This is a genomic window from Stappia albiluteola (genome assembly GCF_014050225.1).
GTDB classification, from domain to species: Bacteria; Pseudomonadota; Alphaproteobacteria; order Rhizobiales; family Stappiaceae; genus Hongsoonwoonella; species Hongsoonwoonella albiluteola.
The window spans coordinates 121465-179135 of record NZ_JACFXV010000048.1 but is presented as its reverse complement, the minus strand read 5'-3'; the positions used below and the strand labels follow the sequence as shown (position 1 = coordinate 179135).

Below are 57671 nucleotides of genomic sequence, written 5' to 3'. Positions count from 1 at the left end.
AGCCCTCCAAGGCCCAGCCGACGCCCGCCCCGACGCCGCCGGCCCAGAAGACGCCGGAGCCGCCCGCACCCAAGGAGGTCGCCGAGCCTCAGCCGGCACCCCAGCCCGCGCCCGCGCCGGTCGCTGAAAAGGCTCCGACGCCGGAGCCGCAGAAGGTGGAGGAAGCACCTAAGGTGGCCGAGGCAACGCCGGTCAAGGTGACACCGCGTTCCAAGCCGACGCCGCCCAAGCGCACCCAGACCGCGCGCACGGAAGAAAAGAAGAAGGACTTCGACACGACCGACATCGCCGCGCTGCTCAACAAGGTCGACCCTTCGGGCGGCGGCACGCAGGCCTCCTCCACGCCGGCTTCGCTCGGCAGCGACAAGGGCCAGTCCAACGTGCAGATGACCCAGTCGGAACTCGACGCGCTGCGCGGTCAAATCGCCCGATGCTGGAACCCGCCGGTGGGCGCGGCCGGCGCCGACGACCTGAACGTCCGGCTGAAGGTCTCCTTCACCCAGGGTGGCGATGTGGACCAGTTGCCGCAGGTGATGAATTCCAGCGGCAACCCGTCCTTCGGCATCGCCGCCGAAAGCGCCAAGCGCGCTGTGCTGCGCTGCGCCCCGTATTCCCTGCCGGTCGCCAAATACGACGCCTGGCGGGAAGTCATCATCAATTTCGATCCGCGCGAACTGTTGGGCGGTTAGCCCGCGCGGAGGGGCGGCTCCCAACCGCCCGCATCCAGACCGAACAAGGGAGTTCCGTTTCATGTTGCTTCCGGTGAAGGCTCGCATATCGGCGGTCGCCGGCCATGTCAGGGCCGCGGCCGCGGCCTTCCTGCTGGCCGCTGCCTGCCTGGGCGCCACCCCGGCGGCCGCGCTCGTCGAGATCGACATCACGCAGGGCACCGTCGAACCGTTGCCCATCGCCCTGCCGGCCTTCGGCGGCGGCGGGGCCTCCGACAAGCTGGCGCGCGACATCAGCGACGTGATCACCTCCGATCTGCAGCGCTCGGGGCTGTTTCGTCCGCTCGATCCGGCCAGCTTCATCGAGCAGGGCCTCTCCGTCAGCGCGGTACCGAATTTCGGTTCTTGGCGGCCGATCGGCGCGCAGGCGCTGGTGGTCGGCGGCGTGACCCAGCAGCCGGACGGCCGCCTTCGCGCCGACTTCCGCCTCTGGGACGTGTTCGCCGGCGAGCAAATGCTCGGCCAGCAGTTCTACACGACGCCGGACCAGTGGCGCCGGCTTGCCCATATCATCGCCGATGCGATCTACGAGCGGCTGACGGGCGAGAAGGGCTATTTCGACACCCGCGTCGTCTTCGTCGCCGAGGGCGGGCCGAAGGACAAGCGCGTCAAGCGGCTGGCGATCATGGACCAGGACGGCGCCAACCTGCGCTACCTGACCAACGGCGAAACGCTGGTGCTGACCCCGCGCTTCTCGCCGACCCGGCAGGAAGTCACCTACATGTCCTATGAGGGCGTCGATCCGGCGGTCTACCTGCTCAATATCGAGACGGGCCAGCGTGAGGTGGTTGGCAACTTTCCCGGCATGACCTTCGCGCCGCGCTTCTCGCCCGACGGGCAGAAGGTGGTGATGAGCCTGCAGCAGGGCGGCAATGCCAACATCTACGAGATGGACCTGCGCTCGCGCCGCACTACGCGGCTTTCCAACACGCCCGCCATCGACACCAGCCCGTCCTTTTCTCCGGACGGCTCGCAGATCGTGTTCGAGTCCGACCGCGGCGGCACCCAGCAGCTCTACACGATGAACGCGGACGGCTCGAACCCGCAGCGCATCAGCTTCGGGCCCGGCCGCTATTCGACGCCGGTATGGTCGCCGCGCGGCGACCTGATCGCCTTCACCAAGCAGAACCAGGGTCGCTTCATGATTGGTGTGATGAAACCGGACGGTTCGGGCGAACGCATCCTGACGGAGGGCTATCACAACGAAGGCCCGGCCTGGGCGCCGAACGGCCGCGTGCTGGTGTTCTTCCGCGACACGCCGGGCAACAACGGCGGACCGCAGCTGTGGACGGTGGACCTGACGGGCTACAACGAGCAGCGCATCGACACGCCCGCCTTCGCGTCCGATCCGGCATGGTCGCCCTTGCTGGATTGACGAAGAGGAACTAAACGGCGGCTGCGGAATTTTCGCGCGATCCTCCCCGCTCCGCGACAATTTACCAGCCGTTTACCAAGTTTGAGAACGCCGATTTAACCAGTTTTGGCTATCAACGGTTTACCCTGTCGGGGGACGCAGGGGAGCAGGAGTAGAGATTTGATGATGAACATGGGTACGGTCGCCCGCAGCTTTCGTTTTGCTGCCGTTCTGGCGACGGGATTGACGCTGGCAGCCTGCGCGCAAAACAAGCAGGACGGCCTTACCAACAACGCAGTGCCGGGCTCCGGGCAGGACTTCGTCGTCAATGTCGGCGACAGGGTTTATTTCTCCGAGGACCAGTCCACGCTCTCCGCGCAGGCCAGGGGCACTCTGGACAAGCAGGCCCAGTGGCTGAACCGCTACGGCAAGTACACGGTTACGATCGAAGGCCATGCCGACGAGCGCGGCACGCGCCAGTACAACATCGCCCTTGGCGCCCGCCGCGCCAACGCGGTGCGCGACTATCTCGTTTCGCGCGGTGTTTCGGGCGAGCGCCTGCGGACGATCTCCTATGGCAAGGAACGTCCGGTCGCCGTTTGCAACGACGAGTCCTGCTGGACGCAGAACCGCCGCGCCGTCACCGTGCTGAACAACGCCAGCAGCTGACGTTTCGCAGCTCGAAAACGCTAGAAAGCCGGCGGCGGAGACGCTGCCGGCTTTTTGCCGTCCGGAGCGCGGGGCGCAAGGCTTCGTCGCCGCGCGTCCGTCGAAGGGGGCGATGCGGAACGCCAAATTTTGGCCGAACTCTCGGCGCCCTGTGCTAATAGACCGTTCGGGAGCCCGGACGGTCTGCGGACTATCGATCCGCGAGCTTTGAAACACGGGCAAACCCTTGACGCCGCAGGCTCGATAAAGCGACGGCAAATACCAATCCGGTCCGGGGCAATCGGAGGAGGTCCATGATTTCTGGAAGAATTTTCGCGGCTGCCATGGTGATCGCGGCCGGCCTTGCGGCGTTTTCCGCGCCAGCCGCCGCGCAGCTTTTCGGCGGCGGCAAGTCGGACGCCGAGACCAATGTCCGCCTGAACGACGTGGAAGACAACATGCGCCGGCTGACCGGCCAGGTCGAGGAACTGAGCAATCAGATCCGCGTGCTGCAGGATCAGATCCGCCGCATGCAGGAAGACAACGAATATCGCCTGCAGCAGCTTGAGGCAGGCGGCGGCGGAACCGGCAAGCGTTCGGACGCGGCTCCGGCGACGACCGGTTCGGCGCCGCAGGCGCAGGGAGGCAGCGCGCAGCTCGGCGCGCCGCCCTCCACCCTCGGCACGCTGGACGGCAGCTACGGCGCCGCCGGCGCGCCGGAAGGCTCGGGCGACGCGGAATTCGGACAGGCGGGCGGCTATGAGAATGGCAGCGGCCCGCTCGATCTTTCCGCCCTTGCGCGCGGCGGCGAGGCGACCCGGGGGACCGATGGCGGCGAAGGCGCCGCCCCTCCCGGCGTCCGGGGCGCGGAGAATGCAGGAAGCGACCCGATCGGCAACCAGGTTGCCGCTGCCGATCCGCTCGGCGATCCGCGCGTGGCCTATGACGATGCCTATCGCCTCATGCTGTCTGGCGACTATCCGGCCGCACAGGCGGGCTTCGGCCTTTTCCTGACCGATTTTCCCGATCACGAGCTGGCCGGCAACGCCCAGTTCTGGCTTGGCGAGACCTATTACGCGCAGCGCCGCTACCGCGACGCGGCGGACGCTTTCCTGAAGAGCTATACCGACTATCCCGGCAGTTCCAAGGTGACCGACAGCCTGCTCAAGCTCGGCCTGTCGCTGAAGGGGATCGGCGAGCGCGACGCAGCCTGCGCCACCTTCTCCGAACTGCTGTCGAAATATCCGAGCGCTCCGGCCGCCGTGCGCTCCGAGGCGCAGGCCGAACAGCAGCGTGCCGGCTGCTCCTGATACCGTTGCGCCGCTCGGCGACAGGGAGGCGGATGCGCTGTTTGCGCCGCTTTCAGGCTATTCCCGCCTGGCGATCGGTGTTTCCGGCGGCGCGGATTCGACCGCCCTGCTATATCTTCTCCACCGCTGGGGGCAGAGGCGGCAGGACTCTCCCGCGTTGACGGCACTGACCGTTGATCACGGCCTTCGCCCCGAAGCCGAACGCGAGGCGCAGGCGGTGGCTGCCTATTGTGCCGGGCTTGGCATTCCCCACATGACGCTGCGCTGGGGCGGCGACAAGCCGCAATCCGGCATCCAGGCCAAGGCGCGGGCCGCCCGGCGCTGGCTGATGAGCGACGCTGCGCGCGACGTGGGCGCGCAGGCCCTGGTGCTGGCCCATCACCTCGACGACCAGGCGGAAACCTTCCTCATTCGCCTCACGCATGGCAGCCAGATCTTCGGTCTTGCCGGCATGCGTGCGCACTCTTCCTGGTACGGGTTGCCGGTGCTGCGGCCCTTTCTCGGCATTCCGAAGGCGCGGCTCGTGGCGATGTTGCGGGACGCCGGCATCGCCTGGTGCGAGGATCCGTCCAACGAGGACCCGGGCTATGAGCGCGTCCGTTTCCGCAAGCTGATGCCGGCTCTTGCCCGCGAGGGACTGACGGCCGATCGCCTGGCGCGGGCCGCGCATCTCTTCGGGCGGATGGCGGATGCCGTCGATGCCCGCGTGACAAGGGTGCTGGAACGCGCCGAGTTCCACGCGGCGGGTCCGGTGCGGCTGAAGGTTACGGATGTCTCCGCGCTTCCGGAGGATCTGCGCTACCGCCTGCTTGCCCGCCTGATCCGTGCGGCATCGGGCAGCGACTACATGCCCGCGCATGAAAAGCTCGTGCGGGCGGCGGCCGGCCTCCTGGCCTTGCCCGGAGCCAAACGCACGCTCGGCGGCGCGGTGATCGCGCGAAAGGGCGATTTCCTCTTTGTCTGGCGGGAAGCGGGGCGCGAGGGGATCGAACCCGTCGAAATCGGCGAAGAGGCGAAAGCGGCACGCGCCGTTTTCGATGACCGCTATCTGGTCGAGGCGGGAAAGAGTTGCCGGCTGCGGGTGGCGCCGCTCGGCAAGGGCGGCCTGAAGCGGCTGGACCTGAAGCCGCCCGCTGGCTGGCCGGCGGCGGCCTTCGAGGCCGCGCCATTGATCCTTTTCGGGGACGGCGACGTCCGCGTACCGGGCTTTTGCGGATGCGGCCTGCCGGAGGGTTGTTCTATTCTGTCCCTGCAATCGCCCCTGCAACCCTGAAGCGGCAAAAAAGCCTTTCTGCGTGCACAGATACGCGCAAGCGTTTAACAAAATGGAGAGGGCGGTGTGACAACTTGGCCTCAGGCCTTGGCAGCGTGCGGCCGGAAACCTATGTTGCAGGCTATGCCCGCTCTCCGCATTTGACCGTCGCAGCGAGCGGCGAAGGGAACCAGATGAACGCAAACTTCCGCAATTTCGCGCTTTGGGTGATCATCGGCCTGCTGCTGATCGCCCTGTTCCAGCTTTTCCAGGGGCCTGGACAAAGAAGCGCCAGCAACGAGATCCCGTTTTCCCAGTTCCTGAACCAGGCGGAGCAGGGCGATGTGCGGGAGGTTACCATCCAGGGCCAGCAGGTAACGGGCCGCACCAGCAATGGCGGCACGTTCCAGACTTATGCGCCTGAAAATGCCGGCGAATACGTGGAGCTGCTGCGCACGAAAGGCGTGCTGATCACCGCGCGGCCCCCGACGGAGAATTTCTCGCTCCTCGGCGCGCTGGTATCGTGGTTCCCGATGCTCATCATTCTCGGCATCTGGATCTTCGTGATGCGCCAGATGCAGGGCTCCGGCGGCAAGGCGATGGGCTTCGGCAAGTCCAAGGCCAAGCTGCTGACGGAGGCCCATGGCCGCGTCACCTTCGACGACGTGGCCGGCATCGACGAGGCCAAGGAAGATTTGCAGGAGATCGTGGAATTCCTGCGCGACCCTCAGAAGTTCCAGCGGCTCGGCGGGCGCATCCCGCGCGGCGTGCTGCTGGTCGGCCCTCCGGGCACCGGCAAGACGCTGACGGCGCGTGCGGTCGCGGGTGAGGCGAACGTACCCTTCTTCACCATTTCCGGCTCGGATTTCGTGGAAATGTTCGTGGGCGTCGGCGCCAGCCGCGTGCGCGACATGTTCGAGCAGGCCAAGAAGAACGCCCCCTGCATCATCTTCATCGACGAGATCGATGCCGTCGGCCGCCATCGTGGCGCGGGCCTCGGCGGCGGCAACGACGAGCGCGAGCAGACGCTCAACCAGCTCCTCGTCGAGATGGACGGCTTCGAGCCGAACGAGGGCATCATCATCATCGCGGCGACCAACCGTCCGGACGTGCTCGATCCGGCGCTGCTTCGCCCGGGTCGCTTCGACCGGCAGATCGTGGTGCCGAACCCGGACGTCGTCGGCCGCGAGAAGATCCTCAAGGTCCACATGCGCAAGGTGCCGCTGGCGCCGGACGTCAATGTGCGCACGTTGGCGCGCGGCACGCCCGGTTTCTCGGGCGCCGACCTCATGAACCTCGTCAACGAGGCGGCCCTGCTGGCGGCCCGGCGCGGCAAGCGTCTGGTGACCATGCAGGAATTCGAGGACGCCAAGGACAAGGTGATGATGGGCGCGGAGCGCCGTACGCTCGTCATGACGGAAGAGGAAAAGCGGCTGACCGCCTATCACGAGGCCGGCCACGCGCTGGTGGCGCTGCATATGCCGGCGTCCGACCCAATCCACAAGGCGACGATCATCCCGCGCGGCCGTGCGCTCGGTATGGTCATGCGTCTGCCGGAAAAGGACCAGGTCTCGCTCACGCGCGGCAAGTGCAAGGCCGATCTGGCGGTGGCCATGGGCGGCCGCGTCGCCGAGGAGATGATCTTCGGTTACGAGAAGGTCACCTCGGGCGCGTCCGGCGACATCCAGATGGCGACCAAGCTGGCGCGCGCCATGGCAACGCAGTTCGGCATGTCCGACAAGCTGGGACCGCTGCTTTACGGCGAGAACCAGGAAGAGGTGTTCCTCGGCCATTCCGTCGCCAAGCATCAGACCGTCTCCGACGAGACGCAGAAGATCGTCGACGCGGAGATCAAGGCCTTCGTCAATCAGGGCTACGAGACGGCCAAGCGCGTGCTGACCGAGCATGAGGACCAGCTCCACACCATCGCCAACGGCCTGCTCGAATACGAGACGCTGTCGGGCGAGGAGATCAAGGACCTGCTCAACGGCAAGCCGCCGGTGCGCGAATCCGACGACGACCAGCCGACGGCCCGCGCTTCCGCCGTGCCGAAGACCGGCGTCAAGCGCGGCGGCGAGGGCGACGCGCCGTCCGGCGGCATGGAGCCCCAGCCGCAGTCCTGATATCGAAATCCAGATATCGTCAGGCATCGCAAAATTGCAGACACCCGGCCTTGGAAAAGGCCGGGTGTTTTCGTAACAACCGCACACAATTATTGAACAATTCGCAACGCTATCGGGTGTAAAACACGACAGTGAGGGCGAATGACGATTCCCGGCGCGCAGCGACAGGCCGCGCAGCCCGGTGAGGCTCGGATTACGAATACAAGACTGATTACGGATAGAAGATGGTACGCAAGCTTTTTGGAACCGACGGTATTCGCGGTGAGGCCAATCGCTGGCCGATGACGCCCGATATCGCCCTCAAGGTGGGCATGGCGGCGGGTCTCGCCTTCCGCAACGGTGGCCATCGTCACCGGGTGGTGATCGGCAAGGACACGCGCCTTTCCGGCTACATGATCGAAAATGCGCTGGTGGCCGGCTTCACCGCCGTCGGCATGGACGTGTTCCTGCTGGGACCGATGCCCACGCCAGCCGTCGCGATGCTGACCCGCTCGCTGAGGTGCGACCTTGGCGTCATGATCTCGGCCTCGCACAACCCCTTTGCCGACAACGGCATCAAGTTCTTCGGCCCCGACGGCTTCAAGCTGTCCGACGAGGTTGAAGCCCGGATCGAGGCGCTGATGGAAAGCGACCTTGCCTCCCGCCTGTCGCGGGCCGACAAGCTCGGCCGCGCCAAGCGCGTCGACGGCGAGCAGGCGCGCTACGTCGAATTCGCCAAGCGCACCCTGCCGCGCGACATGAGCCTGGAAGGCCTTCGCATTGCCATCGATTGCGCCAATGGCGCGGCCTACAAGGTCGCCCCGCAGGCGCTGTGGGAGCTGGGCGCGGAAGTCTGCTCGCTCGGCGTGTCGCCGGACGGCCTCAACATCAACAAGGATTGCGGCTCGACTTCGGTCGACGCCCTGTGCCGCAAGGTGCATGAAGTGCGCGCCGATATCGGCATCGCGCTCGACGGCGACGCCGACCGGGTGATCATCGTCGACGAAAAGGGGCAGACGGTCGATGGCGACCAGTTGATGGCCGTCGTCGCCCAGTCCTGGCAGGAGGATGGCCGGCTCGCCGCCTCTGGCATCGTCGCCACGGTGATGTCCAATCTGGGGCTGGAGCGCTATCTCGGCGGTCTCGGGTTGCAGCTTGCCCGCACCAAGGTCGGCGACCGCTATGTGGTGGAACACATGCGCGAACACGGCTTCAATGTCGGCGGCGAACAGTCCGGCCATATCGTGCTGGCCGATTTCGCGACCACCGGCGACGGGCTCGTCGCCGCCCTTCAGGTGCTCGCCTGTGTCAAGCGGCTCGATCGGCCGGTCTCGGAGGTCTGCCGCCGCTTCGATCCGGTGCCGCAGATCCTGAAGAACGTGCGTTATCGCTCTGGCAAGCCGCTCGAGGACGCACAGGTCCAGGCGGCGATCGAGGAAGGGCGCAGGAAGCTCGGCGATACGGGCCGCCTCGTCATCCGAGCCTCCGGCACCGAGCCGCTGATCCGAGTGATGGGCGAGGCGGATAACGAGGATCTGCTGGCCGGCGTCGTGGACGATATCGTCGCCGCCGTCAGCAAGGTCGCGGCCTGACGCGGCTGCCCTCCCGGTTTACGTCGTCAACCCGGACCGCGTGCGCGGCAGCGCATCGCGTGATCCGGGTCCAGATATCAGTCGCTCTACGCGCGTCTCTGACGAGAAGAAGGTGCGGGTTTCGCCCGCGCTGATTTCTCGGTACTGGCGCTTTTGCGGCCGCAGGCCAGCATGGCCGCCAGGTGCGGGAGTCGCTCCTTTCCCTGCGGGAGTCGGAAGCAGGATGCACAGTATTATGATTTCATTAACCACGTTATTGAGATTTAAACTTTTCGTTAAGGTAAAAAATCACGGTTAAAGAATACGGTTAAGTCTAACTTAAAACTTTTCGCCAATTCTGTCCTCGTGTTTTGAGTGGCGTATCCGTCAAATCTATTGCGCGGGCGCCGAGTATGAGGAACGGGGACATGGGCAGCATTTTCAGAAAACTGTCTCTGGCCGGCGTCGCGACGGTTTTCTCGACCGCCGCCCTTGCGGCAGACCTGCCGGCACCGGTCATCGAACATATTCCGCAAGTGCCGGTGGTCACCGGCGGCTGGTACCTGCGCGGCGACATCGGCTACAAGATCTACCAGGATCCCGATGTGTCCTACAGCAGCATCGAGTTTCAGAACGAGAGCCTGGACGATACTGCTGTGATCGGCATCGGCGTCGGTTATCGCTTCAACGAATACTTCCGGTCCGACGTGACGCTCGACTACGAATTCCAGTCGAATTTTGAAGGCAACGCTCCTTGCGCCACCTGCGGCGTCGGCGGAACAGCCTCCTCTTCCACCGAAACGGCGGATATCGATGTCTGGACCGTCCTGTGGAATGCCTATTTCGATCTCGGCACCTGGAACAATTTCACGCCCTATGTCGGCGGCGGCATCGGTGCGTCCTACGTGAATGTCGACGGTATTCGCTTCTCCAATCCGGACGGCAGCTCCGGCGCTTATCCCGGCGACGGCCACTGGAGCTTCTCGTGGGCTCTGATGGCGGGCGCATCCTACGCCTTCAATCCGAACCTGTCGCTCGACGCCGGCTATCGCTACCTGAACATCGGTGACGGCTATTCGGAAACCTTCAGCACCGCCGGTGCAACGGCCAAGATCAAATACGAAGACCTGCAGGCGCACGAGATCCGCGTCGGGCTTCGATATACGTTTGACAGCGCGCCGGCCTATCTGCCGGTTGAGCCGATCGTCACCAAGTACTGAGCACCGGAGCGATCCGGGAGCGAAGGGCCGGCGCCATCCGCCGGCCCTTTTTGTTTGCCTTGCGTTCGGCCGGCGTGCGGATACTCCGAATCCGCTTGACGCTTCCGGGGCGATGCCGTAGCCCGGTCAGTGGGACACCCCTCCCCAACGAGGGGCTTCTATCTGGAAGGGTAGGCATATGACGACGCCAAACGAGCCGGCCGTGAAGCCGGCGAATCCCCATTTTTCATCCGGCCCCTGCGCCAAGCGTCCCGGCTGGACGCTGGAAGCGCTGAGCGATGCCTCGCTCGGCCGGTCTCATCGTGCCAAGCAGGGCAAGGCCAAGCTCGCCGAAGCGATCGAGCTGACGCGCGAGGTGCTGCAGGTGCCCGCCGACTACCGGATCGGCATCGTGCCGGCCTCCGACACCGGCGCCGTCGAAATGGCGCTGTGGTCGCTGCTCGGCGCGCGGCCTGTCGACATGCTGGCCTGGGAGAGCTTCGGTTCGGGCTGGGTGACCGACGTGGTCAAGCAGCTGAAGCTCGACAATGTTCGCCGGCTGGAAGCGCCTTATGGCGCGCTCCCGGATCTCTCGGCGGTCGACTTCTCCCACGACGTCGTCTTCACCTGGAACGGCACGACTTCAGGCGTGCGGGTGCCGAATGGCGACTGGATCCCGGCCGATCGCCAAGGCCTGACCATCTGCGACGCCACCTCGGCGGCCTTCGCGCAGGCGCTCGATTTCTCGAAGCTCGACGTCGTCACCTTCTCCTGGCAGAAGGTGCTGGGCGGCGAGGCAGCGCACGGCATGCTGATCCTGTCGCCGCGCGCGGTGGAGCGGCTCGAGAGCTACCAGCCGGCCTGGCCGCTGCCGAAGATCTTCCGCCTGACCAAGGGCGGCAAGCTGATCGAGGGCATCTTCAAGGGCGAGACCATCAACACGCCCTCCATGCTGTGCGTGGAAGACTATCTCGACGCCCTGAAATGGGCGAAGTCGATCGGCGGACTTTCCGCCCTGATCGGCAGGGCCGACGCCAATGCCGGGACGATCGCCGACTGGGTGGCGCGGGCCGACTGGGTCGATTTCCTGGCCACGGATCCCGCGACCCGCTCCAACACCTCCGTCTGCCTGAAGATCGTCGACGGCGAGGTGACCGCACTCGACGAAGCTGCGCAGGCCGCCTTCGCCAAGGCGATCGCAAGCCGGCTCGAGGCGGCGGGTGTTGCCTATGACATCGGCGCCTATCGCGATGCCCCGTCGGGCTTCCGCATCTGGTGCGGGGCGACGGTGGAGACCTCGGACATCGCCGCGCTTACGGCATGGTTCGACTGGGCCTTCGCCGCGGAAAAGGCGAAGCTGAAGGCTGCCGCCTGACACTTCCCGCAAGATTTCGAGGCTGAGCTGCGGCAGGACGCGTTCCTGCCGGGCGTGGCCGATACCGAACAGATTTTCCGGAGGCCCACATGGCTCCCAAGGTTCTGATTTCCGACAAGCTTTCGCCCGAAGCCGTGCAGATCTTCAAGGATCGCGGCATCGACGTGGACTTCATGCCCGATCTCGGCAAGGACAAGGAAAAGCTTGCTGCCGTCATCGGCAATTACGACGGCCTCGCCATCCGCTCCGCGACCAAGGTGACGGAAAAGATCATCGCCGGTGCCGAAAGGCTGAAGGTGATCGGCCGCGCCGGCATCGGCGTCGACAATGTCGACGTGGCGGCGGCAACCGCCAGGGGCATCATCGTGATGAACACGCCCTTCGGCAACGCCATCACCACAGCCGAGCATGCGATCGCGATGATGTTCGCCGCCGCCCGCCAGATCCCGGAGGCCAACGCCTCCACCCAGGCCGGCAAGTGGGAGAAGTCGCGCTTCATCGGCACCGAGATCACGTCAAAGACGCTCGGCCTGATCGGTTGCGGCAATATCGGTTCCATCGTTGCTGACCGGGCGCTCGGCCTGAAAATGAAGGTCGTCGCCTACGACCCGTTCCTGTCGGTGGAGCGGGCGCAGGATATCGGCGTGGAGAAGGTGGAGCTCGACGAACTGTTCCGCCGTGCCGACTTCGTCACGCTGCACGTGCCGATGACCGACAAGACGCGCAACATCATCAATGCCGATGCGATCGCGAAGATGAAGGAGGGCGTCTACATCATCAATTGCGCGCGCGGCGGGCTGGTCGACGAGGTAGCTCTGAGGGCGGCGCTGGACAGCGGCAAGGTGAAGGGGGCGGCCTTCGACGTCTTCTCCGTGGAGCCGGCAACCGAGAACGTGCTGTTCGGCGCGCCGAACCTGGTGTGCACGCCGCATCTGGGCGCATCGACCATGGAAGCGCAGGAAAACGTCGCGCTGCAGGTCGCCGAGCAGATGTCCGACTATCTTCTGCATGGCGCGGTCACCAACGCCATCAACATGCCGTCGATCTCGGCGGAGGAAGCGCCGAAACTGACGCCCTTCGTGAAGCTTGCCGAGCAGCTCGGCTCCTTCGCCGGGCAGCTGACGGAGACCGGCGTCAACACCATCCGCCTGGAATATGAGGGCGAGGTGGCGGAAATGAACGTCAAGGCGCTGACGGCGGCGGCGCTCACCGGATTCCTGCGGCCGCTGTTGCAGACGGTCAACATGGTGTCGGCTCCGTCGCTGGCGCGCGAGCGCGGCATCCACGTGGAGGATGTGCGCCGCGAGCAGCAGGGCGCCTACGAGAACTACATCCGCCTGACGGTGATCACCGACCGGCAGGAGCGTTCGGTCGCCGGCACCGTGTTCGCCGACGGCAAGCCGCGCATCATCCAGGTGAAGGGCATCAACATGGAAGCTGAACTCGGCGCCCACATGCTCTACGTCACCAACGAAGACAAGCCGGGCTTCATCGGCCATCTGGGCATGGTGCTGGGCGAGGCGGGGGTCAATATCGCCACCTTCAACCTGGGCCGCCTGGCGCCGGGCCAGGATGCGATCTGCCTTGTCGAAGTCGACGGCGAGGTGCCGCAGCCGGTCATCGACCGCGTGCTGGCGCACCCGCATGTCAAGCAGGTGAAGCCGTTGAGCTTCTGACGAAACATCGAAAGCCCCGGTCCCTCGGCCGGGGCTTTTCGTTTCAGCGGGCAGTGGAACGCCTTGGCAGGAACCGCAGGACGCGCCCGTCGAGGATCAGAAGACCGAAGAGCAGCACCGCGAGACCCGCGGCTTCGTGCGGGCCGAGCGTCTCGCCAAGGACGACCGCGCCCATCAAGGTGGCGCTGAGCGGAATGAGCAGGGTGACCAGCGAGGCGTTGGTGGCACCGGCTTCCGTCAGCAGGCGGAAATAGAGCAGGTACGCGATGCCGGTCGACAGCACGCCAAGTGCTGCGACATTGGCAAGCGCGACGGAACTGGTGGCGGCCAGCGAAAAGTCTCCCGCCTGCCACAGTGCCAACGGCAGCATCAGCACGCTGGAGCCGGTGAGCTGGCCGGCTGCGGCCACCATGGTCGGCACGCCACGGAAGCGGCGGGCGAAAGCGGCGGCAAAGGCGTAGGAGAGGGCGGCGCCCAGGCAGGCAAGCTCGGCCCAGACGGGATCGCCGCCCAATCCGGCAAGCCCCGGCGACAGCATCACCACCACGCCGCCGAAGCCGATGGCGATGCCGGCGATGCGCCGGACGCTCAGCGCTTCCTGGCGGAACAGGGCGGCGGCCACAATCACTGTGAAGATCGGCGTCGTGGCGTTGAGGATCGAGGCGAGGCTTGCCGAGAGCACGGTCTGGCCCCAAAAGATCAGCGAGAAGGGGACGGCGTTGTTGAGCAGGCCCATGACGAGGAAGCTCAAGATCAGCGACGGCTTCAGCGGAAAGCGGTGACCGGCAAGGCGGAGCGCCACATGCAACGTGGCCGCGCCGATGACAACGCGCAGGAATACCAGCATCAGGGGCGGGATTTCCGCCACCGCCACCTTGGCGAAGAGGAAGGTGCCGCCCCAGATGAAGGACAGCACGGTCAGCATGAGCCAGTGAAGGGCGGACATGGGATTTCCTGCGCAGGCGTGATCGATATTGCCGCCGAACCTAGCTGCGGGAGGTGCCAGGCGACACCCGTTTTGCGATGAGGCGGAAATGCGCGAAAATGAGCCGCGCGACGGCGCTGAAAAAGCCTGTCGAAGGGGTCGAAATCGCGGAGACTTGTCGCTATAGTCCGCCGCGTTTGCCCTGGCCGCCGGTCGGGGCTTTGCGTGTCGGCAAGCCCGCCGGCGCCACGCATCCGGATAATGCTGCAAGCAGGGTGAAGCTTCATGGCCAATGTCGTCGTCGTCGGTTCGCAATGGGGTGACGAGGGGAAGGGCAAGATCGTCGACTGGCTCTCCGAGCAGGCCGACGTCGTTGTCCGTTTCCAGGGCGGCCATAACGCGGGCCATACGTTGGTCATCGACGGTGTCAGCTACAAGCTGTCGCTGCTTCCCTCCGGCGTGGTGCGCGGCAAGCTCTCCGTCATCGGCAACGGCGTCGTCATAGACCCGCATGCGCTGGTTGCCGAAATGGGCCGGCTGGCCGAGCAGGGCGTTAGCGTTTCGCCGCAGACGCTGAAGATCGCCGACAACGCCACGCTGATTCTGTCGCTGCACCGGGAACTCGATGCGTTGCGCGAATCCGCCGCCGCCGGCACCAAGATCGGCACCACCAAGCGCGGCATCGGACCGGCCTATGAGGACAAGGTCGGCCGGCGCGCGATCCGGGTGATGGATCTCGCCAACCTGCAGACGCTGCCGGCCAAGATCGACCGCATGCTTGCGCACCACAACGCGTTGCGCCGTGGCCTGGGCGAACCGGAAATCGAAGCTTCCGCCATCTACGACGAACTGGCGAGCGTTGCCGACAAGGTGCTGCCTTTCATGGATACGGTCTGGTCGCTGCTCGACCAGCGCCGCCGCGCGGGCGACCGCATCCTGTTCGAGGGAGCGCAGGGCGCGCTGCTCGACATCGACCACGGAACCTATCCCTTCGTTACCTCGTCCAACACGGTCGCGGGGCAGGCGGCGACCGGTTCGGGCCTCGGGCCGGGCGCGGTGAGCTATGTGCTGGGCATCACCAAGGCCTATACGACGCGGGTCGGTGAAGGGCCTTTCCCGAGCGAGCAGGACAATGAGGTCGGCGATTTCCTGGGCACGCGCGGCCACGAATTTGGCACCGTGACGGGCCGCAAGCGCCGCTGCGGCTGGTTTGATTCCGTGCTTGTGCGCCAGACCGTCTCGACGAGCGGCATCAACGGCATTGCCTTGACCAAACTCGACGTGCTGGACGGGCTGGACGAGATCAGGATCTGCGTTGCCTACGAACTCGACGGCAAGCGGATCGAGCATTTGCCCGCCTCGCAGGGCGAACAGGCGCGGGTGAAGCCGATTTACGAGACGCTGCCCGGCTGGAAGGAATCGACCAAGGGCGCCCGCAGCTGGGCCGAATTGCCGGCGCAGGCGGTGAAATATGTCCGTTATGTCGAAGAACTGATCGGCGCGCCGGTCACAATGCTGTCCACGAGCCCGGAACGCGACGACACGATCCTTGTCCAGAATCCGTTTCAGGATTAAGGCTTAAGGCTCGCGTTCAGGCGAAAGAAACGGTTCGGCGGGCGTGAAACCGTCTGCCGTGCCATCCGAAGCTGGAGCGGATTGTTCGGTCCGGCATGGCCGAATTGGAAGATTTCAGACGGTTTCTACCTGCGATTAGTTCCGTTCGGTTGGGCGCGGCATCTGGAACGGCATAACTGCGCTTGGGCGATTCCGCTTGGGCGCGGGTTGATCTATAAGCATAATCTTGCCGGCCCAGCGTTGAATTTCGATTCGCTTCCAGTTCTGATGTAAAGGGAAGCGGAAGCGGTATTTGTACCACCGGCCCCGAATTTCGGCGGATACGAGCGAGCAGATGGCGGATTACTATTCGGTTTTGAAGAAAACCGTGGCGGCGCTTCCGGAAAATACGGGTGCCGCAAGGCGTGCGATCTATCAGCGCGCGCGAACGGCGATCGTCAATCAGCTCAAGGCTTACGATCCGCCGCTTGCTCCTTCGGAAATCACCAACGAACAGTTGCGGCTGGAAGAGGCGATCCGCAAGGTCGAGGCGGAAGCCGCCCGTGAAACGTTGGGTCTGAACCGGCCGCCGGCACCGCCTCCCGCGCCCGCGCCTGTCCCGCCGGTTCCTGAGCCGGCGTCGCCAGCCGCTCAGGCGGAGGAACCGTCGCCGGAACCGGAACCCGAGGAGGCTCCCCCCGCGACGGTCCAGGCCTCCGCTCCCCAGCCTCCCGCTGAGGCAAAGCGCCCTGTCACCCGCCCGGAGACGATGGAGGAGCCTTCCCTACCCGAGGCGCGTGAGCCGCATCCGGAAAATTCCATTCGTCGCGAGCCGGCGATGGACGCTCCCGGATTCGCAGGCAATGGAATGCATGGCGACGCCGCGCGCGGCAGCGCGCGGCAGGCGAAGGTCGCCCCGGTTTCTTCCGGCAGGACGACGGACGCCCAGCAGTTCGAGCGCGTTGCCGCGGAACATCATCAGGGTCTCAAGCCTTCGCGGCTGCCGATGGTGATCGGCATGGCCGTTATTCTCATGGTGCTGGTGGGCATCGGCGCGGTCGTCTATTCCCAGCGCGACGCCATCCTGGCGCTCATCCAGGGCGGCGGCGAGGAAACGCCGGTTGCGGTAGAGGAGTCCTCGACGACGCCCGAAGCCGATACGCCGTCCGCCGCTTCCAACAAGAATGCCGACCGGCTGCTGACCGATGACGGCTCGCCGGCAGCACCTGACGCGCGCACGGTGACCACGACGCGTATTTCACCGCCGTCGCCGCAGGGCGGGGAAACGCCCGCGCCGCAGGACACCGTGCGGTCGGTGACGCCGGAAGAGCCTCAGGCCGCCAACGAAGAGCCTGCCGGAACGGATTTGGGCGAGGAGGAGGGCGCCGATCCCGCGCTCGAGGAGCCGTCCTCGCCGCCAGAGCAGGCCTCGTCTCAGGAGCAGGCCGCCCTCGAAACGCCGTCGGTGGCGAGCGAGCCGGCCGAAAGCCCGGCTGCCACACCGAGCGTGCCGCAGGGAGCGACGACGGTGGCGCAGCGCTCGATCCTCTACGAGGAGGGCGAGGAGAGCAACGGGTCCGGTACCGCGTCGCCCGGACAAGCAGTCTGGTCGGTCGACAAGATCGATGAGGGCGGCAAGGAAGTCACGGTGCTGAAGATCGAGGCAGACATTACCGACCGCAACGTCGGGGCCGAGGTTTCCATCAAGCCGAACAGCGACAGCTCCCTGCCGGCAAGCCATCTGGTCGAAGTGAAGTTCGACCTGCCGCCGAACTTCCCGAACAAGGGCGTTGCCGACGTTCCGGGCCTCGTCATGAAAATGACGGAAGAGGCGCGCGGCGATGCGCTCGTCGGCGCGTCGGTGAAGGTGGCGGACGGCTATTTCTGGGTTGCGCTGTCCAATGTGCCGAGCGAGCGCGAGCGTAACCTTGCGCTGCTGAAGGAGCGCGGCTGGATCGACATCCCGATCCTCTACGAGGACGGCAAGCGGGCGATCCTGACGCTTGAGAAGGGCACGCCGGGCACGCGCGCCGTCGATCAGGCCCTGGCCGCCTGGCAATAAGCAGGGGCGATCGACCGGCCGCCGCAATCTGCTGCGGTCGGGCCTCTTGCAATCTGCCGCTTTTACGATCATTCTCCGGCTCAATTCCGAGGGGTGTTCCTTTCGGACCGTGTTTTCGCGCTAGGGCAACTGCCTGGCGCGGCACGTTCCGGAGGAGCTGAGATGGCCTATGCCGGACCCTTAGAACCTGATCCGGGTCATGCCGGCGAAGGGACAGGAACCCGAGCCTTCTTTCCCGGATCTCCACGATCGCATTCGACCATGCGAATGAGGGAGATCCTTTGGTGCGTTTCAAAACGACAGTCCGTTCCCTGCGCGGGAAATCGCGGCGATGACCGGCGCTCTTCCCCTGAAGGCGCTGCGGATCGCCGTGACGACTGCGCTGCTCATCGCGCTCTGGGCAGGTCTCGTTCGCGCGCTGGAAATTCCGGCCTTCCTGCTGCCGGGACCGGGCCGCGTGGCGGCGGCCTTTGCCGGGCAGTGGGAATTCCTGCTCCATCATGCCGGCATCACGGCCTATGAGACGCTGCTCGGCTTCCTGTGCGGGGTCGCGGGCGGCGTGCTGCTTGCCCTCGTCATGGCCCTGTCGCCCGGGATGCGCCGGCTGCTGCTGCCCTCGATCCTTGTCACCCAGGCGTTGCCGGTCTTCGCGATCGCGCCGATCCTGGTGCTGTGGCTCGGCTTCGGCATCGCCTCGAAGATCGTCATGGCGATGCTGGTGATCTTCTTCTCGGTCACCTCCACCTTTTACGACGGGCTCCGGCGAACCGATCCGGGCCTGCTCGATCTCGCCGGCCTCTATCGCGCCACGCGTTTCCAGGAACTGCTGCATTTCCGTATTCCAGCCGCACTGCCCGCCCTGACCTCGGGCATTCGCATCGCCGCCGTCTTCGCGCCGATCGGCGCGATCATCGGCGAATGGGTCGGCGCCAAGGGCGGGCTCGCCTTCATCATGCTGCAGAGCAACGCCCGCATGCAGACCGACGTCATGTTCGCCGCGCTGATCCTGCTTGCCGCGATGGTGCTGGGCCTGAGAACCCTCACGGACAGCCTGACGCGCCGTCTGGTGCCCTGGCAGCGCGAAGACTGAGCCGATCTTCCGTATTCCCCCTTCCCATCCAAGGAGAAACCGATGTTCCGACTGAAATTCGCCCTGCTGGCGGCGCTGATCGCGGCAAGCACACCTGCCGCCGCGGCCGACAAACTGACCGTGCTGCTCGACTGGTTCACCAATCCGGACCACGCGCCGGTCATCGTTGCGCAGGCCAAGGGCTTCTTCGCGGCGGAAGGGCTGGATGTCGAATTGATCGAGCCGGCGGATCCAGCCCTGCCGCCGAAGCTGGTGGCGGCGGGCAAGGGCGATATCGCGATCTCCTATCAGCCGACGCTGCATGCGCAGATCGACGAAGGCTTGCCGCTGGTGCGCATCGGCACGCTTGTCGAGACGCCGCTGAACTCGCTGATCGTGCTGGAGGACGGGCCGATCAAGTCGCTTTCCGACCTGAAGGGCAAGAGGATCGGCTTCTCCGTTTCCGGCTTCGAGGACGCGATGCTCGGGCAGATGCTGCGCTCGCAGGGGCTTGGTGTGGAGGACGTGGAGCTGATCAACGTCAATTTCGCCCTCTCGCCCGCACTTCTGGCGGGCCAGGTCGATGCGGTGATCGGTGGCTATCGCAATTTCGAGCTGACGCAGATCGAGCTGGAGGGAAAGAAGGCACAGGCCTTCTATCCGGAAGAAAACGGCGTGCCGGTGTTCGACGAACTCATCTACGTGGTCCACAAGGACAAGACGGATGACGATCGCTACGCGCGCTTCCTGGCCGCCGTCGAGGCTGCGAGCATTTACCTTACCAACCATCCGCACGAAGCGTGGAACGCCTTCATCGAGGCCTATCCGAACCTCGACGACGAACTGAACCGCCGTGCCTGGAGCGACACACTGCCGCGCTTCGCCAAGCGGCCGGCGGCGCTCGATGCCGGGCGCTACGAGCGATTTGCCGCCTTCCTGAAGGAAAATGGCCTGATCAAGGAGGCTGTGCCGGTCGAGAGCTATGCGAAGGAAATCAGATAACGCCTACTTGCCGGCCTGCAGATAGGCCGGCAACTCCGCAACCCGGGCGGCGAAACGGGTGTAGAAGCTCGAAAGCCGTTCGGGAGCGATCTCCTGGCAGCGGGCCAGCGCAGCCTGCGCCTTGGCCGGATTTGCGCACGATAGCGCGTCGATCAGCCCTGCATGGGCGGTGGCGAGTGCTGTGAACTCGGCGGTGGCCGCCATCTCCGGCGTGCCGGCAAGGGCGAAGAGGCGGATGGGCTGCGACTTGCCCTTTAGGGGAATGGCGCCGGCCTCCAGATAGGCGAAATCCGGCGCGAGTTCCCTTGTTGCTTCCGAAACCAGGCATTCGGCGCCGACATCCTTGCAGCTTGCCTCGATGCGGGCGGCGATATTCACCGCATCGCCGATGACGGAGTAGTTGAAGCGGCGGCTGGAGCCCATGTTGCCGACGCAGGCCATGCCGGAGTTGATGCCGATGCCGATCCGCACCTCCCGCGTCGACATGCCGTTCTTCCTGAAGCCGAAGGCATCGTCTGCATTCAGCCTTTCGACCAGATCGAGCATGGCGAGTGCCGCCCGGCAGGCATGGCAGGCGTGATCCTCGATCGTCACCGGCGCATTCCAGAAGGCCATGACGCTGTCGCCGATATATTTGTCGATCGTGCCGGCCTCGCTCAGGATCGCGTCGCTGAGCGGCGTCAGCAGCGTGTTGAGGAAGGTGACGAGTTCGGTCGGCGTCAATTGCTCGGAAATCGGCGTGAAGCCACGCACATCCATGAAGAGGATGCTCATGTCGCGCATCTCGCCGCCAAGCTGCAGGCCTTCGGGCGAGGCTTCGAGACGGCTGACCAGTTCCGGCGCCAGATATTGCGAGAAAGCGGTGCGTACGAAGCGGCGTTCCCGCTCCGTCAGCAGGTAGAGCAGGGCGGTGGCGATGGCATAGACCATGAGATTGGCAAGCGCGGGATAGACGGGGTCGAGCAGCAAACCCTGACGGGTGAAGAGATAGCCGGCACCGCCGAAGATGAAGGCCGCGATGCCCGCGCCGAAGGCAGCCGTCCAGCCGGCACCCAGAAAGGGCAGGGTCGCCAGAATTACCGCGCCGAGCGCTGCCGTGATGATGATCTCCAGGCCGTAGGCCCAATCCGGCCGGCTGAGATAGTCGCCCGATATCACCTGTTCGGCTGCCTGCGCGTGGACGAGAACGCCCGGTACCAGTTCGCCGAGCGGTGTGACGCGGATATCCGATAGGCCGACCGCCGACGTACCGATGAAGACGATATGACCGTCGATTGCGTCCCTGACCGTCTCGTCCTTGGCGGGATCGAAGAGATCGGCGGCGGAGACGTAGCGTTCGGGCCGGTCATGGTCGAAATGCAGCCAGAGTTCGCCATTCGCGGTGGTGGGGATGGTGAAGGCGCCGACCCGCATGTCGGTGACGGCCGGGACGCCGCCGTCGGCTTCGCCGCTCGCGCTCGAGGTGCGCAGGAGAAAGCCGCCAGCACCCTGCGCGACGCGCAGCGTTTCGGCGAGCAGGCCCGGATAGAGCCGCCCGCCGTCGTTGAAGAGGAGGGGAATGCGGCGGACGACACCGGACGTGTCCTGGATCGACAGGCTGACGCCGCCGCTGCCGGAGGCTGGCTCCTCAAGCATCGGCAGGCTTGTCAGCGCGCCCTGGAAGGCGGGCAGGAACTCCACCGGATTGCGGCCGCCATAGGAGAAGCCGGCCTTCGGCGCGGGGCGCCTGTCGTTTGGCTGGGCCAGCGTCGCGAAGCCCAGGATCACCGGCGCATCGGCAATGGCTTGAGCGAATTGCCGGTCGTGGTCGGGCAGGGTGGCGATGAAGGTGCGCGCCCTGAGGGCTTCCTCGCTGCCGCCGAAATCCATGGTTCGGGTGACGGTCGCGGGCGAACTGCGGTCGGGCTCGGGAAAGACGACGTCGAAGGCGATGGCCGCCGCCCCCAGTTCGCCAAGGCGTTCCGTGAGCGAGGCGAGACGGTTGCGAGGCCAGGGCCACTGGCCGAAGGCGGCGATGGAAGCCTCGTCGATATCGACGATGCGCACGGGACTTTCCCCGGCTTCGCGCGGCCATAGGCGCTGCATGCCGTCGAAGGTGATCTCGCGGACGGCCGTCAGGAAGAAGGGATCGGCGGAGCGGACGGCGGTGACGGCGACGAGAACGAGGCCCGCGGCAAGACCCACCAGCAAGCGCTTGCGCCGCAAGACCCTCATGAATCCTCTTTCCACCCTGCCATGGCGGATTCACGTTAGGTCAAGAACAGGAAAATTGGAAGAAAGGTGCAGGGTGCGGGCTATCGCGCTGCCTGCGCCTTTCCTCATGAGTGTGTCAGCCCGCCTCGGCGGTGCGGTGTTCCAGCATGCGGGCGCTCTTGCGCACGGCTTTCTGCACCTTCTCGAAGGCACGAACCTCGATCTGGCGCACGCGTTCGCGGCTAACGCCGAATTCGGTCGAGAGATCCTCCAGCGTGACCGGATCCTCGGCGAGGCGACGCGCTTCGAAGATGCGGCGTTCACGCTCGTTCAGCACGTCCATGGCCTCGCTCAGCATCTTGCGGCGCTGGTCGAGCTCCTCCTGGTCGGCGAGGATCGATTCCTGGCTGTCGCTCTCGTCGACCAGCCAGTCCTGCCATTCGCCGGAATCGGCCTCCGCGCGGATCGGTGCGTTGAGCGAAGCATCGCCGGCAAGGCGGCGGTTCATGGAAACGACGTCTTCCTCAGACACACCGAGTTTGGTGGCGATCTCCTGCACCTGATCGGGCTTCAGGTCGCCGTCGTCGAGCGCCTGAATCCGACCCTTGAGCCGGCGCAGGTTGAAGAACAGCCGCTTCTGGCTGGCGGTGGTGCCCATCTTCACGAGGCTCCACGAGCGCAGGATATATTCCTGGATCGCGGCCTTGATCCACCACATGGCGTAGGTGGCGAGGCGGAAACCCTTGTCCGGTTCGAAACGCTTGACCGCCTGCATGAGGCCGACATTGCCTTCCGAGACCACCTCGGAAATCGGCAGGCCGTAGCCGCGATAGCCCATCGCGATCTTGGCGACGAGCCGCAGATGCGAGGTTACGAGCTTTTCTGCGGCTTCAGGGTCGTCATGCTCCTTGTAGCGCTTGGCGAGCATGTATTCTTCCTGCGGTTCAAGCATGGGGAACCGCCGGATTTCATCGAGATACCGGCTGAGCCCACCCTCTCCGGCGGTGAGCACTGGTATGTTCTGGGCCATGTATGCGCCCCTCTCCTCTCTGGTCCCTGCATCCCCGGTCCCGCTTTCCCGTCAAAGCGATGACCCTGTGGCGGATGCCCGGTCGGTGTCCGTTGCGGCCCACCGGTCATGATTATGACCCGGAGAATATAGGATGTATTGCGTCAATTACACGACCCGGATTGTCGCATTTTGTATCAGGCGTTTTCCAAGGCGTTGACAAGGCTGGAAAAATCCTCGGGCAGCGGGCTCTCGAAGCGCATGACCTCGCCGCTTTCGGGATGTTCGAAGGCAAGCAGGCCCGCATGCAGCGCCTGGCGGGAAAAACCTTCCACCAGCGCGCGGGCGGGCTCGCCGAGGCGGGCCGACTTGGTACGGAAGCCCGCGCCGTAATCCTTGTCGCCGATCAGCGGATGGCCGATATGCGCCATGTGGACGCGGATCTGGTGCGTGCGGCCCGTTTCCAGCCTGCAGGTCATGAGGCTCGCCAGCGGCTCCTTGTCGGCGGGGCCGAAGCGCCTGACGACCTGCCAATGGGTGACCGCGTGCCGTCCGCCGGTGCGCATCACGGCGATCTTCTGCCGGTTCGCGGTGGAGCGGGCAAGGGCGGCGTCCACGGTACCCTTCAAGGCGCTCGGCGCGCCCCAGACGAGGGCGCTGTAGGCCCGTTCCAGCGGCCCGGAGCGGCCGTGGTCGGCGAACTGGGCGGCCAGCGCCTGATGGGCCAGGTCGGTCTTGGCCACGACGAGGAGGCCTGTCGTGTCCTTGTCGAGGCGGTGGACGATGCCCGGTCGCCTGACGCCGCCGATACCCGAAAGGCTGTCGCCGCAATGGGCGATCAGCGCGTTGACCAGCGTGCCGGTCCAGTTTCCCGCGCCCGGATGGACGACGAGGCCGGCCGGCTTGTCGATGACGATGAGGTGGGCGTCCTCGTAGACGACGTTCAGCGGGATGTTTTCCGCCTGCGGCTCGGCGGGGGCGGCCTCCGGCACGGACAGGGCGACGGCTTCCCCTTCGTTGACCCGGTATTTCGGCTCCACTATGGTGCGCCCGCCGACCGAGGCGTGGCCCGATTTGATGAGGTTCTGTACCCGGTTGCGGCTCAACTGCCCGGCGTGGCGCGTGAGGAACTGGTCCAGTCTTTCGCCCGCTTCGCCGCTCGCGACCGTAACCTCGACCCGTTCGGCGCCGGACGGCGAGGTGTCTTCGCCCTCGAAGTCGAAATCGTCCGGAGAATTGTCCTGCATGACGCGCCCTTCATTCGATAACGATCAGGACAAGGAACCGCCGCTCGATCCGGCCGCCGAACGCCTGCAGCGCAAGCTCAAGCGACTGCTTGGCGTCTCCAGCCTGATCATGGTGCTCGGCTTCATCGCCGTCTTCGCTGCGATCGCCTATCGCGTCACGCGGGCGCCTTCAAGGCCCAATCCCGACAGTTTCGCCGCCACCGTGGCGCTTCAGCCGGGCGAGGAGGTCGCCGACATGGAGGTCGTCGATGGCCGCATCGTCCTGCTGGTGAGGAAAGGGGCGACCAGCGCGCTCCTTTATCTGGACCCGGCGACGGGCCGTCAACTGGCCCGCACGGATTTCGTGGCACGGTGAGAATTCGCGCCGGCGGTCCTGTTATCCGCCCCGTTATCCACTGGCGCGAGACCTCCGGCAGATTGGGGCTTGCAATGCGCCGGTCGAGCGGATAAACAACCGCACCTGTCCGGAAGGATGGCCGCTGCCCCCATCGTCTAGCGGTCTAGGACGCCGCCCTCTCACGGCGGAAACAGGGGTTCGAGTCCCCTTGGGGGTGCCAATCCGGTGCGTCGACATGGTCCGTGCCGAAGGCCGCTTCAGACAGGAAATCATCGCAAATTCAGCAGCGACTCGCCCGCTCAGCTCGTGGAGATGAGGCGGGCTACCTGTTCGGCGTTCGAGGTCGCCCTGCTTCTCGGGTTCGAACGCTTGAGTTCGCCGAACTCACTCTGGAAGGCGACAGGGCGAAACAGCTTCAGCAGTGCCTTGTCGAGCTTACCGCCCATGTCCAGCAGGATCGAGTAAGCGACGCGGCGGGAGTAATGCTCCTTGTAGGGGCGTTCCTCGGTCAGCGCCGCGAAGATGTCGCAGATCGTCAGCATGCGCACGAGCGGCGAAATCTCGTCGTCCCGCAGGCCGCGCGGATAGCCCGATCCGTCCAGCATCTCGTGATGATTGTGTGTGATCTCGATTATGCGGGCGTCGATGCCCTTCTGCGCCGAGAGGATTTCCAGTCCGTGCTCGGGGTGCTTCCTGATCAGCGCCATCTCCGCGTCGTCAAGCTTCCCCGGCTTGTCGAGGATGGCCAGGGGAATGCGCACCTTGCCGATGTCGTGCAGCAGGCCGCCAAGCGTGAGGATGCGCACCGTCTCGTCGTCGAGGTCGAGCGCGTCGCCGAAGGCGGCGGCGTAGCCGCTGACCATCATGGAATGGCAATAGGTGTGGCTGTGGTGACGCTGGACGAGGCCGAGCCAGGAATCGATGCCATCGCCGCGAACGGCGTCGACGATCGAAACGGCGGAATTGGCCGCGGCGGTCCGGGGCAGCGGCTCCTCGTTGAGAACGGCCTGGGTGATATCGGTGTAAAGGTTTGCCGCCTGGCGCGCCGCCGTAGCGGTGGATTCGCTCCCGCCTTCGGTAAAGTCCTCGCCGAGATTGCGGAAAACCTGCCGGACAGTGAGGTTGAGCATGTTCTTGGAATCGGCGCGGCCAAGAATCGTCGCGCCGCCAACCGCACAGGCCTGCACCACTTCATGCCGGTCGCTGCGCGAGGTGAACACGATTTTCGGCTTGTCAGGCAGGCCGGAAAAGACGCTCCGCAAGAACAGCACGTTATCCCTGACGCCAAGGTTCAGGTCGAACACCAGCATGCGGGCGTCCTGCGCGAGCTCGGGTGAGAAGGCCGAGATGGGAATGACCAACGCGCTGCAGATGTAGGGAAGCGCAGCTGCAACCCCGCGCGGTGAAGAATTGTCATCCACAATAACAAGCGCATCAATCACGATAAGTAATCCCCCTCACAACCACTGCACTATTGATGTGCCGGTATTAAAAAAACGTTAGTTTTGATTGCACTGGTGAATAGCTCGGTTATTGACCGCGATCTTGCAAAGAAATTTGTCAGGGGGAGTCGGTGATATTCTATGGACTATATTTTGCGGGAGCTGGTTCCATATTTATGGAAATATGAAAATTGAAGGGAAACTCGCGTCGACGGCAAGCAGTTTTACGCCAAAGGGAGACAATTCCCGGTCCTGGAATGTGTATTCACGCTAGGTCAAGCGATCGTTTTCAGGATTCCAGACTGGAAATGCTGCAAACTCAACGTTGCATGCAGGGTCTTTAGTATTTTTAAATTCTAATAAATTTTATCGATAATGTCCGCGAGCGGCAATTGCGTCATATTTCGAGACCGCCGGCAGGCGACATGCCGTTTCAGCGCTTGGTGGCCGACGCCGCGATGCTGTCGGAATTCTCCGAAAGCCGGCTGCGTACAAGCCGAATGCGACTGGCCAGGCTGCCGTCATCCTCATTCGCCGCAATGGGCAATGTCTCGTCGAGCGGACGCAGGTCCTCCTCGTCCGCAAGACCTGCCGTCAGCTCCGCAGCGACATCCTTCAGTTTTTCGCGAAGAAGAGAAAAATCATCCGTTGCCGCCGCTTTCGCCTCGATGCTCCGTCGAAGGGCTTCGTTCGAAGCTTCCAGCTGCGCGATCCGATCGTCCTTGCGACTGGCGCTTTCAGCCTCGCCGTCGTCGAATTCGTATCGTTCCAGTTGCAGCGTCAGCCGGGTGATCTCCGCCTGGGCCGCGATGTAGCGCGCCTCCATGTCGAAGAGCTTGTTGTCCAGCGATTTCTGCTGCTCCCGAAGCGCCCTGTCCGTGGTAAGCGGAACGGAGGCTTCCCGCCTTTGCGCTTGCGCCGCGGCGAGGGTTTCCTCCGCCTTCTTCAGCTTGTCGCGCAGCGATGCGTTTTCGGATTCAAGGGACGTGATTTCCGCCAGCAATGCGGCGTTTGCCGTCGCCGCCACTTCCGGCGAAAGAACCGGCTCCGCATGCCGGGCCTCCCCGGTCGGGGCCGTGCCGGCGGTTGCCTCGCGGTCCGCGGCGCGGCGTTCGATCTCCCGCTCCAGTTCCCGCACCTGGTCGGAAAAATCAGCCACCTGGGCTTCCAGCTCGGCGATCCGGCGCGCCTGTTCTTCGTTGCGAGCCAGCGTCTCGCGCAATTCGTCCTCGCGGATATCCTGCGCCGAGGCGACGGTCTTCGCATAGGAGGCCGCGCGGTCGCGGGCGATCCGGCTTTCCGTCAGCTCCGCCCGCAGTCCCTCGGCGACCTTTTCCAGCCGCCGGTAGTCCACGGCATGGGCGGCGCGGATCGCGCTTATCTCGGCGCGGGTGTCGCTCAGCGTCATGGGCGTGGTCGCCTCGACGGCCTTGCGGGTGAGGCGGACCGCGCGCCGCCAGATCGCCGGGATGACCGCGATTGCCAGGAGCCCGGCAATGAAGAAGCCGAGCGATGCGTACATGAGCGCTTCAATCAAGTCGGTACACCGCGTTCGATCCGCCGGATGGCTGACTAATACCTTGATTACCCGACACGAGGTCGCCTTGACAAACGCATTGACGGAAAATCATCCACCGCGGAGCCGGCCGGTTGCGCCGCGCCGGGCCCGCCCGTTCGGACTCAGAAGGGGTTCCAGGTCGGCTTGTCGGTGAATTTCAGGTAGCCGACATTGACGCCGAGCCGCGCGCCGACGCCCGAACGCACCGGAACCACGATGACGTCGCTGTTGGAAAGCACGGTCATGCCGAAACCGCCGACCAGATAGGCCGAGCCGTTGACGCCGATATAGCGGCGATAGATGGCATTGGTGGATGGCAGGTTATAGACCAGCATCATCACCCGCGCGCCGTCGCCGCCGAAATCCCAGCCGACCGACGGCCCTTGCCAGAACACCTTGTGCGTGCCGGCGTTGCGCGTGTAGAGTTGGCCCTCGCCGTAACGGGCGCCGGCCACAATCGCGCCGGACCCTTCCTCGCCGAGGATATAGCCGTTCGGCTCGCCGTAGTTCTTCACCGCATTCTCGATGACCGAGGCGAGGCCGCCCGAAATCTGCCCGAAGAACTTGTGGCCCGCGTCCACCAGCTCATTCTGGCTGTAGGTCTCGGGCGTTTGCTGGGCGCTGGCACCGCTTGCCGCGAGAACAAGAAACGCGGCGCCGAGTGCGCCGAAAACCGCTTGGAAAAGGCGTGACATCTGGACTCCTGTCCGTTGCTTCATTCCTGCATTTCCTTTCCGGCCCCGCAAGCCGGCCTTGAAACGAATCAGCGTGGAAGTGTAATCCAATTCCGATGAGAAAATTGTGGCGCGCCGTGCTTCTGGCCTTTTTGAGCCTTGGTCCGGGCACCCGGCTGCAGGCCGAGGGCCTGCCATTCGCCGCAGATCCGGCAACCGGCTATGCGCTTTCCGGCAACGATCCGGTCGCCTATTTCATCGATCACGACGCCGTGCCGGGGAAGCTCGCTTTCGAATTCCGCTGGCAGGGCGCCGTCTGGGTCTTCGTCAACGAGGGCAACCGGGCGGCTTTCGTCGCAGATCCGGCCGTCTATGCCCCGCAATTTTCAGGCTGCGATCCCTACTCGCTGGCCGAAGGCTACGCCACCACCGGCAATGCGCTTATCTTCGCCCTCTTCCGGCAGCGGCTGTTTCTGTTCTACTCCGAGGTCAACCGCTTCCTGTTCCTGGCAAACCCGGATGTCTTGCTGGCCGCTGCCGCACAGCAGGCGGACCAATTGGGCTGCTCCCTGAAATAGCAGTCGGCTCCCGCCCGGCTTCCGGCTTGGCATCGAAGGAAGGCAAGTGTAACCCTTGGGCGGGTTTCGAATCGGAGCCGAAGCGCGGAACCCTCCGGGCCAGGGCGGCCGGCGGGGCTACGGGCCGGAACCGACTTGCCCGGGCGGGACGGCGTGCGACTTCGCCAACCCGTTCCAAATTGTCAGGATGGGTCGTGACGGGCCTGAAGCAAAGCCGTCCGGTACCGTCGCGGTCCAAGGGGGATGCCATGTCGCTGATTGATGATCTTTCCGCTCTCGACCTTGCCGCGCTCGTGGCAAGCCGCGTTTGCCACGACATCATCTCCCCCGTCGGCGCGATAACCAACGGTCTCGAGGTCCTCGACGAGGAGGGCAACGAGGATATGCGCGACTTCGCCATGGACCTGATCCGCAAGAGCGCGCGCCAGGCTTCGGCCAAGCTGCAGTTCGCCCGCCTGGCCTTCGGCGCGGCCGGTTCCGCCGGCTCCGAGATCGATCTCGGCGACGCGCGCAATGTGGCGGAAGGCTTCCTGGAAAACGAGAAGGCCGACATTGCCTGGGACGTGCCGCGCCTGCTGATGGCAAAGAACAAGGTCAAGCTCCTGCTCAACCTCATCCTGATCGCCAATCAGTGCGTGCCGCGCGGCGGGACGATCACCGTCGGAATGGAAGGGGATGCGGAAGCCCCCGTCTTCATGCTTCGGGCAACTGGAGGTTACGCTAAGGTACCTGCGGTGGTGGCCGAAATCCTGGCTGGCGGCGAGCCGGAGCGCATCGACGCGCACTCGGTGCAGTCCGCCTATACATTGCTACTTGCAAGAGATTCCGGGATGGATTTAGAAGTCGTTAAGCAAGAAGATACAGTTCTCATTACTGCACGCTGAACGCGCAAGACGAACACGAAAAACAAAATTCGTTTCAACCTATCTTAACTGTTGAAGGCCACACTCCCCGAAAGAGTTTGGAGCGACCGGTCCGCTTTCCGGTAGCCCGTTCAGTAACCAGTCGGGTGAGTATGGCTATGGATGATCTCCTCAGCGAGTTCCTAACTGAAACGAACGAAAGCCTCGACGTCGTCGACGTGGAACTTGTGAAGTTCGAGCAAGAGCCGAACAACGCCAAGATCCTCGACAATATTTTCCGGCTCGTTCACACGATCAAGGGAACTTGCGGCTTCCTCGGCCTGCCCCGTCTGGAGGCGCTCGCCCATGCCGGCGAAACGCTGATGGGTAAATTCCGCGACGGTGCCAAGGTGACGCCGGAAGCGGTGTCGCTGATCCTCAGCTCCATCGACCGCATTAAGGCGATCCTGGCCGAGCTTGAGGCCAATGCCGGCGCTGAACCGGAAGGCTCCGACGAGGACCTGATCCACGAGCTGGAGCGCATGGCGCTTGCCGCCGACGGTAGCGAGGAGCCGGCGGCCGAGGAGGCGGAGGACGAGAGCGTCGCCAAGGGCGAACTGGTCTACCAGATCCTGGAGCGCCCCCTGCGTCCCGGCGAGGTATCGCTTGACGATCTGGAGCGCGCCTTCCGCGAAACCTCGATGGAGATCGAGCTGCCGGAAGAAAAGGTGATCGACGAGGAAAGCGAGCTCGATGCCGAGCTCGAAGCGGAAACCCAGCCGATCTCCGTGGCGCGCAAGCCGGCCGAAGCCAAGCCCGAAGTGCCGGCCGAAAAGAAGAAGGAAGCCAAGTCGGCGGCCGGCGGCGTTTCCAACCAGACGATCCGCGTCGCCGTCGAGACGCTCGAACACCTCATGACGATGGTGTCGGAGCTGGTCCTGACCCGCAATCAGCTGCTGGAGATCGTCCGCCGCCACGAGGATTCCGAATTCAAGGTGCCGCTGCAGCGCCTGTCCAACGTGACGGCGGAGCTGCAGGAAGGGGTCATGAAGACCCGCATGCAGCCGATCGGCAACGCCTGGCAGAAGCTGCCGCGCATCGTGCGCGACCTCAGCCAGGAACTGGAAAAGCCGATCGAACTGGAGATGATCGGCGCCGATACCGAACTTGACCGCCAGGTGCTGGAGCTGATCAAGGATCCGCTCACGCATATGGTGCGCAACTCGGCCGACCATGGTCTTGAAATGCCGGCTGACCGCCGCAAGGCAGGCAAGTCGGAAAAGGGCACCATCACCCTTTCGGCCTATCACGAAGGCGGCCACATCATCATCGAGGTCAGGGACGACGGTCGCGGCCTCGATGTGGAGAAGATCAAGAAGAAGGCGATCCAGAGCGGCCTTTCCAGCGAGGCCGAACTGGAGAAGATGACGGATCAGCAGATCTTCCGCTTCATCTTCCACGCAGGCTTCTCGACCGCCGCCCAGGTTACCAGCGTTTCGGGCCGTGGCGTCGGCATGGACGTGGTACGCAACAATATCGAGCTGATCGGGGGGACGGTCGACCTGCGCTCCACCCAGGGTCGCGGCACCAGCTTCATCATCAAGATCCCGCTGACGCTGGCCATCGTGTCGACGCTGATCGTCGAGGCCTCCGGCGACCGCTTTGCGATCCCGCAGCTTTCCGTGGTCGAGCTGGTGCGCGTGCAGACCAACTCCGAGCACCGCATCGAACGCATCAAGGACACGCCTGTGCTGCGCCTGCGCAACAAGCTGCTGCCGCTCGTCCATCTCTCCCATCTGCTCGGCATCGCCGAGGCGAAGGATGCGGATGCGAGTTTCGATCAGGACAATGGCTTCATCGTCGTCATGCAGGTCGGCAGCCAGACCTTCGGCGTGGTGGTGGACGGCGTCTTCCATACGGAGGAAATCGTCGTCAAGCCCATGTCGACCATGTTGCGCAACCTGACCATGTTCTCCGGCAACACCATCCTGGGCGACGGCTCGGTGATCATGATCATCGATCCGAACGGGGTGGCCAGCGCCATGGCGAGCCACGCTTCCGGCGCCATCGCCGAGGAAATGGCGAATGGCGGCGATGACGGCATCCAGGAAGCCGTGGAAGGCCATTCGGCGATTTCCATGCTGCTCTTCCGCGCCGGCTCGCCCGAACCCAAGGCGGTGCCACTCTCGCTCGTCACGCGCCTGGAGGAGTTCGAGGTCTCCAAGATCGAGCGTTCCAACGGACGCGATCTCGTCCAGTATCGCGGCGCCCTCATGCCGCTCGTCTATATCGATCCGGGCCAGACCCATCGCGCGGAAGGCACCCAGCCGATGCTGGTCTTCTCCGATGCGGGCCGCTCCATGGGCCTTGTTGTCGACGAGATCGTCGATATCGTCGAGGATCGCATGAATATCGAGGTTGGCTCGGAACGGCCGGGTGTCCTCGGATCGGCCATCATCAAGGAGAAGGCGACGGAGATCATCGATCTCGGCTTCTACCTGCCGCAGGCCTTCGACGACTGGTTCATGCGCAAGGAACTCGACATCTCCGCGCTGACCAAGAAGGTCCTGCTGGTCGACGACAGCGCATTCTTCCGCAACATGCTGACGCCCGTTCTCAAGGCGGCTGGCTACGACGTCACAGCCTGCCCGAGCGCCCAGGCGGCTTTCGAACTGCTGGAGAACGGCGACGTCTACAGCGCCATCGTCAGCGATATCGAGATGCCGGAAATCAACGGTTTCGAATTCTGCGAGGCGCTGCGACGCGACGCCCGCTTCCGCAAGATGCCGATCCTCGCCCTGTCGGCGGTTGTCACGCCGGCGTCGATCGAGCGGGGCCGCCAGGCGGGCTTCGACGACTACGTGGCCAAGTTCGACCGCCCGGGCCTGATCGCTGCCCTCAAGGACGTGTTCTCCGGTGAATTGGGAATTGCGGCATGAAGAAGAACGAATCCTTTACGGCAATCGCCGGCGAAACCATCCAGTATGTAACCGTCGTAATCGGAGGGCAGCTCTTCGGCCTGCCGATCTCCCAGGTTCATGACGTTTTCGTGCCGGAGAGCGTGACCAGGGTGCCCCTGGCGGCGCCCGAGGTGGCCGGCGTGCTCAACCTGCGCGGACGTATCGTGACGGCGATCGACATGCGCCGCCGCCTGCACCTGCCGCCGCGCGAAGACACGCAGATGATGGCGGTCGGCATCGAGCACAAGGGCGAATCCTATGGGCTCGTCATCGACAAGGTCGGCGAGGTGTTGACGCTGAGCGCCGATTCCCGCGAAGCCAATCCATCGAACCTGGACAAGCGCTGGGCGGAGGTTTCCGGCGGAGTTCATCGCCTGGACGGCAAACTCATGGTCATTCTCGACGTGGAACGCCTGCTGGGCGCCATGGTCGAGCCTCTGGCGGCGGCCTGATCGCAGAAAACTGATCGCCCGCGGGCGATGTGCGGGAGCACTGGCAAATGAAGCACTGTCTGGTGGTGGACGATTCCAGCGTCATCCGGAAGGTTGCACGGCGAATCCTGGAAGATCTCGACTTCAGCATCTCGGAGGCGGAGGACGGCAAGCAGGCGCTGGAAGCCTGTCGGACGAGCATGCCCGACGCGATCCTTCTGGACTGGAACATGCCGGTCATGGACGGCCTGGAATTCCTGACCACGCTGCGTCACGAGTCCGGCGGAGACAAGCCCGTCGTCGTTTTCTGCACGACGGAAAACGATGTCGCTCACATCACGCGGGCGATCCGCGCTGGCGCCAACGAATACATCATGAAGCCCTTCGACAAGGAGATCGTGGAAGCGAAGTTCCAGGAAGTCGGCCTGATCTGATCACCTTGTCGGATAAAGAGAAATGATAATGGCAAGTGAAGCGAAAGCCGTGCCCCTGAGCTCCGCGACTGACAAGATCCGTGTGATGGTCGTAGACGATTCGGTCGTAATCCGCGGCCTGCTCGGACGCTGGGTGGAAAGCGATCCGGCCTTGTCGCTTGTAGCGTCCCATCGCAATGGAAAGCTCGCGGTCGACGATATCGAACGCTCAAACCCGGACGTCGTCGTACTCGATATAGAAATGCCCGAAATGGACGGGTTGACGGCGCTTCCCCTGATGCTTCGCAAGAAGCGCGACCTCGTCGTATTGATGGCCTCGACGCTCACCCGCCGCAACGCGGAAGTGAGCCTGAGGGCCCTGTCGCTCGGCGCGCAGGATTATATCCCGAAGCCGGAAACCTCCAGCGAGGTCACAACGTCGCTCGACTTTCGCCGGGAACTGATCGACAAGGTGAAGGCCCTGGGCGCCCGTCACCGCGGCACCAGGGGACCCGCTGGCGGCGCGAGGCCGATGCGGGCGGAGACCGGCGCCGGCCGCACGGCCGTGGCGGACGCCCTGGGGCGCCCGGTCCAGCCCGCCGCGCCGCGCGTTGGCGCCTACGGCAAGCCGGCTGCGCTTCTCACCACGAAGCCCTATTCGGCGGTCAGGCCGCGGGTGCTCGCCATCGGTTCGTCGACCGGCGGCCCGCAGGCGCTGCAGCAACTGATGCGTGAAATTGGCACCGCGATCCGCCAGGTGCCGGTGGTCGTTACCCAGCATATGCCGCCGACCTTCACGGCTATCCTGGCCGAGCATCTGGGCAAGGCCGCGCTACGCCCCTCCAAGGAGGCGGAAAACGGCGAAATCCTGCAGCCCGGCAATATCTATGTCGCGCCGGGCGGACGGCATCTCGTCGTCGACAAGGAAGGCGGCCAGGCGATCGCCCGCTTGACGGACGATGCGCCGGTCAATTTCTGCAAGCCGGCGGTGGATCCCCTTTTCGACAGCGTTGCCAAGGTGTTCGGTTCCGCGACGCTCGCAGTGGTGCTCACAGGGATGGGGCACGACGGCGCGGCGGGTGTGAAGACGATCTCTGCCGGCGGCGGCAGCATCATTGCACAGGACGAGGCTACGAGCGTCGTCTGGGGCATGCCCGGTGCGGCTGCCCAAACAGGCCTTTGCAGCGACATTCTTCCGCTTGCCGAAATCGGGCCGAAAATTGCACGCATTTTGAGCGGAGGCATCCGGTGACCCCTTCAGAGTATGAGTTCTTGAAGCGTTTCCTGAAGACGCAATCCGGGTTGGTGCTTTCCGACGAAAAGCAATATCTGGTCGAAAGTCGGCTGTTGCCGGTCGCCCGAAAGGCGGGCCTTGCCTCGCTCAGCGATCTGATCGCCGCCATCCAGCGTCCTGCTTCCAACGCGCTGCAGGTGAGTGTCGTCGAGGCGATGACGACGAACGAGTCGTTCTTCTTTCGCGACAAGACGCCCTTCGACAATTTCCGCGACACGATGCTGCCGGAACTGCTGAAGTCGCGCGCTTCTCGCCGGCGGATCAAGATCTGGTGTGCGGCCGCTTCCACCGGGCAGGAGCCCTATTCGCTGGCCATGTGCCTAAAGGAAGCCGGCAGCAAGGTGGCGGGCTGGTCCTTCGACATACTCGGCACGGACCTGTCCAGCGAAGTGTTGGACAAGGCGAAGGCCGGTATCTACAGCCAGTTCGAGGTCCAGCGCGGCCTGCCGATCCAGATGCTGTTGAAATACTTCACCCAGAAGGGTGAGCTCTGGCAGATCAACCCGGACATGCGCGCCATGGTGAAATGGCGCAAGTTCAATCTTCTCGAAAGCTTCGCGACGATCGGCGAGCACGACATTGTCTACTGCCGCAATGTTCTGATCTATTTCGATCAGGCGACGAAGATCGACATTCTGCAGAAGATCGCCAAGTTGATGCCGTCCGACGGGTATCTCGTTCTTGGCGCCGCGGAAACCGTGGTCGGCCTGACGGATGCCTTCCAGCCGGTGGCCGGCGTGCGCGGTCTCTACCAGCCGAAGCAGTCGCTGGCTAGGCCGATGGCGCCCGTGACCGCACCGCGCTTTGCGGCGATCGGCGGCGGGCTCGCCGGCCGCTGAGGAGCGCCGCTTCCGTCAGTCATTCATCGAATGCGGTATGCCGGCCGGGCCTGAACAGGGGGCGGCCGGTCCCGTTTCGTCGGCGCGGCTGCTTCGTCGCAGCAGGCGATGATTTTTTGCTTTCTACGCTCCACTTCCGTTCCTTTCGGTCCGCATCCGGACTGAGAATGTTCTTTCGGCGCATGGCAGGCGAACGGGGACAGGAGAGGGGATTGCAGCGGCGATAAGCCGGCGGGACATGCTGAGGCCCCGGACTCCGAGGCGCGCGAACAACGAGCTTGAAACGCAAAAACCCGCCGGAGGCAGTAGCCGGCGGGTCATGCAAATTCCGGATCTCGATTCCCGGTCGAAACCGACCGTCAGGCGGCCTTCTCTTCCGGTTCGCGAAGAACATATCCACGGCCCCAAACCGTCTCGATGTAGTTCTTGCCGCCGGTTGCCGTCGCCAGTTTCTTGCGCAGCTTGCAGATGAAGACGTCGATGATCTTGAGTTCGGGCTCGTCCATGCCGCCGTAGAGATGGTTCAGGAACATCTCCTTCGTCAGCGTCGTGCCCTTGCGCAGCGAAAGCAGCTCCAGCATCTGGTATTCCTTGCCGGTCAGATGCACGCGCTGGCCGCCGACCTCGACAGTCTTGGTGTCGAGATTGACCGTGAGGTCGCCGGTGTTGATGACCGACTGGGCGTGGCCCTTGGAACGACGGACGATCGCATGAATGCGGGCGATCAGTTCGTCCTTGTGGAAGGGCTTCGTCATGTAGTCGTCGGCGCCGAAACCGAGGCCGCGAACCTTATCCTCGATGCCGGCCAGGCCGGAGAGGATCAGGATCGGGGTCTTGACCTTGGAAACGCGCAACGTGCGCAGGACCTCGTAACCGGACATGTCCGGCAAATTAAGATCCAGCAAGATGATGTCGTAATCGTACAGCTTGCCGAGGTCGATGCCTTCCTCGCCAAGATCTGTCGTGTAGACGTTGAAGTTCTCGGACTTCAGCATCAACTCGATGCTTTGCGCCGTGGCGCCATCGTCCTCAATCAACAATACACGCATGCCAATCCCCTTTACTGCCTATCCTGGGCAAGCCGCGCCGGCATGTCGCTCCCGGTGCAAAGGACTGCGGTTAACCACGACTCAATCCTCTGAGAAAATGGTTAACAAAATCTGATTCACACCTGCAAGAGCTGATCGAACAAGATCGAGAATTTTTCCCAAACTCTTGAAAAACAAACGGAAAAGACATCCGTAAATTCTTCAAGTTCCACTTTAGGGAATCGGCGTAACCGACTCAATCGACTCATTCGGCCTTCTCGCGCGGACCCAGGATGCATTCACCATCCATCCAAGACCCTCCGGCTTACGATTAACCAAACTAGTAAAGGATAGGTTACCATTAACCAGATGATTCGGATCACGGGATGAGGCCAATGGATCCGCTGTTTGCGGAAATCGAATCACTGATGCCGATCGAGATTTATGGCCGTGTCGTGGCGGTGCAGGGCCTTCTGGTCGAAGTCGCGGGGCCGGTGCACGAGATGAGTGTGGGCGCGCTTTTACGCATCGAGGTCGGCGAGGGCATCGACCCGGTCCATGCCGAGGTCGTCGGATTTCGCGACGCCCGTGCACTTTGCATGCCCTTCGCAGGACTTGAAGGCGTGCGCATGGGATGCCGCGCGGTGCTGGCGCAACGCGAGAGCGTGGTGCATCCGAGCACGGGGTGGCTCGGCCGGGTGATCAACGCGATGGGCGAACCGATCGACGGCAAGGGACCGCTGCCATCTGGGAGCGAGCCGAGGCGGCTGCGTGCCTCGCCTCCCGCCGCCGGCGAGCGCGCCCGCGTCGGCCCACCTCTCGATCTCGGCGTCAGGGCGCTGAATACGTTCGTCACCTGCTGCCAAGGCCAGCGCATGGGCATCTTCGCCGGCTCGGGTGTCGGCAAATCGGTGCTCATGTCGATGATCGCCCTCAACATGTCGGCGGACGTGGCGGTGATCGGCCTGATCGGCGAGCGCGGCCGCGAGGTGCAGGAATTCATTGAGGACGATCTGGGTGAGGAGGGTCTCGCGCGTTCCGTCGTCGTGGTGGCGACATCCGACGAAAGCGTGCTGATGCGCCGCCAGGCCGCCTATATGACGATGTCGGTCGCGGAATATTTCCGCGACGAGGGTCGCAACGTGCTGTGCATGATGGATTCGGTCACGCGCTTCGCCATGGCGCAGCGCGAGATCGGCCTGTCGATCGGCGAGCCGCCAACCTCGAAGGGTTATACGCCAACGGTGTTCACGGAGCTGCCGCGCCTGCTGGAGCGGGCTGGGCCAGGCAAGGTCGGCACGGGATCCATCACCGGCCTCTTCACGGTGCTCGTGGAAGGCGACAATCACAATGAGCCGGTGGCCGACGCGGTGCGTGGCATTCTCGACGGCCATATCGTGATGGAACGGCAGATTGCGGAGCGAGGCCGCTATCCGGCGATCAACGTACTGAAATCGGTATCGCGCACCATGCCGCGCTGCGTGCCGGACGACATGATCCCGGTCCTGCGCAAGGCGCGTCAGCTGATGTCGACCTTCACCGATATGGAGGAACTGATCCGCCTTGGTGCCTATCGCAAGGGCACGGAGCCGACGGTGGACGAGGCGATACAGCGGCACGAGCCGCTCGAAATGTACTTAACGCAAAGGAAAGGAGAAGCGACGAGTCTGGAGGATGGCTATGACCAACTTGCCAACCTTTTGGAAATGACTCGCGGGTAGCATGAGCCCGGTAAAGGGAGTAACGAGTTATGAAGTCCCGCGAAAGCCTCATCCGACTGAAAAAATTTCAGGTCGATGAAAAGCGTCGCCAGGTCACGCAGATCGAATCGATGATAGCCGAATTCGAGCGTATGGCGGGCGAGCTGGAAGACCAGATCAAGGCGGAGCAGAAGCGCGTCGGCATCTCTGACGTGACGCATTTCGCCTATCCGACCTTCGCCAAGGCGGCGGCCCAGCGGCGGGACAACCTGCGCAACTCGGCCAATGAACTCGCGGAGCAGTTGGACCGTGCCCGCGCCGAGCTTTCGGAAGCGGTGGAAGAGCTGAAGAAGTTCGAGCTGATGGAAGAGCGGGACCTGCTGCGCGAGCGCTCCGAACTGGAAGCCGCCGACCAGGACGCGATGGACGAGATTGCTGGCCGCAGCCGCGCCGCCACCCGCTGACAGGCAAAATCAGGATTGAAGGCTGTCGGGTGCAGGCGCCCGGCGGCTTGCGATATTTCATTTCAAACAGTCGAAAAGACGACGTTCCCTTTTTCCCGCCATTTCAGGAAGTGCGATCGCGCGGCCGCTCCGCGGATTACCATTTGCCGATCTGATTGAGGCGCAGGACCGAAGCGCTCTATAAGCGGATCGCATGCGGCGGCCCGCGATGGCCTGCGACATGCACCAGGAACCTGGATGCATTCCAAGGAAGAGTAAACCGGTGCGATTGCTGCTTGCCCTGATTCTGCCGCTGGCCACGATGTCCTTCATTCTTGGCCTGATGCTGCCGTTGATGGTCTTCGAGCGCCTCTATTTCCTGGAGGACACGCCTTCCCTGATCGAGATCGTCACAGGGCTGTGGGAGGATGGCGAGCGATCGCTTGCCGGCATCGTGGCGCTGTTTTCCGTCATCTTTCCTGCCGCCAAGATCCTTGCGCTTCACATTGCAGCCATCAACGGCAGAAGCGGCCGGTCGCTCGGTCTCATGACCACGCTCGGCAAATGGTCGATGATGGACGTGATGCTCGTGGCGCTTGCCGTCTTCGCCGCAAAGACCAGTGGCCTCGCGGCGGCGTCCGTCCTGCCGGGGCTGTGGTTCTATGCAGGGGCGACGCTGCTGACGGCGATATCCGCCCATCTCGTCCGGCGTTCGGCCTGAGGGACCTCAGTTGAGCGGCCTGCCGGCACGGGTGTCTGGGCGAATGCCGATCCTGGCGCCCGCCCGCATCGAGCGATAAAGCTCGAGCCAGCGCACCGCCTGACTGTCCGGCATGCGCAGCTGCCGACAGCGCAACTGGGCTATGGCAAGGAAAGTGTGATCGGTAACACCTGCCGCCAGCGCAAGCTCGATGAGTTCGTCGATCGGTGCCTTGAACATCGCCGTCTGGATGTCGGTCGCCGGGCGATCCGTGGCTTTCGCCAGCAAGGCCACCGCGTCATTAATGCGCTTTTCGTCGAATAGCAGCACGAGCAGGTCGTTCAGGCTGCTGTCGCCGTTCTCCACTAGCCCCCACAACCTCGTGGCGTCGCAGTTGTCGAGATAGACCCCGAGGCGCCGGCGCAGATCCTGGCGGATGCGGTTGACATCCGAAGTCTCCATCGGATCGCTGCCGGACATGATTGCCTGGAGACGCAGCCGCGTCGTCGGATTCACATGCGGCAACAGCCATTCGCAGATCAGCGGCGTAAGGTCGCGGCGATTGGCCATGTGCTCGCGCAGCGGCACGTCCTTGAGCGCATGCTTGGCGAGCGTGCGCAGTCCCCAGTCGCTCATGCGGATCGAAGTGTTGGCTGCGATTTCCCGCCAGACCCGGGTCTTTCCCCGCTCGATTAGTGTGTCGCACAGGCGCGGGTTCATGTTGGCGCGCCGCGCGATCGCCTCCAGATGGGTCTGCGGCATGCGGCGGGCGAGCTTCATCAGATCCGCCTCGCTCAATGCCGGGCTCATCTCCAGCATGGGTGCCGCAACGGTGATGTCGTCTTTCGCAAGGCGGATGGCGATCGGCTGCGGTGTGCCGGCGACCGGCGCGATCCGGCGTGAAAGGGCGGCGCGGTCGGCCACGCTCGTCGTGTCGAGCAGGCGCAGGATGACGTCGCAGAAAAGCTCGAGCTCGGCTTGCGAATGTCCGCCGATGCCGTCGAGAAAGACGTCCGCGACGCGCTGCAGCAGCTTGCCGCGCGAAGCGGGCGTGGCATCCCGGGCAAGGCGGACAAGCTCGTTCAGCATGCGCGGATCTCCTGGTGGGCGGCCCGGATCCCGGCCAGCCGCAGCACGGCGATCCGGCCTTGGCCGGCGCGCGTCAGCTGTCCGTTTCCTGCCTGCCTCATCACGCTAAACCCTTGCTGCCCGTCCCTACGGTTCTGCGCCAAACCCGGTTTTCCGCCATTTTCGTCTTCCGTTCACGTAAAGGTGAGGCAAAGGACGGCGACGGAGGAAATCTCCCGCTCAAATCCGACCTTAGGCGAGGAGCATTATCAATCCGTTATCTTTAAGCGGACGTTACGTACATCGTCGCATTGCCGCCCGCCCTTTGAAATCAATGGATTGAATATGGCCCGGACATTCGGAAAAATGGTCGGCCGGCGCGCCGTCGGCGGGCCCGCGCGCAGGCGTCCGATTTTCCATTGTGAGGGAAATGCCAGCGCCATGGCTGCGCGATCAGCCTCCATATGGGGAAATTTTTCCGTAAATGACGAAAAAAAGGAAAGCGTTGCACGGTTGATTTTCGATAGCTTTCCGGCCTTAGATTGCGCTCAAGACGGTGCCGGGGGACTGGCGGGGCGGCTTCTAGCTGCCGCACCACAGACTTGGCCGTCCGGGCAGCCGTCTTTCTATAAAGGGGAGATAATCAATGATGATCCGCCGCTTCTTCAAGGCGACGCTTCTGGGAGTGAGCTTTGCCGCCATGATGGCGGGAGCCGCGTCCGCCAAGACTCTCGTCTATTGCTCCGAAGGCTCGCCTGAAGGTTTCGACCCGGCGCTCTACACCTCCGGCACCACGTTCGACGCGTCTTCCAAGCCCGTCTTCAACCGTCTCGTCGAGTTCAAGCGCGGCACCACGGAAGTGCTGCCGGGCCTGGCCGAGAGCTGGTCGATCTCCGACGATGGCACGAAATACACGTTCAACCTGCGCAAGGGCGTCAAGTTCCATTCCACCGACTTCTTCACGCCGACCCGCGACTTCAACGCCGACGACGTGATTTTCTCCTTCGAGCGCCAGCTGAAGAAGGACAGCCCCTGGAACACCTATACCGCGGGTGCGGCATGGGAATATTTCGACGGCATGTCCATGCCCGATCTCATCAAGGAGATCGTGCGGGTCGACGACCACACGGTGAAATTCGTGCTCAACCGGCCGGAAGCGCCGATGATCGCGAACCTCGCCATGGACTTCGCCTCGATCCAGTCGAAGGAATATGCCGACAAGCTTGAAGCCGCCGGCACCCGCGAACTCCTGAACCAGCAGCCGATCGGCACCGGTCCGTTCCAGTTCGTCGGCTACCAGAAGGACGCCGTGATCCGTTATGCCGCGAATCCGGACTATTTCGGCGGCAAGCAGGCGATCGACAACCTGATCTTCGCCATCACCACCGATGCGTCCGTGCGCCTGCAGAAGCTGAAGGCCGGCGAGTGCCACGTGATGCCCTATCCGGCTCCGGCCGATATCGAGCAGATCAAGGCCGATTCGAACCTGCAGATGCTCGAACAGCAGGGCCTCAACGTCGGCTATCTCGCCTATAATGCCAAGCAGGCTCCCTTCGACAACCCGAAGGTCCGCAAGGCGCTGAACATGGCGATCAACAAGCAGGCGATCCTCGACGCCGTGTTCCAGGGCGCCGGCCAGGCGGCCAAGAACCCGATCCCGCCGACGATGTGGTCCTACAACGACGCCATCCATGACGATCCGTTCGATCCGGAAGCCTCGAAGAAGATGCTCGAGGAAGCCGGCGTCAAGGATCTTCAGATGAAGGTCTGGGCGATGCCGGTGCAGCGTCCCTACAACCCGAACGCCCGCCGCATGGCCGAACTCATCCAGGCCGACTTCGCGAAGGTCGGCGTGGGCGTCGAGATCGTTTCCTACGAGTGGGGCGAGTACCTGAACCGCTCCAAGGCTGAAGACCGCGACGGCGCGGTGCTGCTCGGCTGGACGGGCGACAACGGCGACCCGGACAACTTCCTGGCCGTGCTGCTCGGCTGCGACGGTGTCGGCGGCTCCAACCGCGCCCAGTGGTGCGACCCGAACTTCGAGGACCTGATCCAGAAGGCCAAGGTCGCCACCGACAAGGCGGAGCGCACCAAGCTCTACGAGCAGGCCCAGGTGGTCTTCAAGGAGCAGGCTCCGTGGGCCACGATCGCCCACTCCGTGGTGTTCATGCCGATGTCCTCCAAGGTCAGCGGCTACGTCATGGATCCGCTCGGCGGTCACTGGTTCGACGGCGTCGACATCGCTGAATAACGCGATTGCCACAGGCTCCGGTGACCAGTTCGCCGGAGCCTTTTTGCAGACTAGCGCAACTGTCTGCCGGCCGGGAACGAAAGCTCCCCCGGCAGCGGTGCTTTCGCCGGACGCTTTCCACCGTTCCTTCCTTGAATGCTTTCTTGGACATATCCGTTCAGGCAATCGCCGCATTTTTTGCGAAACCGAGCGCATTCGCGCGTCCGGTGCGCTAGAATTGCAGGCTCATAATCCAAGGGTGGAAACGGTCGTTCCTGCGAACTCAAAACGATCAACCCCAGGCCGGCGGCGCAACGTGCCGGGGGCCGGTTGATCTGAAGGGCAGCCCCGAAAAATGCTTCGCTTTCTCGTTGGCCGCATCGGCCTCCTGATTCCGACTTTCATCGGCGTCACCCTTGTCGCCTTCTCCTTCATCCGCCTGCTGCCCGGCGATCCGCTGGACCTGCTCGCCGGTGAGCGGGGCATCGACCCCGAACGCAAGGCGGAACTTTTGCGCCAGATGGGCTTCGACAAGCCGATGTGGCAGCAATATCTCATGTATCTCGGAGATATCCTGCAGGGCGACCTCGGCACCTCCTTCGTGTCCAAGAAGCCTGTGCTGACGGAGTTCCTGACGCTGTTTCCGGCGACGGTGGAACTGGCGTTGTGCGCGATCCTGCTGGCGGTGCTGCTTGGCATTCCCGCCGGCATCTTCGCCGCCGTCAAGCGCGGCTCCTTCTTCGACCAATCGATCATGGGGACCGCGCTCGTCGGCTATTCCATGCCGATTTTCTGGTGGGGCCTGCTGCTCATCATCCTGTTCTCCGGCATCCTGCAGTGGACGCCGGTATCGGGCCGCATCTCGCTGATCTATTTCTTCCCGCAGGATACCGGCTTCATGCTGATCGACAGCCTGCGCTCGGGCGAGAAGGGCGCCTTCGCTTCCGCCGTTCGCCACCTGATCCTGCCGTCGGTCGTGCTGGCGACGATCCCGCTTGCGGTGATCGCCCGCCAGACACGCTCGGCGATGCTGGAAGTGCTCGGCGAAGACTATGTGCGCACGGCGCGTGCCAAGGGTCTTTCGCCTTTGCGGGTGATCGGGCTGCATGCGCTGCGCAATGCGCTGATCCCGGTGATCACGACCATCGGCCTTCAGGTCGGCGTGCTGCTGGCCGGCGCGATCCTGACCGAAACGATCTTCTCCTGGCCGGGCATCGGCAAGTGGCTGGTCGACAGCATCTCGCGCCGCGACTACTTCGTCGTGCAGGGCGCGCTGCTGCTGATCGCGGCCATCGTTATGATCGTGAACCTCATCGTCGACGTGCTCTACGGCCTCGTCAATCCGCGCATCCGTCACACCTGATCCGGGGAGGCAGAACAATGACAGAAGCATCCGCCACCCAGACCCCCGCCACCGAAACGGCCGTCGCGGCGAAGCTTGCCAGCGAAAGCCGCAACGCCACCAAGGCGATGTTGACGGAGTTCTGGTACTACTTCTCCCAGAATCGCGGCGCGGTGATCGGCCTCGCGTTCTTCCTGGCGCTGGTCGTCGTCGCGGTCTTTGCACCGCTTGTTGCCCCCCATGCGCCCGACACGCAGTACCGCGACAGCTTTCTGACCCCGCCGGTGTGGGAGGCGGGGGGCAAGGCCGCCTTCCTGCTAGGAACCGACGCGGTGGGCCGCGACATCCTGTCGAGGCTGATCTACGGCGCGCGCTACTCGCTCTTCATCGGCGTGATCGTCGTCACCATTGCGCTGTCGGGCGGCATCGTGCTCGGCGTGATCGCCGGCTATTTCCGTGGCGCCGTCGACACCTTCATCATGCGGGTGATGGACATCATCCTGGCCTTCCCGTCGCTGCTGCTCGCCCTGGTGCTAGTGGCGATCCTGGGCCCCGGCCTCACCAATGCGATGATCGCCATCGCGCTGGTGCTGCAGCCGCATTTCGTGCGTCTGACGCGCGCGGCGGTGCTTTCCGAGCGCAACCGCGACTACGTCGTCGCCGCGCGGCTCGCCGGCGCCGGCAACATGCGGCTGATGTTCAAGACCATCCTGCCGAACTGCCTGTCGCCGCTGATCGTGCAGGCTACGCTGTCCTTCTCCAGCGCGATCCTCGACGCCGCGGCTCTCGGCTTCCTCGGCATGGGTGCCCAGCCGCCGACGCCGGAATGGGGCACGATGCTGGCCGAGGCGCGGGAATTCATCCTGCGCGCCTGGTGGGTGGTCACCTTCCCGGGCCTCGCCATCCTGATCACGGTTCTGGCGATCAACCTCGTGGGCGACGGACTTCGCGACGCGCTCGACCCGAAGCTGAAGCGGAGCTGAGCCCATGCCTCTTCTCGAAATCCGCAACCTCGTCGTCGAATTCGACACCGCCGCCGGCCCGTTCCGGGCGCTCGACGGGGTCGACTACACGGTCGATGCCGGCGAGGTGCTGGCCATCGTCGGCGAAAGCGGCTCCGGCAAGTCGGTTGCGATGCTCGCCGTCATGGGCCTCTTGCCGGACACGGCGACGATCACCGCCGACAGGATGGCCTTCGAGGGTCGCGACCTGGCGACGCTCTCGCCCAAGGATCGGCGGCAGGTCATCGGCAAGGACATCTCGATGATCTTCCAGGAGCCGATCGCCAGCCTTAACCCCTGCTTCACGGTCGGCTTCCAGATCGGTGAAGTGCTGAAGACGCACACGAGACTCAGTGGTTCGGAGCGTGCCGCGCGCGTGATCGAGCTGTTGAAGGCCGTCGGCATTCCCGAGCCGGAGCGGCGGCTATCGAGCTTTCCCCACCAGATGTCGGGTGGTCAGTGCCAGCGCGTGATGATCGCCATGGCGATCGCCTGCAGCCCGAAGCTCCTGATCGCCGACGAACCGACGACCGCGCTCGACGTGACGATCCAGAAGCAGATCCTCGACCTGCTGCTGAAGCTGCAGGCCGAAAGCGGCATGGGCCTGATCATGATCACCCACGACATGGGCGTGGTGGCGGAGACCGCCGATCGCGTCGTGGTGCAGTATCAGGGCAGGCAGATGGAGGAGGCGGACGTCTTGTCGCTCTTCGAAAGCCCGAAACATCCCTATACGAAGGCGCTGCTGTCCGCCCTGCCGGAGAACGCGACCGGCGACCGGCTGCCGACCGTTGGCGATTTCCGCGCCCTCTTCGAAACCGCGCCCAAGGAGGCCACGGCATGAGCGGCGACGCGATCCTCAAGGTCCGCGACCTTAAGCGCGACTACGTCATCAAGGGCGGTATCTTCACCAAGCCGCGTATCCTGTCGGCGGTGAAGGGCGTCAGCTTCGACGTGGAGCGCGGCACCACGCTTGCCGTGGTCGGCGAGAGCGGCTGCGGCAAGTCGACGCTCGCGCGCATCCTCACCATGATCGACCCGGCGACCGCCGGCACGGTGGAGATCGACGGCCAGCCGATCGACATCGCCAAATACGGCGTCTCGCGGGAGATGCGCCAGAAAGTGCAGATCGTCTTCCAGAATCCCTACGGGTCGCTCAACCCGCGTCAGAAGATCGGCGCGGTGCTTGAGGAGCCGCTACTGCTCAACACCGACATGCCGGCGGCCGAGCGGCGCGATGCCGCCCTTGCCATGCTGCAGAAGGTGGGCCTGAAGCCGGAGCATTACGGCCGCTACCCGCACATGTTTTCCGGCGGTCAGCGCCAGCGTATCGCCATCGCCCGCTCCATCATGCTGAAGCCGAAGCTGCTGGTCCTGGACGAGCCGGTTTCCGCTCTCGACCTTTCGGTGCAGGCCCAGATCCTGAACCTGCTTGCCGATCTCCAGGAGGAGTTTAACCTCACCTACGTCTTCATCAGCCACGACCTTTCGGTGGTGCGCTACATCGCGGACAAGGTGATGGTGATGTATTTCGGCGAGGCGGTGGAATACGGCACCCGCGACGAGGTATTCGACAATCCGCGGCACAGCTACACGAAGACGCTGTTCGCCGCCACGCCGCGCGCCGACGTCAACAGCATCAAAGCGAGATTGGCGAAACGGGCGGCCTGACCGGCAGTCCTTTTGCAATCAAGAAGCCCGCCGGAACCCGTTCCGGCGGGCTTCTTGATTCTTGCAGGACGCGCCGTCGTCAAAGCGTCATATAATTCGATTATTCCCGAATTATGGAAAAAGAGATTATCAAAAAGGCGCAGGCGCTCGAGGCGCTGGCCGCACTTGGGCAGGAGACACGCCTTGATGTCTTTCGCCTGCTGGTCAAGGCGGGCGATGCGGGCCTTGCAGCAGGTGAGATTGCCGCGCGGCTCGACGTGCGGGCGAATACGCTCTCCAGCCATCTTTCGATCCTGCAGCGTGCCGGGCTGATCCGGCAGGCGCGCGAGGGGCGAAGCCTGCGCTACCGCGCCGATTACGCAGGAATGCTAGGGCTTCTCTCGTACCTGCTTGAGGATTGCTGCGGCGGCCGGCCGGAAATCTGCGCGCCGCTCGGCAGCCTTTGCATCCCCGCCAACCCTTCCTGCTGAGGCAATCCATGCCGGACACGACAAGCGTCCTGTTTCTCTGCACGGCCAATTCGGCTCGCTCGATCCTGGCCGAGGCGATCCTCAACCGTCTGGGCGAGGGACGGTTCATTGCTTTTTCTGCCGGATCCCGCCCGCGCGGAGAAGTCAATCCGGATGCGCTCGCCTGCCTGCGGCGCAAGGGGCACGATGTCGCCGGCCTTTCTTCCAAGGGCTGGGAGGTGTTTGCCGGCGCCGATGCTCCGAAAATGGACCTGATCGTCACCGTTTGCGACACGGCGGCCGGCGAAGCTTGCCCGATCTGGCCCGGCCACCCGCTGCAGGTGCATTGGGGCATTCCCGATCCGGCGGGCGCAGATGGTGCGGAAGGAGGCGAGGCGGCTTTCGATCTTGCCTACGGGCGGCTCGACCGACGGATCCGTGCTTTCCTCGAAATCGCGGCGCATGCCGGGGATCTCGGCGAACCTGCAATAAAACGCGCCCTTCAGGCGATCGGCGAGATGGAGGACTGACGGATGAGCGCTTTCGATCTGCCCCGTCGTCTCGCGGCGGAAGCGCTCGGGACCGCCATGCTGGTCGGCACGGTGGTCGGTTCCGGGATCATGGCGGACCGGCTATCGGATGATGCGGCAATCTCGCTGATCGGCAACACGATCCCGACCGGGGCGATCCTCGTGGTGCTGATCACGATGCTGGGGCCGGTGTCGGGCGCGCATTTCAACCCGGCAGTGACGCTGGTCTTCTGGTTGAGGCGGGAGGTGAGTGCGGCCGGAGCCGCAGCCTATGTTGTGGCGCAGGTGCTTGGCGGCCTTGGCGGCACGGTCGTTGCGCATCTGATGTTCGAGCTGGCGCCGCTGCAGGCTTCATTGACCGTACGCACCGGCGGCGGGCAGTGGCTGGCGGAAGGCATCGCGACCTTCGGCCTCGTGGCGGCGATCCTTGCCGGGATACGCTTTCGCGCTGCGGCCGTGCCCTGGCTCGTCGGCCTCTATATCACCGCCGCCTACTGGTTCACCGCCTCGACCTCTTTCGCCAATCCGGCGGTGGCGATCGCCCGGTCGGTGACCGATACTTTCTCCGGCATCCGGCCGGTGGACCTTCCGGCCTTCATCGCTTGCGAGATCGCCGGGGCTTTGATCGCGACGGCGCTGATGGGCTGGCTGCTTCGGCCGGCCGTGCGGCAGGCTCTTGCCGAGTGAGAATGGGTCGCCTGTCAGCCTGACGTAAGCCGCGCCGCTTGCCGGCGCAGATACTGCATCAGTTCCTCGGCCTTGGCGGTGGCGCGCGGCTCGTCGCCGGCGCCGATCGCCCGCATCAACTCCATGTGGTGGAAGGCGGCGGCGGCCAGGTCGCTGTCGCCGAAATAGCGGAACCAGAAGCGGCGGGAATGGGTTTGCAGCGGGGCCGCGACACGGGCGGCGAAGGGATTGCAGGCGGCGACCGCCACCACCTCGTCGAACTGCTTGTCGCGGGCCATGAAGCCGAGAACGTCATTGGCGGCAGCCGCGTCGCGCATGGCTTGCGCGCAATCGGCCAGCACGTCGCGCTCGGCGCGGCTGGCGAAGCGGGCGGCCGCGCCCGCAAGCAGTACCTCGACGGCGTGGCGGGCATCGAGGACGCGGGCGAAATCGCCGGGATTGATCTCGCTGACGACAATGCCCAGACGGGGGCGGATGGTCAAAAGTCCTTCCCAGGACAGGCGCTGCACCGCCTCGCGGATCGGCGTGCGGCCCATGCCGAGCGCGGCGGCGAGGCTCGCCTCGGTGATCGCCGAGCCGGGCGCGAGCTTTAGCGTGACGATCATCTCCTCCAGTTTGCGATAGGCAAGGGCCGCGCGGCTTTCGTCCTCGGCGGCGGCGATTGCCGGATCATCGTCGCGGGCGGTGTCGGCGGTGTGGCTCAGCATGCTCTCTCCGTTTCCGGATCATTTCGATATGCTAGTGATATATCAATCGTTGACTTCAGGGAAGTCTTATGAAATCGTGCCGCCCATCGTTGATATATCAGGTGACGGCAAGGAGCCTTTCGACATGTGGCGCGGCGTTTTTCCGGCAGTTACGACCAAGTTCACCGAAGATGACCGGCTCGATATGGCCGAGATGGAGCGCTGCTTCGCGCTCCAGGTCGAGGCGGATGTCGACGGGCTCATCGTCTGCGGCTCGCTCGGCGAGGCGATGGCCCTGGAGGCTGAGGAGAAGCTGGAGATCCTGCGCCTCGCCAGGGCGGTGGCCGGATCGCGCCCGGTGCTGATGACGATCTGCGAAAGCTCGACCCGGCGCGCCGTGAAGGCGGCGGAAGCGGCGGCAAAGGCTGGCGCCGACGGATTGATGGTGCTGCCGGGCGTGCCCTATCGCTCCGCCCCGCACGAGACGGTCGCCCACCTGCTGGCGACGATCCGCGCGAGCGGGCTGCCGGCGATGATTTACAACAACCCGGTCGCCTACGGAGTCGACGTCACCGGCGACATGTTCGAGGAACTGGCCGCCGAGCCGCTTGTCGTCGCGATGAAGGAATCGACTGACGACATCCGCCGCGTGACCGACGTCATCAACCGCTTCCGCGACCGTTTCGACGTCTTCACCGGCGTCGACAACCTGGCGCTGGAAAGCCTGATGATGGGGGCGTGCGGCTGGGTGGCCGGTCTCGTCGTCGCCTTTCCGAAGGAGACGGTGGCGATCTGGAAGCTGGCGCAGGCCGGACGAATCGAGGAGGCCCGCGCGATCTATCGCTGGTTCCGCCCGCTGCTCGACCTCGACGTTTCCACCAACCTGGTGCAGAACATCAAGCTGGCGGAAGTGCACGGCATCGGCTCGAACGACCGCTGTCGGCTGCCGCGCATGCCCCTGAAGGGAGCCGAGCGCGAGCGCGTCGAGGCAGTGATCCGGAAGGCGATTGCCGCACGGCCCGAATTGCCGCGCATCTGAAAGACGGGGGCGCAGCGCTGCGCAATGAGTGACAGTTCGGTCTATATCGTCGGCGCCGGGATCGTCGGGCTGGCGAGTGCCGCCGTGCTGCTGGAGCGCGGCTACAAGGTGACGGTGATCGACCGGGCGGAGCCGGGCAACGCCACCTCGCGGGGCAATGCGGCGGCAATCGCCTGGACGGACGTCTCCCCGCTCGCCTCGCCCGGCATCTGGAAGAAGGTGCCGGGCTGGCTGTTCGATCCGCTGGGGCCGCTGTCGATCCGCCCTGTCTACGCGCTTAAGATCCTGCCCTGGATGTTGCGTTTCGCCGCCGCGTCCCGGCCGGCGGCCATGCGCCGCTCGACGGAAGCCATTGTCGCGCTGAATTCCCTGGCGCTGCCGGCCTGGGAGCGGATCTGGACCCGCATGGGTTGGGGCAATCACCTGCGCCGTGAAGGCTGTCTCGACGTCTTCGACAAGGAAAGCGAGCTTGCCGGCGCCCGCGCGGGCTGGCGGAAGCAGCGCGACTACGGCATCGAAATCGAGGAAATCGACGGCAAGGCGATCCGCGACATGGAGCCTGCCCTGTCGGAAAACGTCGTCGGCGGCGCCTTCCTGCCCGGCTGGCTGCATGTCGACGATCCGCTGCTTTTGTGCCGCGATCTCGAAAGCCATATCCGCGGCCTCGGCGGCAAGTTCGTCGTCGGCCAGGTGGAGCGCGTCGAGCGGGCCGAAGCTGGTGCGATGGTCCATCTCGCCGACGGCGCGACGATTCCGGCGCGGAAGCTGGTGATCGCCGGCGGTGCCTGGTCGAAGGCGCTCGCCAAGGGACTTGGCGACGCCATTCCGCTCGATACGGAGCGCGGCTACAACATCACCGTGCCGGATCCCGGCGTGAGCCTGCGCCGCTTCGTCATGCTGCCCGGCTACGGTTTCGTGCTGTCGCCGATCGAGCCGGGCCTCAGGATCGGCGGCGCGGTGGAGTTCGGCGGGCTGGAGGCGGAGGCGAACTGGGCGCGCGTCGATGCGCTCGTTGCCCGCGCCCGCAAGGTGGTGCCGGATCTGAAGACCGACGGCGGCACCCGCTGGATGGGCTTCCGCCCGTCGATACCCGACAGCCTGCCGGTGATTTCGAAGGCACGCGGAAGCAATGATATCCTCTACGCCTTCGGTCACGGCCATCATGGCTTGACGCAGGCCGCCGCGACGGCCGAAATCATCGCCGACGAAATTTCGGGTGCCGAGCCCGCAATCGACATTTCCCCCTATCGGGTCGACCGGTTCTGACGGCCCTGCGAGAGACTGTTTCATGGCGCGCCATACGTTCTTCTGCATCGACGGCCACACCTGTGGCAATCCGGTCCGCCTCGTCGCCGGCGGTGGCCCGCTGCTGGAAGGCGCCAGCATGTTCGAGCGGCGGCAGCATTTCCTGGAGCATTTCGACTGGATCCGCACGGGGCTGATGTTCGAGCCGCGTGGCCACGACATGATGTCGGGCTCGATGCTCTATCCGCCGACGCGGCCCGATTGCGACATGGGCGTGCTCTTCATCGAGACTTCCGGCTGCCTGCCGATGTGCGGGCACGGGTTGATCGGCACCGTGACGATGGCGCTGGAAGAAGGGCTCGTCACGCCGCGAACACCCGGCACGCTGCGGCTGGAGACGCCGGCGGGGCTGGTGGTCGCCGAATACGAGCAGGAAGCGGGCTTCGTCACTTCGGTGAAGCTGACCAACGTCGCCTCGTTCCTTGCCGCCGACGGCCTTGAGATCGAGTGCGAGGGGTTGGGCCGGCTGACGGTCGACGTCGCCTATGGCGGCAATTTCTACGCAATCGTCGAGCCGCAGGAGAATTTTCCGGGCGTCGGATCCATCGAGATCGACCGGCTGATCGCGGTCAGCCCGAAGCTGCGTTCGGCGCTGAACGCGGTTTACGAGATCGTGCATCCGGAAAACGAGAAGATCCACGGCATCACCCATATCCAGTGGACCGGGCCCGCGACCGTGGAGGGGGCGGACGCCCGCAACGCCGTTTTTTACGGCGACAAGGCCATCGACCGCAGCCCCTGCGGTACGGGCACCTGCGCCCGCATGGCGCAACTCCATGCGCGTGGCGAACTGAAGGCGGGCGACCGCTTCGTGCATGAAAGCGTCATCGGCTCGCTGTTCATCGGCGGCGTGAAGGAAGAGACCTCGGTCGGCAACGCCCGCGCCATCGTGCCGACCATCGCCGGCTGGGCGGTGAAGACCGGCACCAGCCAGATCTCGCTCGACGAGCGCGATCCCTACATGACCGGCTTCCAGGTGACCGGCACCGGGGTGAAGCGCTTCCCGCGACCGGATCACGGATAGGATGCTCCACCGATAAAACTCTGCGTTTCCTGCCTGCCACGCCTTGCCGGAATCAGCTATTCCCTTTAGACGGGATGCGAACGGAGCGGGAACAGGCATGGATTGGTCCGCACAGCAGGACACCGCATTGACGGAAACGGCGCGCTGGCTGAAGCGCGGCGACAGCCAGGTCTTCCGCCTGTTCGGCTATGCGGGAACCGGCAAGACGACGCTGGCGCGGCATCTCGCCGAGGGCCTTGACGGCAGCGTCGCCTTTGGCGCTTTCACCGGCAAGGCGGCGCATGTGCTGCGGCAGAAGGGCTGCACCGACGCTTCCACAATCCACGCGATGATCTACCGCCCGCGCGGGCGCAAGGACGACGACGAGGACGAGGAGGGCGGCCCGACCTTCTCGCTCAACCGCGAAAGCGTGGCCGCCAAGTCGGACCTGATCGTGATCGACGAATGTTCGATGGTCGACGAGGATCTTGGCCGCGATCTCCTGTCCTTCGGCAAGCCGGTGCTGGTGCTGGGCGACCCGGCGCAGCTTCCCCCGGTCAAGGGCGGCGGCTTCTTCACCGAGGCCGAGCCCGACGTGATGCTGACGGAAGTGCACCGACAGGCGCGCGACAATCCGATCGTGCGCATGTCGATGACGATCCGCGAGGGCGGCTCGCTTGACTATGGCGACTTCGGCGAAAGCCGCGTGATTTCCCGCCGCGATATCGACGCCGACACGATCCTCTCCTCGGATCAGGTACTGGTCGGCACCAACCGCACGCGCCGGCTCTACAACGGCCGCATCCGTGAGTTGAAAGGCTTCACCACGCCGATGCCGGCCGTAGGCGACAAGCTGGTGTGCCTGAGAAACGACAAGACGAAGGGCCTGCTCAATGGCGGCCTGTGGACGGTCAAGCGCCTGCGTCCGCCCAAGGGCAACACGCTGCGCTTCGACGTGATGCCGGAAGAGGATACGGGTTCAAAGGCCGCCGTGCAGGTGAAGGTGCTGCCCGCGATGTTCGAGGACGGCGCGGAGGAGATTTCCTATGCCATCCGCCGCAGGTCCGACGAGTTCGACTACGGCTACGCGTTGACCGTGCACAAGGCGCAGGGTTCGCAATGGGACAAGGTGGTTCTGTTCGACGAAAGCTATGCCTTCCGCGAGCATCGCGAGCGCTGGCTCTACACCGCCGTCACCCGTGCTGCCGAAAGCCTGATCGTGGTGCGCTGACAGCTTGTGAATTTGCCGCTCTTCGCCCTTTTTCCGCCCCGTCTGCTGCCTTAGAGCGCCTTCCGACCGGATGGGATCATCCGGTCGATAAGAAATCGCTTCAGAATCAGTGCTTTGAGCATATCCTTGTCGTCAAATCCGATTTGGATTTGACGGGATATGCTCTAGTTTCCGATAAATTCCGAGCCACTTCCACGAGCCTCACCATGTCCGATCTCGACCTCGCCGCAACGCCCGTCACCCCGCGCAAGGGCAAGGAATTTCCGCCCGAAATTGCGGTCCGCATCGCCAGGCGGATCGCGGACGAGATCGGCGGCCAGCCGGCGCAGGTCTCGGCCGCCGTGGCGCTGCTCGACGAGGGGTCGACCGTGCCTTTCATCGCCCGCTATCGCAAGGAGGCAACGGGCGGGTTGGACGACACCCAGTTGCGCACGCTGGAAGAGCGGCTGATCTATCTGCGCGAGATGGAGGACCGCCGCGCCGCGATCCTGAAATCCATCGAGGAGCAGGGCAAGCTCGACGCGGACCTGAAGGCGAGGATCGAGGCCGCCGACACCAAGGCGGTGCTGGAGGATCTCTATCTGCCGTTCCGCAAGAAGCGGCGCACCAAGGCGCAGATCGCGAGGGAAGCCGGCCTCGAACCCTTGGCCGACCTGCTTCTGTCCAACCCGACGAAAATGCCGGAAGCTGAGGCCGAACGCTTCGTCGATCCGGCGAAGGAGGTAGCGGACGTGAAGGCGGCGCTGGATGGTGCGCGGCAGATCCTGATGGAGCGCTTTTCCGAGGACGCCTCCCTTGTTGGCCGGCTGCGCGCCTATCTGACGAAAAAGGCGGTCGTGCGCTCGCGGCTGGTCGACGGCCAGCAGCAGGCGGGCGCCAAGTTTTCCGACTATTTCGCCTATGAGGAGAAGTGGTCGGCAATCCCCAGTCACCGCGCTTTGGCGCTGTTTCGCGGCCGTAATGAAGGCGCGCTGGCGCTGGAACTCGTCGTCGATGCTGACGACCTTTCGCCGATCAGGCCGGTCGAGCGAATGGTGATGGAGGCGACTGGCATCGCCGAAAAGGGGCGCCCGGCCGACAAGTGGCTGACCGATGTCGCCCGGTTCGCCTGGCGGGTGAAGATTGCCCTGCATCTTGAACTCGAACTGATGAACGAACTGCGCGAGAAGGCGGAGGAAGAGGCGATCAAGGTCTTCGCCCGCAATCTCAAGGATCTGTTGCTCGCTGCGCCTGCCGGCGCAAAATCAGTGCTCGGCCTCGATCCGGGAGTGCGAACCGGCGTGAAGGTCGCCGTGGTCGACCGCACCGGCAAGCTGGTCGATACGACGACCATCTATCCCTTCCAGCCGAAGAATGATGTGGCGGGGTCGCTGGCCGCGCTGAAGGCGCTGGTCGCCCGGCACGAATGCGACCTGATCGCCATCGGCAACGGAACGGCAAGCCGCGAGACCGACCGGCTTGCCGCCGAACTTCTGAAGGAAGTTCCGGCAGACCTGCGCCCGACCAAGGTGGTCGTCAACGAGGCCGGCGCTTCCGTCTATTCGGCCTCCGCGCTTGCGGCGAAGGAAATGCCGGACGTGGACGTTTCCCTGCGCGGCGCGGCTTCCATCGCGCGGCGCCTGCAGGATCCGCTGGCCGAACTGGTGAAGATCGAGCCGAAGTCGATCGGCGTCGGGCAGTACCAGCACGACGTCAACCAGATCCGGCTGGCGCGTGCGCTCGACGCGGTGGTGGAAGACGCGGTGAACGCGGTCGGTGTCGATCTCAACACCGCTTCGGCGCCGCTGCTTTCGCGCATTTCCGGCCTGTCGGAGACGCTCGCCAATGCGATCGTCGCCCGACGTGAAGAGGCCGGCGCCTTCCGCACGCGCAAGGACTTGCTGTCCGTACCGCGTCTCGGCCCCAAGGCTTTCGAGCAATGCGCCGGCTTCCTCAGGATCGCCGACGGTGTCAATCCGCTTGATGCCTCGTCCGTGCACCCGGAGGCCTATCCGGTGGCGGAACGCATCGTGAAGGCCTGCGGCCGGCCGCTGAAGGAGGTGATGGGCAATTCGAAGCTCCTGAAGGACCTCGACCCGGCCGAATTCACCGACGAGACCTTCGGCCTGCCGACGGTGAAGGACATCCTGGCGGAACTGGAAAAGCCGGGCCGCGACCCACGTCCGGAATTCAGAACCGCAAGCTTCCAGGAAGGCGTCGAGACGATGGCCGACCTGAAGCCCGGCATGGTGCTTGAGGGAACGGTCACCAACGTCACAAATTTCGGCGCCTTCGTGGATATCGGCGTCCATCAGGACGGGCTCGTCCATGTCTCGCAATTGGCCGACCGTTTCGTCTCCGACCCGCATACGGTGGTTAAGGCCGGCGATATCGTGCGGGTACGGGTGGTGGAGGTCGACCTGCCGCGCAAGCGCATCGCCCTATCCATGCGTAAGGATGCGGAGATCTCGCGGTCTCCCGCACGCGACAGCACTCAGCGTGACAATGGCCCGCGCGGTGGAGGGCCATCGCGGGGCGGCCCCTCAGGCAAGGGCGGGGCTCCGCGCGCGCCGCAAAAGGGCGGCGATGCGGGCGGCAACGGCGCGCTTGCCGCGGCCCTGGCAGAGGCGATGAAGCGCAAGAGGTGATTGTCTGACCCTCTTCGGGCCGGCGTGTTCTCCGGACGGGCGACAGAAGCTCCAAAGCCGGAAACATGCGGCTTCAGGAGGGGAGAGGCGGGGGCAAAGGGTTCTGAAGATTTGACGCAGTGGCCGCCAGCCATGTCCGATTGGGGGTTGATCTTGGTGTGCGACCGTTGCTTTGCTGCCACCCTGACCTTACCGCCCGTCCCAGGAGCGATGCCATGTCCCACATTTTCCCGCGCCACACGGCCGTCAAGCCGCCGGTCGCCGCCAGAGGCGACGGTGCCTACATCATCGATGAAGCGGGCAAGCGCTATCTCGACGCATCCGGTGGGGCGGCTGTCTCGTGCCTCGGCCACTCGGACGCGGCGGTGACGGAAGCGATCAAGGCGCAACTCGACAAGATCGCCTTCGCCCATACGAGTTTCTTCACCAGCGAAGCGGCCGAAAGGCTCGCCGACAAGCTGATCGCCCATGCGCCGGAAGGTCTCGACCGCGTCTATCTGGTCTCCGGCGGCTCGGAAGCAACGGAAGCTGCTCTCAAGCTCGCGCGGCAATATCACCTGGAACGTGGCGAGCCGCAGCGCGCTCATTTCATCGCCCGCCTCCAGAGCTATCACGGCAATACGATCGGCGCGCTTTCGGCCGGCGGCAACATGTGGCGGCGTGAGCCCTTCGAGCCGATGCTCGTCAAGATGTCGCATATCGATCCCTGCTATGCCTATCGCGGCCGGCAGGAGGGCGAGAGCGTCGAGGATTACGGCCAGCGGGTCGCCAATGCGCTGGAAGCTGAAATCCTGCGCGTCGGACCGGAAAAGGTTGCGGCCTTCATCGCCGAACCGGTGGTTGGCGCAACGCTCGGCGCGGTGCCGTCGGTGCCCGGCTATTTCCGCCGCATCCGCGAGATCTGCGACAAATACGGTGTGCTGCTGATCCTCGACGAGGTGATGTGCGGCATGGGCCGGACGGGCCATCTCTATGCCTGCGAGGCCGACGGCATCGCGCCGGATATCCTGTGCATCGCCAAGGGGCTGGGCGCCGGTTACCAGCCGATCGGCGCCATGCTCTGCTCGAAGGCGATCTACGAGGCGATCGAGCAGGGCTCGGGCTTCTTCCAGCACGGTCATACCTATATCGGGCACCCGGCGGCGGCCGCGGCTGCCGGTGCGGTGCTTTCGCGCCTGACCGACGACGGCCTGGTAGAGCGCTGCAGGACGATGGGCGAGAAGCTTGACGCGGCCCTGCGCGACCGCTTCGGCCAGCATCCGCATATCGGCGACATACGCGGGCGCG

49 protein-coding genes, 1 tRNA gene and 1 riboswitch (2 of these 51 only partly in view) are annotated in these 57671 nt (G+C 64.4%); of the genes, 40 read left to right on the top strand and 10 right to left on the bottom strand.

Annotated features, from left to right (window positions below):
• The 10 genes from H2509_RS09005 to serA all read left to right on the top strand — a co-directional run.
• Window positions 1-689, top strand: the 3' portion of a protein-coding gene (locus H2509_RS09005) for a cell envelope integrity protein TolA (RefSeq protein WP_182164482.1). Its footprint begins 295 nt before the window's first position; only the last 689 of its 984 coding nucleotides appear in the window; the start codon falls outside the window, past its left edge; its stop codon occupies window positions 687-689.
• Window positions 690-750: 61 nt separating this feature from the next.
• Window positions 751-2103: a Tol-Pal system beta propeller repeat protein TolB gene (gene tolB, locus H2509_RS09000; protein ID WP_182164480.1), complete on the top strand. Its 1353-nt coding sequence runs from the start codon at window positions 751-753 to the stop codon at window positions 2101-2103.
• 162 nt (window positions 2104-2265) lie between these two features.
• Window positions 2266-2751: a peptidoglycan-associated lipoprotein Pal gene (gene pal / locus H2509_RS08995; protein ID WP_182164478.1), complete on the top strand. Its 486-nt coding sequence runs from the start codon at window positions 2266-2268 to the stop codon at window positions 2749-2751.
• Between the two features lie 293 nt (window positions 2752-3044).
• On the top strand, window positions 3045-4040 hold the full coding sequence (gene ybgF / locus H2509_RS08990; RefSeq protein WP_209001882.1) for a tol-pal system protein YbgF: 996 nt from the start codon (window positions 3045-3047) through the stop codon (window positions 4038-4040).
• The gene (gene tilS / locus H2509_RS08985; RefSeq protein ID WP_182164476.1) at window positions 4024-5313 is read left to right on the top strand and encodes a tRNA lysidine(34) synthetase TilS; all 1290 of its coding nucleotides are present in this window, start codon (window positions 4024-4026) and stop codon (window positions 5311-5313) included. Before ybgF ends, tilS begins: the two co-directional genes overlap by 17 nt.
• 173 nt (window positions 5314-5486) lie before the next feature.
• Window positions 5487-7415 (top strand): ATP-dependent zinc metalloprotease FtsH, encoded by a 1929-nt coding sequence (gene ftsH, locus H2509_RS08980; protein WP_182164474.1) that lies wholly within the window; start codon window positions 5487-5489, stop codon window positions 7413-7415.
• 224 nt (window positions 7416-7639) lie between these two features.
• Window positions 7640-8986: a phosphoglucosamine mutase gene (gene glmM, locus H2509_RS08975; RefSeq protein WP_182164472.1), complete on the top strand. Its 1347-nt coding sequence runs from the start codon at window positions 7640-7642 to the stop codon at window positions 8984-8986.
• A 407-nt stretch (window positions 8987-9393) separates the two neighbouring features.
• Complete coding sequence (locus tag H2509_RS08970) at window positions 9394-10185, top strand: outer membrane protein (protein WP_182164470.1); 792 nt, start codon at window positions 9394-9396, stop codon at window positions 10183-10185.
• 178 nt (window positions 10186-10363) lie between these two features.
• Window positions 10364-11539: a phosphoserine transaminase gene (locus H2509_RS08965; protein WP_182164468.1), complete on the top strand. Its 1176-nt coding sequence runs from the start codon at window positions 10364-10366 to the stop codon at window positions 11537-11539.
• An 89-nt stretch (window positions 11540-11628) separates the two neighbouring features.
• Entirely contained in the window at window positions 11629-13215 is a 1587-nt protein-coding gene (serA, locus tag H2509_RS08960) for a phosphoglycerate dehydrogenase (RefSeq protein WP_182164466.1), read from the top strand.
• 43 nt (window positions 13216-13258) lie between these two features.
• Here the strand turns inward: serA and H2509_RS08955 are convergent, their stop codons facing one another.
• On the bottom strand, window positions 13259-14161 hold the full coding sequence (locus H2509_RS08955; RefSeq protein WP_182164464.1) for a DMT family transporter: 903 nt from the start codon (window positions 14159-14161) through the stop codon (window positions 13259-13261).
• A gap of 264 nt (window positions 14162-14425) precedes the next feature.
• On the opposite strand from H2509_RS08955, the gene H2509_RS08950 reads away from it, so the two are divergent.
• The 4 genes from H2509_RS08950 (at window position 14426) to H2509_RS08935 (ending at window position 19827) form a co-directional block, all read left to right on the top strand.
• Window positions 14426-15715: an adenylosuccinate synthase gene (locus H2509_RS08950; protein ID WP_182164462.1), complete on the top strand. Its 1290-nt coding sequence runs from the start codon at window positions 14426-14428 to the stop codon at window positions 15713-15715.
• A gap of 334 nt (window positions 15716-16049) precedes the next feature.
• Window positions 16050-17756, top strand: coding sequence for a prolipoprotein diacylglyceryl transferase (locus H2509_RS08945; RefSeq protein ID WP_182164460.1), 1707 nt, complete (start codon window positions 16050-16052; stop codon window positions 17754-17756).
• A 79-nt stretch (window positions 17757-17835) separates the two neighbouring features.
• A riboswitch (TPP riboswitch) is annotated at window positions 17836-17988 on the top strand.
• Window positions 17989-18087: 99 nt separating this feature from the next.
• The gene (locus tag H2509_RS08940) at window positions 18088-18846 is read left to right on the top strand and encodes an ABC transporter permease (RefSeq protein ID WP_182164458.1); all 759 of its coding nucleotides are present in this window, start codon (window positions 18088-18090) and stop codon (window positions 18844-18846) included.
• A 42-nt stretch (window positions 18847-18888) separates the two neighbouring features.
• Window positions 18889-19827 (top strand): ABC transporter substrate-binding protein, encoded by a 939-nt coding sequence (locus H2509_RS08935; protein WP_182164456.1) that lies wholly within the window; start codon window positions 18889-18891, stop codon window positions 19825-19827.
• Window positions 19828-19830: 3 nt separating this feature from the next.
• On the opposite strand, the gene H2509_RS08930 is transcribed toward H2509_RS08935, so the two are convergent.
• The 3 genes from H2509_RS08930 to H2509_RS08920 all read right to left on the bottom strand — a co-directional run bounded on the left by H2509_RS08930 (window position 19831) and on the right by H2509_RS08920 (window position 24276).
• Complete coding sequence (locus H2509_RS08930; protein ID WP_182164454.1) at window positions 19831-22041, bottom strand: CHASE2 domain-containing protein; 2211 nt, start codon at window positions 22039-22041, stop codon at window positions 19831-19833.
• 115 nt (window positions 22042-22156) lie between these two features.
• Complete coding sequence (gene rpoH / locus H2509_RS08925; protein WP_182164452.1) at window positions 22157-23050, bottom strand: RNA polymerase sigma factor RpoH; 894 nt, start codon at window positions 23048-23050, stop codon at window positions 22157-22159.
• Window positions 23051-23226: 176 nt separating this feature from the next.
• Complete coding sequence (locus H2509_RS08920) at window positions 23227-24276, bottom strand: RluA family pseudouridine synthase (RefSeq protein ID WP_182164450.1); 1050 nt, start codon at window positions 24274-24276, stop codon at window positions 23227-23229.
• Here H2509_RS08920 and H2509_RS08915 point away from each other — a divergent pair.
• Window positions 24275-24631 carry a hypothetical protein gene (locus H2509_RS08915; protein ID WP_182164448.1) on the top strand — a complete coding sequence of 119 codons (357 nt, stop codon included), beginning with the start codon at window positions 24275-24277 and terminating at the stop codon, window positions 24629-24631. The genes H2509_RS08920 and H2509_RS08915 overlap by 2 nt on opposite strands.
• Window positions 24632-24757: 126 nt before the next feature.
• A tRNA-Glu gene (locus H2509_RS08910) sits at window positions 24758-24833 on the top strand.
• Window positions 24834-24912: 79 nt separating this feature from the next.
• Here the strand turns inward: H2509_RS08910 and H2509_RS20955 are convergent.
• From H2509_RS20955 to H2509_RS08895, 3 genes are all read right to left on the bottom strand, one after another.
• Window positions 24913-26055 (bottom strand): HD-GYP domain-containing protein, encoded by a 1143-nt coding sequence (locus tag H2509_RS20955; protein WP_182164446.1) that lies wholly within the window; start codon window positions 26053-26055, stop codon window positions 24913-24915.
• 433 nt (window positions 26056-26488) lie between these two features.
• Window positions 26489-27577: a coiled-coil domain-containing protein gene (locus tag H2509_RS08900; protein WP_182164444.1), complete on the bottom strand. Its 1089-nt coding sequence runs from the start codon at window positions 27575-27577 to the stop codon at window positions 26489-26491.
• Between the two features lie 158 nt (window positions 27578-27735).
• Window positions 27736-28308: a DUF1134 domain-containing protein gene (locus tag H2509_RS08895; protein WP_182164442.1), complete on the bottom strand. Its 573-nt coding sequence runs from the start codon at window positions 28306-28308 to the stop codon at window positions 27736-27738.
• 95 nt (window positions 28309-28403) lie between these two features.
• On the opposite strand from H2509_RS08895, the gene H2509_RS08890 reads away from it, so the two are divergent.
• From H2509_RS08890 to H2509_RS08860, 7 genes are all read left to right on the top strand, one after another.
• Window positions 28404-28865 carry a YHS domain-containing (seleno)protein gene (locus H2509_RS08890; protein ID WP_209001880.1) on the top strand — a complete coding sequence of 154 codons (462 nt, stop codon included), beginning with the start codon at window positions 28404-28406 and terminating at the stop codon, window positions 28863-28865.
• A 248-nt stretch (window positions 28866-29113) separates the two neighbouring features.
• Window positions 29114-29749 (top strand): histidine phosphotransferase ChpT, encoded by a 636-nt coding sequence (gene chpT / locus H2509_RS08885; RefSeq protein ID WP_182164440.1) that lies wholly within the window; start codon window positions 29114-29116, stop codon window positions 29747-29749.
• A gap of 137 nt (window positions 29750-29886) precedes the next feature.
• Window positions 29887-32646: a hybrid sensor histidine kinase/response regulator gene (locus tag H2509_RS08880; RefSeq protein WP_182164438.1), complete on the top strand. Its 2760-nt coding sequence runs from the start codon at window positions 29887-29889 to the stop codon at window positions 32644-32646.
• Window positions 32643-33119, top strand: a complete 477-nt coding sequence (locus tag H2509_RS08875; RefSeq protein ID WP_182164436.1) for a chemotaxis protein CheW — start codon at window positions 32643-32645, stop codon at window positions 33117-33119. Before H2509_RS08880 ends, H2509_RS08875 begins: the two co-directional genes overlap by 4 nt.
• A gap of 47 nt (window positions 33120-33166) precedes the next feature.
• Entirely contained in the window at window positions 33167-33532 is a 366-nt protein-coding gene (locus H2509_RS08870) for a response regulator (protein ID WP_182164434.1), read from the top strand.
• 22 nt (window positions 33533-33554) lie between these two features.
• On the top strand, window positions 33555-34763 hold the full coding sequence (locus tag H2509_RS08865; RefSeq protein ID WP_209001879.1) for a protein-glutamate methylesterase/protein-glutamine glutaminase: 1209 nt from the start codon (window positions 33555-33557) through the stop codon (window positions 34761-34763).
• Window positions 34760-35644 carry a CheR family methyltransferase gene (locus H2509_RS08860; RefSeq protein ID WP_182164430.1) on the top strand — a complete coding sequence of 295 codons (885 nt, stop codon included), beginning with the start codon at window positions 34760-34762 and terminating at the stop codon, window positions 35642-35644. The genes H2509_RS08865 and H2509_RS08860 overlap by 4 nt, the downstream gene beginning before the upstream one ends.
• Before the next feature lie 359 nt (window positions 35645-36003).
• On the opposite strand, the gene ctrA is transcribed toward H2509_RS08860, so the two are convergent.
• Complete coding sequence (gene ctrA / locus H2509_RS08855; RefSeq protein WP_182164428.1) at window positions 36004-36693, bottom strand: response regulator transcription factor CtrA; 690 nt, start codon at window positions 36691-36693, stop codon at window positions 36004-36006.
• Between the two features lie 374 nt (window positions 36694-37067).
• On the opposite strand from ctrA, the gene fliI reads away from it, so the two are divergent.
• The 3 genes from fliI to H2509_RS08840 all read left to right on the top strand — a co-directional run bounded on the left by fliI (window position 37068) and on the right by H2509_RS08840 (window position 39536).
• On the top strand, window positions 37068-38393 hold the full coding sequence (fliI, locus tag H2509_RS08850) for a flagellar protein export ATPase FliI (RefSeq protein WP_182164426.1): 1326 nt from the start codon (window positions 37068-37070) through the stop codon (window positions 38391-38393).
• Window positions 38394-38422: 29 nt separating this feature from the next.
• Entirely contained in the window at window positions 38423-38836 is a 414-nt protein-coding gene (gene fliJ, locus H2509_RS08845) for a flagellar export protein FliJ (protein ID WP_182164424.1), read from the top strand.
• A gap of 262 nt (window positions 38837-39098) precedes the next feature.
• On the top strand, window positions 39099-39536 hold the full coding sequence (locus H2509_RS08840) for a paraquat-inducible protein A (RefSeq protein ID WP_182164422.1): 438 nt from the start codon (window positions 39099-39101) through the stop codon (window positions 39534-39536).
• A gap of 6 nt (window positions 39537-39542) precedes the next feature.
• Here the strand turns inward: H2509_RS08840 and H2509_RS08835 are convergent, their stop codons facing one another.
• Window positions 39543-40604 carry a DUF2336 domain-containing protein gene (locus tag H2509_RS08835; protein ID WP_182164420.1) on the bottom strand — a complete coding sequence of 354 codons (1062 nt, stop codon included), beginning with the start codon at window positions 40602-40604 and terminating at the stop codon, window positions 39543-39545.
• Between the two features lie 628 nt (window positions 40605-41232).
• Here H2509_RS08835 and H2509_RS08830 point away from each other — a divergent pair.
• The 8 genes from H2509_RS08830 to H2509_RS08795 all read left to right on the top strand — a co-directional run bounded on the left by H2509_RS08830 (window position 41233) and on the right by H2509_RS08795 (window position 48493).
• A complete protein-coding gene (locus tag H2509_RS08830; protein ID WP_408022671.1) occupies window positions 41233-42834 on the top strand; it encodes an ABC transporter substrate-binding protein in 1602 nt (533 codons plus the stop codon).
• A gap of 334 nt (window positions 42835-43168) precedes the next feature.
• Entirely contained in the window at window positions 43169-44176 is a 1008-nt protein-coding gene (locus H2509_RS08825; RefSeq protein WP_182164416.1) for an ABC transporter permease subunit, read from the top strand.
• A 107-nt stretch (window positions 44177-44283) separates the two neighbouring features.
• Window positions 44284-45138 (top strand): ABC transporter permease subunit, encoded by an 855-nt coding sequence (locus tag H2509_RS08820; protein WP_408022670.1) that lies wholly within the window; start codon window positions 44284-44286, stop codon window positions 45136-45138.
• Window positions 45139-45142: 4 nt separating this feature from the next.
• Complete coding sequence (locus H2509_RS08815) at window positions 45143-46000, top strand: ABC transporter ATP-binding protein (RefSeq protein ID WP_182164412.1); 858 nt, start codon at window positions 45143-45145, stop codon at window positions 45998-46000.
• Complete coding sequence (locus H2509_RS08810) at window positions 45997-46827, top strand: dipeptide ABC transporter ATP-binding protein (RefSeq protein WP_182164410.1); 831 nt, start codon at window positions 45997-45999, stop codon at window positions 46825-46827. The genes H2509_RS08815 and H2509_RS08810 overlap by 4 nt, the downstream gene beginning before the upstream one ends.
• Window positions 46828-46940: 113 nt before the next feature.
• A complete protein-coding gene (locus H2509_RS08805; RefSeq protein ID WP_209001876.1) occupies window positions 46941-47297 on the top strand; it encodes an ArsR/SmtB family transcription factor in 357 nt (118 codons plus the stop codon).
• An 8-nt stretch (window positions 47298-47305) separates the two neighbouring features.
• Window positions 47306-47806 (top strand): arsenate reductase ArsC, encoded by a 501-nt coding sequence (locus tag H2509_RS08800; protein ID WP_182164408.1) that lies wholly within the window; start codon window positions 47306-47308, stop codon window positions 47804-47806.
• 3 nt (window positions 47807-47809) lie between these two features.
• Window positions 47810-48493 carry an aquaporin gene (locus H2509_RS08795; protein ID WP_182164406.1) on the top strand — a complete coding sequence of 228 codons (684 nt, stop codon included), beginning with the start codon at window positions 47810-47812 and terminating at the stop codon, window positions 48491-48493.
• Between the two features lie 14 nt (window positions 48494-48507).
• On the opposite strand, the gene H2509_RS08790 is transcribed toward H2509_RS08795, so the two are convergent.
• Window positions 48508-49200 (bottom strand): GntR family transcriptional regulator, encoded by a 693-nt coding sequence (locus H2509_RS08790; protein WP_182164404.1) that lies wholly within the window; start codon window positions 49198-49200, stop codon window positions 48508-48510.
• Between the two features lie 124 nt (window positions 49201-49324).
• Here H2509_RS08790 and H2509_RS08785 point away from each other — a divergent pair, with 124 nt between their 5' ends.
• The 6 genes from H2509_RS08785 to H2509_RS08760 form a co-directional block, all read left to right on the top strand.
• A complete protein-coding gene (locus H2509_RS08785) occupies window positions 49325-50218 on the top strand; it encodes a dihydrodipicolinate synthase family protein (RefSeq protein ID WP_182164813.1) in 894 nt (297 codons plus the stop codon).
• 24 nt (window positions 50219-50242) lie between these two features.
• Window positions 50243-51484, top strand: a complete 1242-nt coding sequence (locus tag H2509_RS08780) for an FAD-dependent oxidoreductase (RefSeq protein WP_182164402.1) — start codon at window positions 50243-50245, stop codon at window positions 51482-51484.
• A 22-nt stretch (window positions 51485-51506) separates the two neighbouring features.
• Window positions 51507-52547 carry a 4-hydroxyproline epimerase gene (locus H2509_RS08775; RefSeq protein ID WP_182164400.1) on the top strand — a complete coding sequence of 347 codons (1041 nt, stop codon included), beginning with the start codon at window positions 51507-51509 and terminating at the stop codon, window positions 52545-52547.
• 97 nt (window positions 52548-52644) lie between these two features.
• Complete coding sequence (locus H2509_RS08770) at window positions 52645-53757, top strand: ATP-dependent DNA helicase (RefSeq protein WP_182164398.1); 1113 nt, start codon at window positions 52645-52647, stop codon at window positions 53755-53757.
• Window positions 53758-53963: 206 nt separating this feature from the next.
• A complete protein-coding gene (locus tag H2509_RS08765) occupies window positions 53964-56384 on the top strand; it encodes a Tex family protein (RefSeq protein WP_182164396.1) in 2421 nt (806 codons plus the stop codon).
• Window positions 56385-56599: 215 nt separating this feature from the next.
• Window positions 56600-57671 carry the 5' portion of an aspartate aminotransferase family protein gene (locus H2509_RS08760; RefSeq protein WP_182164394.1) on the top strand. 254 nt of this gene lie beyond the right edge of the window, so 1072 of the gene's 1326 nt are visible here — the first part of the coding sequence; its start codon is at window positions 56600-56602; its stop codon lies off the right edge, out of view.

What these genes read in the sequence shown, in the direction of transcription:
- tolB (WP_182164480.1), top strand. Translation starts at nt 751, where the DNA reads ATGTTGCTTCCGGTGAAGGCTCGCATATCGGCGGTCGCCGGCCATGTC.
- pal (WP_182164478.1), top strand. Translation starts at nt 2,266, where the DNA reads ATGATGAACATGGGTACGGTCGCCCGCAGCTTTCGTTTTGCTGCCGTT.
- ybgF (WP_209001882.1), top strand. Translation starts at nt 3,045, where the DNA reads ATGATTTCTGGAAGAATTTTCGCGGCTGCCATGGTGATCGCGGCCGGC.
- ftsH (WP_182164474.1), top strand. Translation starts at nt 5,487, where the DNA reads ATGAACGCAAACTTCCGCAATTTCGCGCTTTGGGTGATCATCGGCCTG.
- glmM (WP_182164472.1), top strand. Translation starts at nt 7,640, where the DNA reads ATGGTACGCAAGCTTTTTGGAACCGACGGTATTCGCGGTGAGGCCAAT.
- H2509_RS08970 (WP_182164470.1), top strand. Translation starts at nt 9,394, where the DNA reads ATGGGCAGCATTTTCAGAAAACTGTCTCTGGCCGGCGTCGCGACGGTT.
- H2509_RS08965 (WP_182164468.1), top strand. Translation starts at nt 10,364, where the DNA reads ATGACGACGCCAAACGAGCCGGCCGTGAAGCCGGCGAATCCCCATTTT.
- serA (WP_182164466.1), top strand. Translation starts at nt 11,629, where the DNA reads ATGGCTCCCAAGGTTCTGATTTCCGACAAGCTTTCGCCCGAAGCCGTG.
- H2509_RS08955 (WP_182164464.1), bottom strand. Translation starts at nt 14,161, where the DNA reads ATGTCCGCCCTTCACTGGCTCATGCTGACCGTGCTGTCCTTCATCTGG.
- H2509_RS08950 (WP_182164462.1), top strand. Translation starts at nt 14,426, where the DNA reads ATGGCCAATGTCGTCGTCGTCGGTTCGCAATGGGGTGACGAGGGGAAG.
- H2509_RS08945 (WP_182164460.1), top strand. Translation starts at nt 16,050, where the DNA reads ATGGCGGATTACTATTCGGTTTTGAAGAAAACCGTGGCGGCGCTTCCG.
- H2509_RS08940 (WP_182164458.1), top strand. Translation starts at nt 18,088, where the DNA reads ATGACCGGCGCTCTTCCCCTGAAGGCGCTGCGGATCGCCGTGACGACT.
- H2509_RS08935 (WP_182164456.1), top strand. Translation starts at nt 18,889, where the DNA reads ATGTTCCGACTGAAATTCGCCCTGCTGGCGGCGCTGATCGCGGCAAGC.
- H2509_RS08930 (WP_182164454.1), bottom strand. Translation starts at nt 22,041, where the DNA reads ATGAGGGTCTTGCGGCGCAAGCGCTTGCTGGTGGGTCTTGCCGCGGGC.
- rpoH (WP_182164452.1), bottom strand. Translation starts at nt 23,050, where the DNA reads ATGGCCCAGAACATACCAGTGCTCACCGCCGGAGAGGGTGGGCTCAGC.
- H2509_RS08915 (WP_182164448.1), top strand. Translation starts at nt 24,275, where the DNA reads ATGACGCGCCCTTCATTCGATAACGATCAGGACAAGGAACCGCCGCTC.
- H2509_RS08920 (WP_182164450.1), bottom strand. Translation starts at nt 24,276, where the DNA reads ATGCAGGACAATTCTCCGGACGATTTCGACTTCGAGGGCGAAGACACC.
- H2509_RS08900 (WP_182164444.1), bottom strand. Translation starts at nt 27,577, where the DNA reads ATGTACGCATCGCTCGGCTTCTTCATTGCCGGGCTCCTGGCAATCGCG.
- H2509_RS08895 (WP_182164442.1), bottom strand. Translation starts at nt 28,308, where the DNA reads ATGTCACGCCTTTTCCAAGCGGTTTTCGGCGCACTCGGCGCCGCGTTT.
- H2509_RS08890 (WP_209001880.1), top strand. Translation starts at nt 28,404, where the DNA reads ATGAGAAAATTGTGGCGCGCCGTGCTTCTGGCCTTTTTGAGCCTTGGT.
- chpT (WP_182164440.1), top strand. Translation starts at nt 29,114, where the DNA reads ATGTCGCTGATTGATGATCTTTCCGCTCTCGACCTTGCCGCGCTCGTG.
- H2509_RS08880 (WP_182164438.1), top strand. Translation starts at nt 29,887, where the DNA reads ATGGATGATCTCCTCAGCGAGTTCCTAACTGAAACGAACGAAAGCCTC.
- H2509_RS08875 (WP_182164436.1), top strand. Translation starts at nt 32,643, where the DNA reads ATGAAGAAGAACGAATCCTTTACGGCAATCGCCGGCGAAACCATCCAG.
- H2509_RS08870 (WP_182164434.1), top strand. Translation starts at nt 33,167, where the DNA reads ATGAAGCACTGTCTGGTGGTGGACGATTCCAGCGTCATCCGGAAGGTT.
- H2509_RS08865 (WP_209001879.1), top strand. Translation starts at nt 33,555, where the DNA reads ATGATAATGGCAAGTGAAGCGAAAGCCGTGCCCCTGAGCTCCGCGACT.
- ctrA (WP_182164428.1), bottom strand. Translation starts at nt 36,693, where the DNA reads ATGCGTGTATTGTTGATTGAGGACGATGGCGCCACGGCGCAAAGCATC.
- fliI (WP_182164426.1), top strand. Translation starts at nt 37,068, where the DNA reads ATGGATCCGCTGTTTGCGGAAATCGAATCACTGATGCCGATCGAGATT.
- fliJ (WP_182164424.1), top strand. Translation starts at nt 38,423, where the DNA reads ATGAAGTCCCGCGAAAGCCTCATCCGACTGAAAAAATTTCAGGTCGAT.
- H2509_RS08835 (WP_182164420.1), bottom strand. Translation starts at nt 40,604, where the DNA reads ATGCTGAACGAGCTTGTCCGCCTTGCCCGGGATGCCACGCCCGCTTCG.
- H2509_RS08830 (WP_408022671.1), top strand. Translation starts at nt 41,233, where the DNA reads ATGATCCGCCGCTTCTTCAAGGCGACGCTTCTGGGAGTGAGCTTTGCC.
- H2509_RS08825 (WP_182164416.1), top strand. Translation starts at nt 43,169, where the DNA reads ATGCTTCGCTTTCTCGTTGGCCGCATCGGCCTCCTGATTCCGACTTTC.
- H2509_RS08820 (WP_408022670.1), top strand. Translation starts at nt 44,284, where the DNA reads ATGTTGACGGAGTTCTGGTACTACTTCTCCCAGAATCGCGGCGCGGTG.
- H2509_RS08815 (WP_182164412.1), top strand. Translation starts at nt 45,143, where the DNA reads ATGCCTCTTCTCGAAATCCGCAACCTCGTCGTCGAATTCGACACCGCC.
- H2509_RS08810 (WP_182164410.1), top strand. Translation starts at nt 45,997, where the DNA reads ATGAGCGGCGACGCGATCCTCAAGGTCCGCGACCTTAAGCGCGACTAC.
- H2509_RS08805 (WP_209001876.1), top strand. Translation starts at nt 46,941, where the DNA reads ATGGAAAAAGAGATTATCAAAAAGGCGCAGGCGCTCGAGGCGCTGGCC.
- H2509_RS08800 (WP_182164408.1), top strand. Translation starts at nt 47,306, where the DNA reads ATGCCGGACACGACAAGCGTCCTGTTTCTCTGCACGGCCAATTCGGCT.
- H2509_RS08795 (WP_182164406.1), top strand. Translation starts at nt 47,810, where the DNA reads ATGAGCGCTTTCGATCTGCCCCGTCGTCTCGCGGCGGAAGCGCTCGGG.
- H2509_RS08790 (WP_182164404.1), bottom strand. Translation starts at nt 49,200, where the DNA reads ATGCTGAGCCACACCGCCGACACCGCCCGCGACGATGATCCGGCAATC.
- H2509_RS08785 (WP_182164813.1), top strand. Translation starts at nt 49,325, where the DNA reads ATGTGGCGCGGCGTTTTTCCGGCAGTTACGACCAAGTTCACCGAAGAT.
- H2509_RS08780 (WP_182164402.1), top strand. Translation starts at nt 50,243, where the DNA reads ATGAGTGACAGTTCGGTCTATATCGTCGGCGCCGGGATCGTCGGGCTG.
- H2509_RS08775 (WP_182164400.1), top strand. Translation starts at nt 51,507, where the DNA reads ATGGCGCGCCATACGTTCTTCTGCATCGACGGCCACACCTGTGGCAAT.
- H2509_RS08770 (WP_182164398.1), top strand. Translation starts at nt 52,645, where the DNA reads ATGGATTGGTCCGCACAGCAGGACACCGCATTGACGGAAACGGCGCGC.
- H2509_RS08765 (WP_182164396.1), top strand. Translation starts at nt 53,964, where the DNA reads ATGTCCGATCTCGACCTCGCCGCAACGCCCGTCACCCCGCGCAAGGGC.